Source organism: Paraburkholderia phenoliruptrix (assembly GCF_902859825.1).
GTDB classification, from domain to species: Bacteria; Pseudomonadota; Gammaproteobacteria; order Burkholderiales; family Burkholderiaceae; genus Paraburkholderia; species Paraburkholderia phenoliruptrix.
In genome coordinates, this window is the sequence record NZ_CADIKB010000001.1 from 342,134 (window position 1) to 399,804 (window position 57,671).

A 57,671-nucleotide genomic window follows, 5' to 3' on the forward strand; every position below is an offset into this window, starting at 1 on the left:
CTGGCGCGCCGGCATCGTCACCGAACCGCGCGGCTCGGACGTGGTGGTCGGCGCGCTGCTGTGCGAGCCCGACGATCCGTCGTGCGCCGCGGGCGTGATCTTTTTCAACAACGTCGGCTATCTCGGCATGTGCGGGCACGGCACGATCGGCCTCGTGGTGTCGCTCGCGCACCTGGGGCGCATCGCGCCGGGGCGTCATCGCATCGAAACACCCGTTGGCGTGGTGGAAGCCACGCTCAATGACGACGGCAGTGTCGCGGTGCGCAACGTGCCGGCCTATCGCTATCGCAAGGCCGTGCAGGTGGAGGTGCCCGGTCACGGCGTGCTGACGGGCGACATCGGCTGGGGCGGCAACTGGTTCTTTCTCGTCGCGGAGCATGGCCGTTCGCTCGAGGCGGCGCGTATCCCCGAGTTGACGGCGTTCAGCTCGGCGATTCGCGACGCGCTCATCGCGCAGGGCATCACGGGCGGCGAGGGCGCGCTGATCGACCATATCGAACTCTTTGGGCCGGGTTCGCGCGACGGCATCGACAGCCGCAGTTTCGTGCTGTGTCCGGGCAACGCGTACGACCGCTCGCCGTGCGGCACAGGCACGAGCGCGAAAGTCGCCTGCCTCGCGGCAGACGGCAAGCTCGCCGAAGGCGCGGTGTGGCGGCAGGAAAGCATTATCGGCAGCGTGTTCGAGGCGAGTTACCGGCGTGCGGGCGACGATGTCCGCGACGGCGTCAGCGACGGCGTCCGCGTCATTCCAACCATCACGGGTCATGCGTATATTGCGGCGGAAGGGCGGCTTTGCTTCGACGAGCGCGATCCGTTCGCATGGGGCATCCGCACGGCATGACGGCGGATGCGTTGATTGTCGGCGCGGGCATCGTGGGCGCGGCCTGTGCGGCCGAGCTGGCCGCGCTCGGCATGCAGGTCGAGGTGCTCGACGCACAAGGCGTCGGCGGCGGCGCGACGGCGGCCGGCATGGGCCATATTGTCGTAATGAACGACTCGCCGGCGGAACTGGCGCTGTCGCTGTATTCGCGCGACCTGTGGCTGCAGCTCGCGCCGCAGTTGCGCGCGCGCGACGCCTTCGCGCGCTGCGGCACGCTCTGGCTCGCCGCCGACGAAGAAGAATGGCAAGCCGCCCACGCCATGCAGGCCGCTTACGAAGCACAGGGCGTCTCGGCGGAACTGCTCGACGCGTCCGCGCTGCGCCAATGCGAGCCGGCGGTGGCGGCGTCGCTCGTCGGCGGTTTGCGGATTCCGCACGACAGCATCGTTTATGCGCCGACGGCTGCGGAGTGGCTGCTGACGCAATCGCCGGCGTCCGCGACAATCGGCGTGCGGCTCGGCGCGCCGGTCGTCCGCGTGGATCCGACCGGTGTCACACTCGCCAATGGCGAGCGGCGCGGTGCGCGGCATGTGATCGTCGCGAACGGGCTGGGCGCTCGCGAGCTGTTGCCCACGCTGCCCCTGCAGCCGAAGAAAGGTCATCTGCTGATCACGGACCGCTATCCCGAGCTGATCCATCATCAGCTGCTCGAGCTCGGCTACATCAAGAGCGCGCATCATGCGAGCGGAACGTCCGTCGCTTTCAATGCGCAGCCGCGGCCGACGGGGCAACTGCTGATCGGCTCGTCGCGCCAGTTCGACACCACCGACCCGGCGGTCGAGCTGCCCGTGCTCGCGCAGATGCTGCAGCGCGCGGCCCACTATCTGCCGATGCTGCCGCAGCTCAACGGCATTCGCGCATGGACCGGCTTTCGCGCCGCCTCGCCCGACGGCTTGCCGCTGATCGGTCCGGCCGGCGATCACGCGCCCGGCGTGTGGCTGGCCGTCGGTCATGAGGGCCTGGGTGTGACGACATCGCTCGCGACGGCGAAACTGCTTGCCGCGCAGATCGTCGGACAGGCCGCGGCGATTCCCGTCGAACCTTACTTGCCGGGCCGGTTTGTGCACGAGGTGGCGCATGAGTGAGAGCGGCGCGGTGCGCATTCGGGTGAAGATCGACGGCCTTGCGCTCGAGGTCGACCCGGGCACGACCGTGGCAGCGGCGCTGGTGCTGGCGGGCGCGTCGGGCGGCACGCGGCTCTCCGTGCGCGGCGAGCCGCGCGCCGCGTTCTGCGGCATGGGCGTCTGTCAGGAATGCCGCGTGACGATAGACGGCCGCGCGCACGTGCTCGCGTGTCAGACGCTGTGCCGCGACGGCCAGATGGTGAACACGCAGAAGGCGATTACGCGATGAAACGGCAACTTCCGATTGTGTGGAGAGAGACTCGCCGGCTATGGCCGGCCGCGCCGCGCGCGACACGCGGATGCACAATCACATCTCGTCGCTGCACCGCGAACGCGGATCGCCTCCGCGGCAAGCGCCAGCCTCTGCGCGAGGCACAGGTGGATCCATCGTGAGCCAGCACTTCGACGTCATCGTAGCCGGCGCGGGTCCGGCGGGCCTACATGCCGCGCTCGTGTCGGCCGGCGAGGGCGCGCGCGTCGCGTTGCTCGACGACAACCCGCGCGCCGGCGGCCAGATCTGGCGTCAAGGGCCAGGCAGTGTGGCGCAGGCGCCGCTCGTCAACCTGCTCGCCGATCTTTCCCGCCGCGCCAACTTCACTCATTTTCCGTCGACGCGCGTCATCGCGCCGCTTGCGCCGCGCGGGCTGCTGGTCGAATCGGCGGAACACGGCGGGCTGCGCATGACCTACGGGCGGCTGATTCTGGCGACGGGCGCGCGCGAGCGCTTGCTGCCGTTCGCCGGCTGGACCTTGCCCGGCGTGACGGGCGCAGGCGCGCTGCAGGCGCTGATCAAGGGCGGCATGCCGGTGCGCGGCGAACGCGTCGTGATTGCCGGCAGCGGTCCGTTGCTGATCGCCGCATTGAGCACCGCGCGCGCGGCGGGGGCGCGCGTGCTCGCGGTGGTGGAGCAGGCGCCGGCTGCGCGCGTTGCGCGCTTTGGCGCTTCGCTGCTGCGCGAACCGGCGAAGCTGCGGCAGGCCGTCGGCATGACGCGCGGCTTCGCCGGCGTCTCTTATTGGACCAGCAGCTTGGTCGAGGCCGCGCATGGCGCGGGCCATGTGCAACAGGTCACGATCCGGCGCGGCGAGCGCAGGGTGACGCTCGATTGCGAGCGCGTCGCGTGCGGCTTCGGATTGGTGCCGAACGTCGCACTTGCGCAAGCGCTGGGTTGTGCGATCGACGAAGCGGGCGCCATTGCTGTCGATGACGCCCAGCGGACTTCGGTCGACGGTGTGTTTGCGGCGGGCGAATGCACCGGCGTGGGCGGCGCGGAACTCGCCGGGGTCGAGGGCGAGATCGCGGGGTGGGGGGCGAGCGGCGGCAGCGTGAGTGGCGTGAGTCGCGCGAGCGGCGCCCTGCAAGCCCGGCGCGCGCGCTGGCGCCGCTTCGCGGCATGCGTCGAATCCGCCTTCGCATTGCAACCGGCCGCCTGCACGCCACCCTCCGACGGCACGCTGCTATGCCGCTGCGAAGATGTCACGCTCGGCGAAGTGCGCGCATTCGGCACCTGGCGCGACGCGAAGCTGCACACCCGCTGCGGAATGGGCGCGTGCCAGGGAAAGATTTGCGGCACCGCGGCGAGCGTGTACTTCGGCTGGCCGTCCGCCGCGCCGCGTCCGCCGTTCAGCCCAACGCAAATCGGCACGCTGATGGCGGCCGCTGCAGAGGCGCCGCAAGGCGAATGACCCCCGCGACTTGTCGCCGCCACGTGCTCATTGCCGCCGCCACGCGCTTATTGTCGGCGCATGCGGCTTTATAATCGACGGCGCATGCAATGCGAATCGAATGATCGCAGGCCACGCGTCAAGGCAGCAGCGCTCGCCGCTGTGCCTTACACACGGCTCGGATCCACGGGACCCGCACGATGAACACGCTGGCTCATCAATTCTCACCTGACGAAGCAACCCTGTCCGGCATGCTCGCGCATTTCAGGCAGCTCGAGCCCGTGTTCGACGCGCTGCCCGACGTCGTCTTTTTCGTGAAGGACGCCGACGCGCGCTACGCGCTCGTGAACCGCACGCTTGCTTCGCGCTGCGGTTTCAAGGACAAGGCGGCGCTGCTCGGCAAGACCGCCGAGGACGTGTTTCCGCGCCGCTTCGGCCGCATTTACACGGCGCAGGACGAGGGCGTCATTCATGTCGGCAATCAGATGACCGATCAGCTGGAGTTACATCTTTATCCCGGACGTCAGCCTGGCTGGTGTCTGACGAGCAAGCAGCCGTTGCGCGACGCGGCAGGCAAAGTGGTCGGGCTCGCCGGTATTTCGCGCGATCTGAAGGCGGACGAAAGCAGTCATCCCGCTTACAGCAGGCTCGCCGCGGTGGTGCAGTTCATCCAGGACAACTACGTGCAGCCGTTGAACCTCAAACAATTGGCTGCGATGGCGGATATGTCGGTCGCGCAGCTGGAGCGCTATTTCCACAAGGTGTTTCACCTGACGCCGCGCCAGGTGCTGCTGAAGACGCGGCTCGACGCCGCCACCGCGCTGCTGCTGTCGCACGATAAGGTCACCGACGTCGCCGCGCTATGCGGCTACACCGATCACAGCGCCTTTACGCGGCAATTCAAGGCGACGGTCGGCGTCACGCCGACCGAATACCGGATGCTGTTGCACAGCACGTCGAGGAACTGACGCTCGGCTTATGGCTCGCCGCAAGCATCATTATTACGTGTACGTCGTCGTGCTCGACGACAAGGTCTGGAACGAGGCGCGTTTTCGCCGCGCGAATCCGGATTACCGGTTCGACAAGCCGTGCGTGTATGTGGGGATGACCGGGCTCGATCCCGATCTGCGTTTCGACCGGCACAAGGCCGGCATTCAGGCGAATCGCTATGTGCGCGATTACGGCTTGCGCCTCGTGCCCGAGCTGTATGAAGTGTTCAATCCGATGCCGTATCGCGGCGCACAGGAAATGGAAGTGGAACTGGCAATCGGGCTGCGCGAAGCGGGATACGGTGTATGGCAGGCGTAAGCGGCGTTATTTGACGCCGAGTCCGCGCAGCACGGCATTGCCCTCGGGCGTCAGGCGGATGCGCGCGCCGCCCGCTTCGTTTGAAATCGTTTCGATCAAGCCCGCTTCGTGCAGTTGCGGAATCTCGGGTTTCGCGGATGCGTCGATCGGCGCGTGCAGCAGGAGCAGCAGCGTCGCCAGTTCGTGATGGCTCAGCAGGCGGCGCAGGATGGTGGGGCGCCTCGCCGGCGCCGCGGTGTCGTTGCTATGCTGTTCGGGCTGGTTCATGGTGCGCACCTCGTGCGGTAGTGTCCGAGGCATGATGGGGACGAAGTCTTAAACGATTCTTAAGAAGCATTGTCCTGTAACACCGTGACACGAAGATGGCACCAGCGTCGCACCGGCGCGCCTTGCCAACCCTTGACAGCCGGCTTCCCGCCGCGTTGCAACGCTTACGGCGCGCAGGTTTTCGCGGCGCTTTCGATCCACAGATTGTTGGCGTGGCGCTTGCCCGCGTAGAAGCGGTAAGTGGTCGCTCCATTGTCGCTGCGCACCTTGATGACGTTCGAATCGCCGAAGTCGAGCATCTGGCCTTGCGGGATCGACGTGGATTTGAACGCGGCGTCGTGGTTGGAGGCCAGTTGCGTCAGGCAGGCCACGACGTCGTTGACCGAGCGCTGCGTGGTGGTGTCTGTGACCGGCTCGCCGGCATCCGGGTTCTTCTGAAAGTAGGCGCAAGCGCTGAGAAGGAGGGGAACTGACAGGACTACGGCAAACTTCTTCATATCTCTCCTGGCGTTGGATTCGGCCGGCGGTGTGGGCGGGCGGACCCGAGGCTGCGCGAGCGCTCCCGTCGCAAACACCGCTGCGACCGGACCGGCGACACAGCCGCGCGGCGCGGACCGCAAGTCAGGCCTCATTATATCGGGCGATGGCTCGCCTTCAGCCGATAGCGCACGGCCCGTGCCTGAATGAGGGAGAGCCTGAGCGGCTGAGGGGTGGAAGCTTGCGCGGTTCAGGGCCGAGGCCGGCAAGCGGCCAGCGTTAAGCCGCAATCGTCAAGCCGCGGCCAACCACCCCAGTCCGCCGCCTATCTCCGCCGCTGCGCCTGCGCCGCGAGCCGCACCGCCGCATTGCCCGCGCCGTAGCCGTCATAACCGCCGCGCCGCTCGACGATTTCCATGAAAAAGCGCTGGTCCAGCTGCTCCGTGTAAGCGTGGAAAAACTCCCCGCCGCGCTCGTCGCGGTCATAGAGGATGTTGTGCTCGCGCAGCGCGTCCAAAGTGTCGTCCGGCAACGCGTAGCGGGCGGCAAGGTCGTCGTAGTAATTACGCGGGATGCGCAGCACGGGCAAACCATCGGCGACGAATTCGGGAATCGCGCTGAAGATGTCGCTCGTGCTGAAGGCCACGTGATTGAGCCCCGAGCCGTGATAAGTATGCAGCGCCTCGGCCACCGCCGTATGGTGATCCACCGACGCATTCAGCACCACGCGGACCGAGCCGTCGCGGCTGCGCAGCGCGCGGCTGCGCACGAGTCCATACGGATCGGGCACGAGCACGCCCGGCTCGGCCTCGAAGCCGAAGGCGGTGCGCAGAAACAGCACCCACGTATCCAGCGAATTCGCCGGCACCGCAAGACACACGTGATCGATGCGGCTAAGCGGGCCCACTTCCGCCGGGCCGTTAATGTCCGTAAGGATGAAGTCGGCTTCGAACAACGTCGGCTGATCCGGCGTTTCGTCGACGAAATAATTGAGGCTGCCGTCGGGCGCCTGCACCGCGGGCAGCACCCGTTCGTTCGGGCCGACCTGGCCGGAAAAAGGCGCGTAGCCGAAGCCTGCTGCGCGCTCGAACGCCTGCCTCGCGTCGTCGACACGAAACGCCGACGCGCACAGCGACAAACCATGCTGCTGGAAAAACGCATTGGCAAACGAATCGGGCTCGGCGTTCAGCACGATCGACGCGGCGCCGTGCTGATACAGCGTGACATCTTTCGAACGATGCTGGCCCGCCTGGCGAAAACGCAGCTTGCCGAGCCAGTCGGCGAGATGTGCGCGCGTGGTGTGATCCACGGCGAATTCGAGGAACTGATAGCCGACGTGCGCGGGCGCCGCCGGCGGCTCGTAAAGCTCGCCGACGGGTTGCCGCGAGGTTTCAAGCAGCGCACGCGCCTGCTCCTCGAGAAACAGAAGCGAACGATGTCCGTCCGCCGCGGTGATCGTGGTCGGCGCGGCGCGGAAACCGTCGTTGAAAATTTCCAGCGAAAGCGGGCCCGTGTAGCCCGATTTGACGACCTGGGCGGTGAAGTTCGCGACGTCGAAGTCGCCCTGACCGGGAAAACAGCGGTAGTGGCGGCTCCATTCGAGCACGTCCATTGCAAGCTTCGGGGCGTCGGCGATCTGCACGAATGCGATGCGTTCGCCTGGAATATCCGCGATGCCCTCAACGGTGTCGTTGAGCGACAGCGTGTGGAAGCTGTCGAGCACGAGCCCGAGGTTCGGATGGTTCACCGCGTTCACGAGCTTCCACGCGTGCCGGTAGGTCTTGACGTGCTTGCCCCACGCGAGCGCTTCGTAACCCGCGATCACGCCGGCCGCTTGTGCCGCCTGCGCGAGCGCGCCGAGCTGGTCGGTCATCAGCGCGTCGTCGCAGAGGGTGTCCGGCGACACGTTGCTGCACACCAGAATGCGGTCCGTGCCCAGTTCGTGCATGACGTCGAATTTGCGTTTCGCCCGGTCCAGGTTGCGCGCGAGACGCTCGGCGCTCACGCCGTCGAAATCGCGGAACGGCTGGAACAGCATGATTTTCAGGCCGAGATCTTCGGCGATGCGCCGTACGTCGGCGGGCGAGCCGTCGAAATACAGCAGATCGTTTTCGAAGATCTCGACACCCTCGAAGCCCGCCGCCTGGATCGCGGTCAGCTTCTCGACGAGGGTGCCGCTGATCGACACGGTGGCAATCGAACGTTGCATGTACAGCTCCTGCGAAGACAGTCGGGCGGCTAGCACGGATATGCGTTGCGGCGCTGCGGAGGGCCTTTCCGGCCTTTCCGGCCGCCATGTTGCGATGCGCAAAATGGGCCAGTTCGTTACTTCGACAGCAAGAGGCGGGCCAGAATTTCCCAAGATATGCGCATTTTCGGACAGTCTATACAAACTAACTAGATGGTACAAATTCGTATAAACCCCGAATGACGGCGCCGGCCGATGCGCGCACACTTCGCCATACGTTGAGAAGCGTTATGAGTTTCCGGCCGTCGCTTCTGGTTCTATCCGATCGAGACAATCATGACTTTTGCGTCCGTACTGGTCCTCAATGGACCGAACCTCAATCTGCTCGGCACACGCGAGCCGGCCATCTACGGCTCCGAAACGCTCGACGACGTCGCCCGGCTTTGCCGCGACGCGGGCGAGCGCCTCGACCTGGCAGTCGATTTCTGCCAGTCGAACGCCGAGCACCAACTGATCGACTGGCTGCACGCGGCGCGCACCAAGGTCGACGGAATTGTCATCAACCCGGCTGCGTTCACGCACACCTCGGTCGCGATCGCCGACGCGCTCTCTGCCATTCAGAAGCCCGTGATCGAAGTCCACATTTCGAACGTGCATCGGCGCGAAGCGTTCCGCCATCACTCGTATGTCTCGGCGGTGGCGGAGGGGATCATCGTCGGTTGCGGTACGCAAGGCTATGTGCTCGCGCTCGAGCGAATGGCGACCCTCCTTAAGAATAGGGCGGCCAAATGAACATGCCAGCGAAGACGCCTGCGGACACGCCAATGAGCGCAAAAACGGCCGCGCAGGCCACTGCCGGATCCTATCTGGTCGGGCTGATCGGCGCGGGCATCGGCGGCTCGCTGAGCCCCGCGATGCATGAGGAAGAAGGCAGCCGGCTCGGCTTGCATTACGTGTACCGCCGCATCGACCTCGAAGCATTGAAGCTCGACGTATCGGCACTGCCAGAGTTGCTGCTTGCCGCCGAACGAATGGGATTCAACGGTCTGAACATTACCTACCCGTGCAAGCAGGCGGTCATTCCTCTACTCGACGAATTGTCCGACGATGCCCGCGCGCTCGGAGCCGTCAACACGGTGCTTTTCGAGGACGGCAAGCGCATCGGCTACAACACGGACTGGTCCGGCTTCGCCCGCGCGTTTCAACGCGGCCTGCCCGACGTCTCGCTCGAACGCGTCGTGCAACTGGGCGCGGGCGGCGCCGGCGCCGCGGTGGCGCATGCGGCGCTCGCCATGGGCGCACAAACGCTCACGCTGTTCGACGTCGATGCGGCGCGAGCCGCAGCGCTTGCCGCGGAATTGCAAAAACGTTTCGCAGACCGAACTGTCAGCGCGGGCGCGTCGACAGATGCTGCGCTCGGCGCAACGCTCGCCGCCGCGAACGGCCTCATTCACGCCACGCCCACCGGCATGGCCAAGCTGCCGGGCCTGCCGTTGCCGGCGCAATTGCTGCATCGCGATCTGTGGGTCGCGGACATCGTCTATTTCCCGATTCGCACGGCGCTATTGCAGGCAGCCGAAGCGCTCGGCTGCCGCACGTTGTCGGGCGGCGGCATGGCGGTGTACCAGGCAGTCGACGCCATGCGCATTTTCACGGGGCTGGAGCCCGATGCCGAGCGCGTCTATACGCATTTCCAGTCGCTGCTGGAACGCTAACCGGTAGCGCACGCCGGTAAATGACGGATACCTAATCAGTTAGAGGAGACAAACATCCCATGCCCCAACCGATCCAATCCAGCCCGGCGGACGCCCAGCGTCACCCCGGCGCCAATGCGGCCGCGAGCACGGCGCGCCGCTCGAACGCGCGTTATCAGATACTCGGGCTGCTCGCCGTCGGCACGATGATCAACTATCTGGACCGCACGGTGCTCGGCATTGCCGCGCCGCAGTTGACGAAGGAACTCGGCATCAACGCCGCGATGATGGGCCTGCTGTTTTCGGTGTTCTCGTGGAGCTACGTGGCCTCGCAGATTCCGGGCGGCCTTTTTCTCGACCGTTTCGGCAGCAAGCTGACCTATTTCCTCTCGATGACCTTCTGGTCCCTTTGCACGCTCGCGCAGGGACTCGTGCATGGCATTGCAGGGCTGTTCGTATTCCGTCTGGGTCTGGGCGTCTCCGAAGCACCGTGCTTTCCGACCAACAGCCGCGTGGTGGCGACCTGGTTCCCGCAGAGCGAACGCGCGATGGCGACGGGCACCTACACGGTCGGCGAATACATCGGTCTCGCGTTTTTCAGCCCGTTCCTGTTCATGCTGATGGGCGCATTCGGCTGGCGTTCGCTGTTCTATGTGGTTGGCGGCGTGGGGATCGTGTTCGGTCTTATCTGGTGGTTGCTGTATCGCGAACCGCGCGAGCATCCGTCGGCGAATCAGGCCGAGCTCGACTATATCGAAGCAGGCGGTGGTCTCACGCAACGGCACACCGGCGCCGCTGCAAGCAGCGCGGCAGCGCCCGCGAAAAGCGGCTTCGAATGGCGCACCATCGGCCGCCTGCTCAAGCATCGGCAACTGACGGGCATCTGTCTCGGCCAGTTCGCCGGCAACTCGACGCTCGTGTTCTTTCTCACCTGGTTCCCGACCTACCTCGCGACGGAACGCCATATGGGCTGGCTCAAGATCGGCTTCTTCGCGATCATGCCGTTCATTGCGGCTTCGATCGGCGTGATGTTCGGCGGGCTCTTTTCCGACTGGCTGCTGCGCCGCGGCAAGTCGCCGAACGTTGCGCGCAAGCTGCCGATCATCGCCGGTTTGCTGCTCGCGTCGACAATCATTCTCGCGAACTATGTGCAAAGCAACGTGGCGGTGATTGCCATCCTCTCCGTGGCGTTTTTCGCGCAAGGCATGGCGGCGCTCGGCTGGACCTTGGTATCGGACATCGCGCCTGAAGGCCTGCTCGGCGTGACCGGCGGCATCTTCAACTTCGCCGCGAATCTGGCCGGCATCGTGACGCCGCTCGTGGTGGGCTTCATCGTCGCGGCGACGGGGTCGTTTGTCGGCGCACTCGTGTTTATCGGCGTGATCGCGCTGATCGGCGCGCTGTCGTACATCTTCATTGTCGGCGACATCAAGCGGATCGTGCTGGTGGACTGAGCACGCGCTTTTAAGCAACAGCAAAAAGAAACGGGACGTGGCGCAGGCCACGTCCCGTTTTTCATCTGCTCGCGCTTCTAGTCTTCCTTGCGCACGAAACGCAGGACAGCGTCGACGATCATCGCGCGATGACGCGCGCGCAGTCTCGGATGCGACGGATCGCGTCCGAACGCCGTGCCGAACGTATGACGGTTGCCGATGCGATGAAAGCACAGCGAACTGATCAGCAGATGCAGGTCGATGGCGTCGATGTCGTTGCGAAATTGGCCGGCCGCGACGCCGCGCGCGAGCAGATCTTCGATCGTATGAATGACGGTGACATTGCGGCCTTTGAAGCTCTTCGACTGCTCGACATACTTCGCGCCGTTGATGTTCTCGATCGTCACGAGGCGCACGAAGTCGCGCTGGCGGTCGTGATAGTCGAAGGTGAATTCGACGAGCGCACGCATGCCCTCCACGGGGTCGAGCTCGCTGACATGCAGGTCCTGTTCGAGCGCGCGAATGTCGCCATACACCTTTTCGAGCACCGCCTGATACAGGCCTTCCTTGCTGCCGAAGTAGTAATACAGCATGCGCTTCGTGGTGTTCGTGCGCTCCGCGATTGCGTCGACGCGCGCGCCCGTCAGTCCCATTGCGGAGAACTCCTGCGTCGCGACGTCGAGGATATTGCGCTTCGTCTGCTCGGGATCGTACTTGCGGCGAGCGTCGGTACGTCGGACGTCGCTGCGTCCGTTGTCCTTACGCGGCGCGTCGGACGGGATGCCGTTGGTATCGGGCTCGGCGGCCTTGCTTCCCTTTTTCATTGTGTATTCGAGCTATGCGAGCTATTCGAGCGGCGGTGACGGCGCATTCTAGCATGCGAAAAAAGCGCTCCGCCGCGGGGTTTCGGGGCGTTAAACCTTGCGCCGGTCCGTATCCAGGCGGCCTCGAAGCACCTCGCCTGACGAGCGCACCTTAGCCGACGCCGCGAACCCGCCTGCGACGTGCGGCCAACGCATCGCGCGTCTGCATTGCGGTGTAAGTCAACTGGGCGGCGGCGAGACCGAGCGTGCCGTAGGCGGGCGTGAGGCCGAACGTGGCGAACGCCTCGGGCACCGGGCGCTCGCCCGCAATCGCCGCAGCCAGCAATTCGCCTGAGACGGTGGTCGGCGCCATGCCATGCCCGCCGAAGCCGACGGCGTGCCAGACGCCGTCCGCGCTGCGGCCGATTTGCGGCATCTTGTGACGCGCGTAGCTCATCAGGCCGCCCCACGCGTAATCGACGCGTACGTCGTGCAATTGCGGATACACCTTGAGCAGATCGCGCCGCAGTAAACGCGCGATGACTTCCGGCGCGCGATCGCGCACGGAGATGCGTCCGCCCCACAGAATGCGCGTATCCGGCAAAGGCCGGTAGTAGTCGAATGCGAAGCGGGTGTCGTAGACCGCTGCGCACGTGCCGATGGCTTCGTGCAGACGCGTGCCGAGCGGTTCGGTTGCCATCACGTAAGTGGCGATGGGCAGCACCGCGCGCTCCACTTTCGCATACACGTTGCGCGCATAGCCGCCGCCCGCCATCACAACGTGCCGCGCGTCGACGGCGCCGTGCGGCGTGTGCACGACGAAGCCCGCGCCGTCGCGCTGCAACCGCACGACAGGCGATTGCTCATGAATCCGCACGCCTGCATGGGCCACAGCGCTGGCCACGCCGAGCACATACTTCAGAGGGTGAAAGTGAAACGCGTTGCGCTCGAAGAGGCCGCCGTGATAACGGCGCGTCTTTAATTGTGAGGCAAGCTGGTCTGCTGGCAGCGGTTCCCAGTGGACGCCGAACGAATCGCGCATCAGGCGCCGCTGTGTTTCGAGCCGCGCCGGTTCGTCGAACCAGTTCGCGAGAATCACGCCGGCGTCGGTCGCGTCGCAATCGATGCGATAACGCGCGATGCGTGCCCGCATCAGATTGACGGCGTCGACCGTGAGCCCGTATAGCTCGCGCGCGCGAGCCGCGCCTAGCGTCCTCAGCAGATCCGCGCAATCGAGGCTGTAGCCGCCGAACACAAAGCCGCCGTTGCGCCCCGATGCGCCGAAACCGACTTGCTTCGCTTCGAGCACCGCGACGTTCGCGAGGCCGCGCTCGGCGAGTCCCAAAGCCGTGGAGAGCCCCGCAAGGCCGCCACCGACGATGCAAACATCGACGCTATGCCGCCCGGCAAGCGGCGCGTAAGCAGACGGGCGAGTGACTGTGGCTTCGTAGAAACTTTCCATGACGGCTAGCGTAGCGGCAATTGCGTCCGCACGCAAAGCCGCTTGCTGCCGCTGCGTGTTATCGGCCCCAGCGCAGCACGAGCGGGTCGAGCCGCCGCGCGATTTTCAGCAAGCCTTCGCGCGTGGCGGGGTGCATCGCCGGCAAGGGATGACGCACCGCGTCCGAGCGGATCACGCCGCCTTCCTTCATCAACGCCTTGCACGAAGCAAGACCCCCCTGGCGGTTTTCATAGTTGATGAGCGGCAGCCACTGCTGATAGTGCGCGGCGGCGGCTTCGGTGTCGCCTGCGGCATAGGCGTCGACGATCAGACGGATGCCGTCCGCGTAACCGCCGCCCGTCATCGAACCCGTTGCGCCCGCATCGAGATCGGCCATCAGCGTGATGGCTTCCTCGCCGTCCCACGGCCCGACAATCGCCTCGCCGCCCAGCTGGATCAGTTCGCGCAGCTTGTTTGCCGCTTGCGGCACTTCGATCTTGAAGTACGACACATGTTCGATCTCGCGTGCCATGCGTGCCAGAAACGGCGCGGACAGCGGCGTGCCGCTGACCGGCGCGTCCTGAATCATGATCGGAATGTCGATCGCATCGGACACCGTGCGATAAAACTCCTCGATGCCGCGCTCGCCGATTCGGATCGTGGCGCCGTGATAGGGCGGCATGATCATGACCATTGCGGCTCCAGCCTCCTGCGCACGGCGGCTACGTTGTGCGCATTGATGCGAGCTGAAATGCGTCGTGGTGACGATCACAGGCACGCGGCCGGCGACGTGCTCGAGCACGACGTGCATCAGTGTGTTGCGCTCGTCGTCGGACAGGGCGAACTGCTCGGAGAAGTTCGCCAGAATGCACAGACCGTTCGAGCCCGCATCGATCATGAAGTCGATGCAGCGCTTCTGGCCTTCCAGGTCCAGCTGGCCGGATTCGTCGAAAATGGTGGGGGCAACGGGAAACACGCCGCGCATCGCGGCGGCAGGGCTGTTTTGGCTCATGATTCAGGCTCTTTTCGGATGTAATAGGGCAGAGTGAATGTCTCCAGCGCCGACTATACGGCGCCGCCGCGCGCAGGTATATTGAATTGTTTCCATCCAGTGATCGCTTTTGCGACTCACCGCGGCATTCATGAAAAACACTCTGAACGTTCTGCTGGGCAAACTGCGCATGAAGCAGCTTCAGTTGCTGATCGCGCTCGACGATCAAAAGTCGCTGCACAAAGCGGCGGGCCTGATGGCGATGACGCAATCGGCCGCCAGCAAGGCGTTGCACGAACTCGAATCGATGTTCGAGGCGCCGCTTTTCGAGCGCTCGAAAAGCGGCATGATTCCGAATCAGCTGGGCCATTGCGCGATCCGCTACGCGCGCCTTGTCGCGACGGATCTCACGGCACTATGCCAGGACGTGGCCGAAATACGTTCGGGGCGCGGCGGCCGCCTTGCGATCGGCGCCATCATGGGCGCCATTGCGCAATGCGTGATTCCCGCGGTCAATCGGCTGCACGCCGGCTATCCGAACCTGTCGATCGAAGTGGTGGAAGACACGAGCGCGCGCATGCTTGCGCAACTCGACGACGGCCGGCTCGATCTCGTGATCGGCCGAGCCGCAGTGGCTGCCGATCCGTCGAAGTATCAGTATCACCCGCTTGCGGATGAGCCGTTGTCGGTAGTGGTGGGCTATGGCCACCCGCCGTTGCCGAAAAAAGAGGTGAAACTTGCCGATCTCGCCGATCACCGCTGGGTGATGTATCCGTCACATATGCCGCTGCACGCGCTGCTCGAACGCGAAATGGATCTCGCGGGACTCTCCATGCCGGACAACCCCATTTCCACGGCGTCCACTTTCGTGACGGTCGCGCTTTTGCAAAGCAGGGCGGACCTCGTGTCGTTGTTGCCGACCGCCATTGCGGACATGTTCATTCGGCAAAAAATGCTGCGCCGCGTACCGGTGAGACTCAAGTCGCCTTCGCAAACTTTCGGCGTGGTGACGCGTAAGGGCGGCGTGTTGTCGCCGCCGGCCGGGCGTTTCGTGGAATTGCTGCGGCAGCACACGCCAAGCGATCATAGGGTGCGCCCGGCGCGGCAGCAGGCGACCCGAAAGGCGCAATCCGCCCAAGCCGTCACGAAGCGAAAAACTGCCTGACCCCGCGGTTTCTGGAGCGCATGGCAGACGTCGAATATCGCACGGTAATTCGCAGTTTGCTATGTCCTCGCGACGAGTGTTGTAGCGGCGACACTGGGGTTTAACCGAACCAAATGCGTCTTCACGTCCGCGCTACACTGCTTAAAGGGTGCCGGATTTACGAGGCTGGCGCCCGTCCGGGGAGAGCAGTCATGAATCGGCCTTCGGTTCGGTTTCCGCTTCGCGCCACCAGCACCACGTCGGCGCGCAAGTGGTTCAAATGGACGCTAGTGGCGGCCTTGTTGCTGGGCCTCGCGTGGCTGGTACGGCTGTGTCAGCTCGAAATAGAAACGTCCCGGCTGCAGGCGCACTATCTGTCCGAACTCACCCGCGACGTCGGCTTTGCGGTGGATGACGGTCCGAGTCATTCCATCCGTTTTCCGGAAGCCGAAAAAGGCCCTTACGACACGCGCCTCGGTTATGCGCTGCTGCCGTCCATCCAGCAACGTCTCTTGCAGCGCGGCTTCGAAATCACCGCACAGGCGCGCGATTCGGAACGCATGCTCTCGTTGGCCGACGGAGGTCTTTTTCTGCCGTATGCCGAGAAAGACCAGGCCGGCTTGCAACTTTTCGACGGCACCGGCGCCCCGCTTTTCAGCGCCAGCTTTCCGGGCCGCGCTTATGGCAGCTTCGAGGCGATTCCGCCTGTCATCGTCAACTCGCTGCTCTTTATAGAAGACCGTTATCTGCTCGATCCGAATCAGCCGAACCGCAATCCGGCTATCGACTGGGGGCGCTTCAGCCGCGCGCTCGCGGACCAGGGCGCGCGCCTATTCAATCATCATCAGGCGACGCCCGGCGGCAGCACGCTCGCCACGCAGATCGAAAAATTCCGCCACTCGGCAGGCGGCCGCACGGCCACGCCGCCGGAAAAGCTGCGGCAAATCGCGTCGGCTTCGGTGCGCGCCTATTTGAACGGGCCGCAAACCATGCCTGCGCGTCAGCAGATCGTCGTGCATTATCTGAATTCGGTGCCGCTTGCCGCGCAACCTGGCATCGGCGAGATCAACGGCATGGGCGACGGTCTAGCCGCATGGTATGGGCGCGATTTCGCGGACGTGAACCGCATACTGGCCGCGCCCGCCAGTGCGGAGAATCTGCCGGAGCAGGGCGAGGCGTTCCGCCAGGTGCTCTCGCTGATGATCGCGCAGCGCGCGCCATCGTATTTCCTGCACCGCGGCTATCCCGAACTGGAGCGGCTGACCGACAGCTATCTGCGCCTGCTCGCGAACGGCGGCGTGATCTCGGCCGGGCTGCGCGATGCGGCGCTTGCCGCGAACGTGCAATTGCATCGCATACCTAAACGCGCAGAAAGCGCCAGCTCATTCGTATCGCGCAAGGCCGTCACGTCGATGCGCTCCAACCTGCTCGCGGCCCTCGGCATTCCGAGCTTCTACGAACTCGACCGGCTGGATCTGCAAGCCACCGGTACGCTCAATAACGCGGTGCAACAGGCAGTAAGCGAACGGCTTGCCGCAGCCGCCACGCGCGACGGCGCGAAAGCCGCAGGTCTCGTCGGCTTCGAAATGCTGCGCGCCTCGGACGATCCATCGAAAATCGCCTACAGCTTTACGCTGTTCGAGCGGCGCGACGGCGCGAACCTGGTGCGCGTGCAGACAGACAGCGTGAACCAGCCGTTCGACATTAACTCCGGCGCACGACTGAACCTCGGTTCCACTGCAAAACTGCGCACCGTAGTGACGTATCTGCAGATCGTGTCTCAACTGCACGACCGTTATGCTGCCCGCAGCGCGGCGGAACTCAAAGCGATCAAGCCCGATCCGAACGACCAGTTGACGCGTTGGGCGCTCGGCTATCTGTCGCATACGCAGGAGCGTTCGTTGCAAGCCATGCTCGATGCAGCGGTGGAACGCAAATACTCGGCGAATCCGGGCGAGACCTTCTACACGGGCGGCGGCGCGCAGACCTTCAACAACTTCGAATCCGACGACAACAGCCGCATTCTGACTGTGCGCCGCGCGTTCCAGCATTCGGTGAATCTCGTATTCGTGCGGCTGATGCGCGACATCGTCCACTATGAGATGGTGCAGACCACCGGTCCTTCGTCGCAATGGCTGAGCGACCCGGCGATCCGCAAGATGTACCTGACGCGGTTTGCCGATCAGGAAAGCCGCGTCTACATGAATCGCTTCTACGCGAAGTATCACGGCAAGACGCGTGACCAGGCCCTCGCGTTGTTGCTGCTGGGCGTGCGCAAATCGCCGCCGAAAGTGGCCACCGTGTTGCGCAGCGTCGCGCCGGACGAGTCGAATGCATGGTTCAACGCGAAGATGCGGGCGGCGCTGAAAAATACGCCGGCCGCCTCGGTGCTCGACGACGAGGACCTCGCGAAGCTCTACGCCAAATACGGAATCGACCGCTTCAATCTGAACGACCGCGGGTATATCGCGAGCGTGCATCCGCTGGAATTGTGGGCGCTCAATTATCTGCGCGAGCATCCGGACGCCACGCTCAGCGAAATCGAGAACGCGAGCAGCGACGTGCGCCTGCAAAGCTACTCGTGGCTCTTCAAGACGCGCTACCACGCAACGCAGGATCGCCGCATCAAACGCATGGTCGAATTGCGCGCGTACGAGGCAATCGGCAAATCGTGGCAGGCGCTCGGCTATCCGTTCACGACGCTCACGCCTTCGTATGCCGCGGCAATCGGTGCGTCGGGCGACAGGCCCGCGGCGCTCGCGCAACTGATCGGCCTGATTGCCAACGACGGCAACAAGGTGCCGACCGAAAGCCTCACGCAACTCGACTTCGCGAAAGACACGCCGTACGAAACGCATTTCCGGCGCGCGGCAGCCGCGCCGCAACAGCAGCTCTCGCCGGAAATCGCGGGAACAGTGAAGGGCATGCTGCGCGACGTGGTGACGGGCGGCACGGCGCGGCGTCTCGCGCAAGGCATGACGTTTCCCGACGGCCGCACCATGGACGTGTACGGCAAGACGGGCACGGGCGATCAGCGTTTCAACGTATTCGCCAAAGGCGCGCGGCTTATCGAGTCACGCAAGGTGAACCGCAGCGCGACCTTCGTGTTTGCTATCGGCGACCGCTTTTACGGCACGCTGACGGCGTGGGTGCACGAACCGTATGCGGCGCACTATGAATTCACGAGTGCGCTTTCCGTCCAATTGCTGAAGTCGATGGCGCCGGTGTTGCAGCCGCTACTGGAATCTCAGCCTGCCAGGACTGCCTCGGTGGCTGCGACCAGGGTTGCTGCGCAATAAGGCGCCGCTGTCCGTTGTGAATCAATAGGCCGGCTCGGTCGCCGGCTTCAGAAAGAGTTCATGCACCGGTGCGAAGTGCGCATAGAGCGGCAGGATCGCGCCGCCCATGGCACGCGCGTCCGCGCCGATTGCCCCTTCCAATAGTTGCGGACGCACCATTCCTTCCCACTCGAACCGGTCGAGCACGCGCTCCGTGCGGCGAATGATTTCGCGCACCATTTGCCGGTCGAGCTCGCCGTCGATCACTACCGCTTCGAGATCGAGCAACGCGGCCGCATTGATGAGCGCGCTGGCAATCGCCGGACATGCGCTGTCGAGCCATTCCTCGGTATGCCGCCACATGTCCGGCAACAGCGCGCGATGATCGTGCGCGGCGGCGGGCGGTTTGCCTGCTTCGCTCAGCAGACGTTCCAGCACGAAGCCCGACGCCGCATGCAGCAGTTGCCGCGCGGGCTTGCGTGCGCTGCTTTCGCGCAGCGGAATCGAGCCGACTGCGCCGGCGTTATCGTGCGGACCGCCATGCAAGCGGCCGTCGATGACAAGTCCGCCGCCGATAAAGGTGCCGACGAACAGATACAGGAAATTGTGGATGCCGCGGCCCTGGCCCATGACGAGTTCGGCGGCACAGGCTGCGGTGGTGTCCTTTGCAAATTCCACCGGCAGGCCCGTCATGGTCGCGATACGCGAGCGCAGGTCGATTTCATACCATGCGTCGAGCGCGTCGGGCGGCGCGCCGAGGAAGTCGCGCCATCCGCCGAGCCAGAGCGGCGCGGCCACGCCAACGCCGACTACCTTGCTCGCGTTCTCACCGAGCGTCTGATTGACGCGCGCGAGCTTGCTTTCCAGCGCGGGAAAGAGCGTGCGCGGATCGGGGTAAGGGTATTCGAACACGTCGCGGCAGACGACGCGGCCCGCGAAATCCATCGCCAGCACGTCGAGACTGCGGCGCCCCACCTTGATGCCGATCGTGTAGGCGCCGTCTGCGCGCAACGCAATGGGCACCGACGGCTGGCCGATCCGTCCGCGCACACGAGCCTGCTTTTCCAGCAGGCCGTCGTCGATCAGACGATCGACGATCATCGACACGGTCTGCATCGACAGACGCGTGAGGCGGCCCACGTCGGCTTTAGGCAGCGGCCCATGCAAACGGATCGCCTGCAGCACGATGCGTTCGTTGAATTGCCGCATGCCGACCTGGTTGGAGCCGACGGTGCGTTTGAGCGACGGGCGCATGCCCGTGGTATCCATGGTCGCGGGTCCCTCAGTGAAGTGACTGCATCATGCAATCGCCTTGACGTCGGCTTCTTTTGCACCCGTCATGATCGCAACGGCCTCCGACATGTGCACGTCTTTCGTATTGACAAGCGCGGCGCGCCGGCCGAGGCGCTGAATGTGAATGCGGTCCGCGACCTCGAACACATGGGGCATATTGTGACTGATGAGAATGACGGGCAGTCCCCGGTCGCGCACACGGCGAATCAGTTCGAGCACCATGTTGCCTTCCTTCACGCCGAGCGCGGCGGTCGGCTCGTCGAGAATCACGACATGCCGCGCGAACGCCGCGCTACGCGCGACGGCGACGCCTTGACGCTGACCGCCGGAAAGAGTTTCGACGGCCTGGCGCATCGAGCGAATGCCGATCTGCAGATCCTTCATATGCGCAGTCGCTTCTTCGAGCATGCGGCGTTTGTCGATCATCTTGAAGATCGAGCCGCGCCAGCCGGGCTTCAGCAATTCGCGCGCGAGAAAGAGGTTTTCGGCGATGCTCATGGCCGGCGCGACCGCGAGTTCCTGATATACCGTTTCGATGCCTTGCGCGCGCGCATCGAGCGGGCTGCGGAATTTGACGGGCTTACCGTCGAGCAGGATGTCGCCTTCGTCAGGAACGGTCGCGCCCGAAAGCGCCTTGATCAACGACGATTTGCCTGCGCCGTTGTCTCCAATCACAGCGAGAATTTCGCCGGGCAGCACCTCGAAGTCACAGCCGTCGAGTGCAGTGACGTTGCCATAACGTTTGACGAGCCCACGCGCCTGGAGAACCGGCTGCGGGGCAGAAGCGGAAGTTGTTGTCGACATGACGGGCTCCTGTCAGCCTGAGCGGGCGCCTGGTGTCGTCCAGACACGCTCGCTCGGGCCGCATGCAAGATGGTTGCGGTCCAGTGCTTAACCGCGGCGATGAGAAAGTTTGTCCGCGGCCACCGCGAGAATCACCAGCATGCCGGTAATCAACACCTGGTAGACCGAAGAAACGCCGATGAGAGTCAGGCCGTTGCGAAACACGCCGACAATCAGCGCGCCGAGCAGCGTGCCGGAGATCGAACCGCGTCCGCCGAAAAGACTGGTGCCGCCGAGCACCACCGCGGTGATGCTGTCGAGATTCTCCGTCTGGCCTGCTTGCGGGTCGCCCACGCCGGTACGCGATACCGACAGCAGCGCTGCAATGCCGTAGATCGCGCCCGCCAGCGTGTAGACGGTCAACAGTATTTTCTGCGACGACAAACCCATCAGCCGCGCGGCCTCGGCGTTATTGCCGAGCGCATACAGGTGCCGTCCGGGGACCGTGTCGCGCAACACGAACCATGTGGCCAGATACATCAGCAAGGTGAGGACCGTGCCGTAGGTGACATCGGCGGGACCGAGCTTGAACGTGTTGCCGAAGAACATGATGGCGTCCGGCAGATTCGACACGCTTTCCGCATTCGAATAGATCTGCGTCAGCGCGAACGCAATGTTCAGCGTGCCGAGCGTGACGATAAATGCCGGCAGCTTGATGCGCGTGATCAGCACGCCGTTCAGTACGCCGAACAATGTGCTTGCGCCGATGCCGCACAGAATCGCGACGACGGGCGGCAGGCCCAGCGTGACGGCGAACTTCGTCATGATGATGGAGCCGAACGCCATCACCATGCCGCACGAAAGATCGATGCCGCCTGTCAGCACGATCAGTGTCTGACCGATTGCGATGACCGCGACGACCATCGTCTGCTGCAGGATCAGCGAGAGGTTCTGGAACGAGAGAAACCGGTTGCTCTGCGAAATAAAAAATGCGCAGGCCAGTACGAGCGCAACGAGCGGCCCGGCTTCGGCGAGCGAGGGCAGGCGGTCTGAAAAATGGCGCTGATGGCCTGCGGGTGCGGATGGAGTCGACATGATGGATGTCCTCGAGACAGGAGCGTAGCCGTTGCCACGCGGCGAAACATACGGCGGCCCGGCACGCGGGCCGCCATACAATGCGCGTTACTTGTTGCCCCAGCAGTTGTCGAGGCCGAATTTGGTGTCCTTGCTGTCGATGCCGGACATCGGTTTGTCCGTGATCAGCGTCACGCCCGTGTCCTGGTAGCCCGACACCTTCTTGCCGGTCTTCGCGTAATCGACGCCGGCCGTCACGCCGAGCGACGCCATTTTCAACGGATACTGCTGTGAGGTTGCCGCAATCGCACCGGCCTTCACATTGCGCACGCCTTCACAGCCGCCGTCGATCGAGACGATCATCACGCTCTTGTCCTTGCCCGCTGCTTTCAGCGCGCGGTACGCGCCCGCAGCCGCCGGTTCGTTGATCGTGTAGACGACGTTGATGTCCGACGCTTTCTGCAGACAGTTCTCCATCGCCGTCTGCCCCTTTGCCTGATCCCCGCGCGTGTCCTGGCTGCAGACGATGGACGGGTCGCCTTCTTTCACGCCGAAGCCTTCGAGAAAGCCGTTATGGCGCAGCACGCCGACCGATACGCCAGGCGCAAGGTCGAGCGTTGCGATCTTTGCAGGCTTGCCGTTCAGCGCGGCCTTCGCGTATTTGCCGATCAGCACGCCGGCTTTGAAGTTGTCGGTGGCGAAGAGGGCGTCGGTGGCGTCTTGCGGATCCGTCGGCGTGTCGAGCGCGACGACCATCACGCCGGCAGCGCGCGCTTTCTTGATGCTCGGCACGATTGCCTTCGTGTCGCTCGGCGTGATCAGAATCGCTTTGGCGCCCGCCGTCATCATGTTTTCGATCGCAGTGACCTGGCTCGCGTTATCGCCGTCGAACCGGCCCGCAGCGGTCATCAGTTTCGCGCCGTCTTTCGACGCGGCGGCTTCGGCGCCTTGCTTCATCTTCACGAAGAACGGGTTAGTGTCGGTCTTCGTGATGAGGCCGACGACCGGCTGGTCGGCTGCCTGGCTCGCGCTCGCGCACCAGAGCGCCGAGGCCGCGACGCACAGCGAGACAATCTTCCTGGTGGCAGGAACCCTGCGGGAATTCAGATTCATGGGACGCTCCTCCGATTATTGGCAATGACGTTTTTGAACTGCTGGGCGGTGGCACACGCGAACGCTGCGCGGGCGCAACCTGGATCGCGGCCGATTCGGACAGATAACGCAAGACCGAAAGACGCCGCCTAAATCACTTTGGTTGATTTAGTACAGCAGGCGCGGCGCAGCTCGTCAAGGAAACTCGTCGGCGAGCGTGTGAGTGCAGCGAACCATGCGCAAGTGCGCAAAGCCTTATGGAGCAGGGCTGTCAGCCGCTAGTGCGATGCAGCGCGCGGCGCCGCGGATTGGGGAAAGTCCTGGCTGAGGTGAAAGTCGCGTGAAAGGCAAGCGGCATACGTTGGCCCGCCGGATCACACTTTCTGGCCGTCTTTGAAAGCGGGCAGTGCGCCCGAGTCTCAGCGTGAACGCGGCAGGTCAGTCGACGCTCGCACCACCAGTTTTGGGGCCGACGAAATGCGCATCGGCACTTTGGTCTTGCCGCGCCGCGCGTGTCCATACGACGACTCGACCAGTTCGCGCAGCAGCGACACCGCGAGCCCGGCCGCTTCGACGGTCGGCACGGCGACGGTGGTCAATGCGGGCCGCGAATCGCGCGCGAGCTGAATATCGGTGATGCCGATCACGGAGAGATCTGTCGGGACCGAGAGGCCCAGGTCCGCGGCCGCATGCATCGCGCCGAGAGCGGGCAGGTCGTTGGTCGCGAAGATGGCGGTGAGTTGCGGATCGGCTTCGAGCAACGCGCGCGCCGCGGTATAGCCGCCGTGGATCGTATCCGCTGCATGTTTGACGCGGTTTTTTCGCACGCCGGCCGCGCGCAGCGCGTCGACGAAACCCTCGTAACGTGTGGCATGGATGCCCGACACCTTGCTGCCGACAATCGCCCCAATCCGCCGATGTCCCAGTTCGAGCAGATGCTTGCCTGCCAACTCGCCGGCAAGACGAAAATCCACGGCGACACAGGGCAGTCCCGGCGGCTCGTTGGGCCGCTCCCACATGCACAAAACTACCGGCGTGCCGCGTGATTCGGTGACGTGAAGGTCGGCGAAGTGCAGGTTGGCGTTCGTCACGAGCACGCCTTCCGACAGCGTGCCGGCAATCTGATCCAGGTACGCGCGGCCGGTCGCGGGATCATCGTTAGTATTGCAGATGATCACGAAGTTGCCGCTCGCGCGCGCCGCGCGTTCGACGGCGAGCGCGAACTCCGGATAGAACGGATTGGCGATGCTCGATACCATCAGGGCGAGCGTGGGCGCGCGGCCTTCGGCCAGCGCGCGGGCCGCAAGATGCGGCCGGTAGCCGAGGGCATCCACGGCTTCCAGCACGCGCTGGCGCGTCGTCTCTCCCACGCGGCCGCGATTGCGCAGCACGTTGGATACGGTGGCGGGCGTGACGCCGGCATGGCGCGCGACTTCGCTAAGTGTGGGCATGTCTCTTCATTATTTGGGATGGTTACCCGGCATTTGCATCAAAGCACAAGGCGCGGCACCATCTGTCGCACAGACAAAACGACATGGAGACAGGCAGGGACCGACGATCGCATGCGATCGATTTTTTCGGTCACGCTGATTAAGCGCTTAATCTCCATCGTCGAGCCGATTAAATCACGGAGTCGATGCAATGGCGAGCATTTCGTTAAGAGGCGTGCAGAAAGCGTATGGCGACGGCGCGCCGGTGATTCGCGACGTCGATCTGGACATCGGCGAAAACGAATTCTGCGTTTTTCTCGGACCCTCCGGCTGCGGCAAGTCCACATTGCTGCGCATGATTGCCGGACTCGAGGATGTGACCGACGGCGACCTATCCATCGGCGGCAAGATCATGAACGACGTGCCGGCGGCACAGCGCGGCGTGGCGATGGTGTTTCAGAGCTACGCGCTCTTTCCGCACATGACCGTGTTCGAGAACATGGCATTCGGACTGAAGCTCGCCAAAACGTCGAAGGAAGAAATCGAGCGCAAGGTGCAGGAAGCCGCGCGCATTTTGCAACTGGAAGCGCTGCTCGAACGCAAACCGAAAGCCTTGTCCGGCGGTCAGCGTCAACGCGTTGCAATCGGCCGCGCAATCGTGCGCGAACCCGGCGTGTTTCTGTTCGACGAACCGCTCTCCAATCTCGACGCCACACTGCGCGGGCAGACTCGCATTGAAATCGCGCGTCTGCATAAGCAGTTTGCGAAGGCGAGCGTGGTGTATGTCACGCACGATCAGATCGAGGCCATGACGCTCGCGGACAAGATCGTGTTGCTGCACGCGGGCAAAGATACCGAGCGTTACGGCAGCATCGCGCAGATCGGCGCGCCGCTCGAGTTGTACCACCGTCCGAAGAGCCGCTTTGTGGCCGGCTTTATCGGTTCGCCGCGTATGAACTTTTTGCCGGGACGCGTTGCTTCGGTCGACCCGCAAGGCGTGATCGTCACCCTTGATGCCACGCAGGAAAACGTGCGTGTGCCGGTGGACGGCGCCGCGCTCGAGGTGGCTCAAGCCGTCACGCTGGGCGTGCGGCCCGAGCACCTCGAATTCGTTCAGACCTCGGCTTCTCACGATGACGCAGTGCTCACACGTACCGTCTCGCTTGTCGAACAGCTCGGCGAACACAGCTATGTGCATCTCGATCAGCCCGGCGGCGCCGCGCTGATCGCGAAAGCGCCGGGCAATACGCACCTCGCGCCGGGGGACCGCGCGCACCTGCGCGTGCCCCGCCACGCCACGCATTTGTTTACCGAAGACGGCTTTGCCGCCGCTTCGCTCGAATCCGTCGAACACTACGCCTAAAGGACATTCGGATGCGCCTTGGAGTCTGCTATTACCCGGAACACTGGCCAGAGTCGATGTGGGAAGACGACGCGCGCCGGATGAAAGCACTCGGCATCGAGCAGGTGCGCATTGCCGAGTTCGCGTGGAGCCGCATCGAACCGACGCCCGGCGAATACGATTGGGCGTGGCTCGATCGCGCGATCGACGTGCTCGGCGCAGCCGGTTTGAAGGTCGTGATGTGCACGCCGACCGCGACGCCGCCCAAGTGGCTGATCGACCGTCATCCGGACATCTTGCCGATCGGCGCCGATGGCCGCCCGCGCGCGTTCGGTTCGCGACGCCATTATGATTTTTCGTCGCCGTCGTACTTCGCGGCTTCGCAGAAGATCTGCACGGCGATTGCAGAGCGTTACGGCAAGCACCCGGCCGTGGCTTACTGGCAGACCGATAATGAGTTCGGTTGCCATCACACGGTGGTCAGCTATTCACCGGCAGCGGTGGGGCGTTTTCGCGAGTGGCTGAAGGCGCGCTATAAAACGGTCGACGCATTGAACCGTGCGTGGGGTACCGTTTTCTGGAGCATGGAGTACCGCGGCTTCGACGAAATCGACGCGCCGGTTGCTACGGTTACCGAAGCGCATCCTTCGCACCGGCTCGACTACCGGCGTTTTGCGTCGGACGAAGTGGCGCGCTATAACCGCATGCAGGTCGAGATCATCCGCGCTCATTCGCCGGGACGCCCGGTCGCGCACAACTTCATGCAGCTTTTCACCGAGTTCGATCACTACAAGGTGGCGGCCGATCTCGACGTCGCTGCCTGGGACAGCTATCCGCTCGGCGCACTGGAAGAGCAATGGTTCGCGCCCGAAGTGAAGGCGCGCTGGCTACGCAGCGGTCACCCCGACTTTGCGTCGTTCAATCACGACGTGTATCGCGGCATGTCGAAGCTGCCGTTCTGGGTCATGGAGCAGCAGCCGGGCCCGGTGAACTGGGCCATGTGGAATCCCGCGCCGCTGCCGGGCATGGTGCGTTTGTGGAGCTGGGAGGCGTTCGCGCACGGCGCGGGCTGTGTGTCGTATTTCCGCTGGCGTCAGGCGCCGTTCGCGCAGGAGCAGATGCATGCGGGTCTGAATACGCCCGATAATCGCCTCGACGTGGGGGGGAGCGAAGCGTCGCAAGTGGCCGAAGAAATCGGTACCGTGCTCGCGGCAAACGCCGATGCGGACGCGGTCATCCGTTCGAAGGTTGCGCTCGTCTACGACTACGAAGCGAAGTGGCTGTTCGAGATTCATCCGCAGGGCGCGGATTTTCATTACCCGCGCTTTGCCTTCGAGTACTACTCGGCGCTGCGCGCGCTAGGCCTCGATGTCGATGTCGTGCCGGTCGACGCGCCGCTCGACGGCTACAGCCTGATCGTCGTGCCGCCGCTGCCGGTTGTGCCGACGGAGCTTGCAGCGCGTCTTGCACGCTCGGGCGCGCAGGTCGTCGTCGGTCCACGCAGCGGTTCGAAGACGCCGGACTTGCAGATTCCGGCGAACCTTCCGCCGGGCGCGCTCGCCGATGTGTTACCGCTGCGCGTATGGCGCGTCGAATCGATGCGGCCTAACGTGACCGAAGCCGTGCATCTTGCCGGTGTGCAGGACTCGGGCTCGGGGCATGGCGTCGCACGGCACTGGCGCGATTTCGTCGAAAGTCACGACGCGAATCCGCTCGACGTGCTCGCGCGTTTCGCCGACGGGCACCCGGCGTATGTGCGAAGCGGTGCGTTTCACTACTTCGCGAGCCTCTTCGACGATGCATTGACGGTGCGGCTCTTTGCGCAAATCGCGCAGCAGGCGGGCATCGAGACGATAGCGCTTGGCGATAGCGTGCGTATCAGCCGGCGCGGTGCGCTGAGCTACGTGTTCAACTACGGCGAGTCCACCCACACCATTGCCGGCGTAGCAGACGACGCGTTCGTGATTGGCTCGCGTGAGGTGGAACCGCAGGGCGTGGCAGTGTATCGATCGAAATGACCAGCGCGGGTAGCACGGCGGTTGGCAAGCCGGAATTCCATGCAGTAACGACAACGACGCAAAATCAAGGAATAAAGGAGACAGGTAGCATGAAAATGAAACCACGCAAGGTTCTGCTGACACTCGCGCTCGCTGCGGCTGCGCTTGGAACGTCCGCCGTGAGCACTGCGCAGGCCGGCACGTTGACCGCCAACATTGCGTTCAAGGGTGCAAGCCAGCGCGCGGTCTGGCAGTCGGTCGTGGACGACTTCAAGAAGGCGCATCCCGGCATCGACGTGAAGGTGTCGTTTATCGACGAAGAAGCGTACAAAGTGCAATTGCCCGGCTGGCTCTCGACGGTCGCTCCGGATATCGTCAACTGGCATGACGGCGAGCGCATGGCCTATTACGCGCAGCGCGGCCTCTTCGAAGACCTGAGCGGGGACTGGGCGAAGAACGGCTGGAACGACATGTATGCGTCGACGAAGGAAGCGTCCTCGTATAAGGGCAAGCAATATGCCGCGCCCACCGTGTACTACTCGTGGGGTATGTTCTATCGCAAGGATCTGTTCCAGAAAGTCGGCATTTCAGGCGAACCGACAACGTGGGACCAATTTCTCGACGACTGCAAGAAGCTGAAGGCCGCCGGCATTGCGCCGATTGCCGTGGCCGGCCGCGATGCATGGACGCTCGCCGGCTGGTTCGACTACCTCGACTTGCGTCTGAACGGCAATGCATTCCACCAGAAGCTGATGGCGGGCGAGATTGCGTATACCGATCCGCGCGTGAAGAAGGTTTATACGACGTGGAAGCAACTGATCGACGCAGGTTATTTCATCGACAATTCGCTCTCCTACGATCTTGATGCAGTGCAGCCGTTCCTGTTCCAGGGCAAGGCCGCCATGATGCTGATGGGCACGTTCATTACCGGAGGCTTTCCGGCAAACGTGAAGCCTGAAATGGGCTACTTCCAGTTCCCCATTATCGACGCGAATGTGCCGACTGCCGAAGACGGGCCGGTCGAATCGCTGCATATCCCGTCGAAAGCAAAAAACAAGGCGGACGCTCATACGTTCCTCGCGTTCGTCGAGACGCCGGAGATCGGTGCGAAGCTGGCCACGGGGCTTGGCTCGCTGTCGGCGAACAGCAAGTCGCCGGAGCCGGAAGATCCCATTTCGAAGATCGGCTTCCAGATTCTCGCGAATACGAAGGGCGGCATTGCGCAGTTCTACGATCGCGACATGACGAAGGAAATGGCCGATGAAGGCATGAAGGGGATGCAGCAGTTCATCTCCGATCCGTCGAAACTGGACAGCGTGCTCGCGCAGCTTGAGCAGACGCGCAAGCGGATCTATAAGAAGTAAGGAAGGGGACGGTCGCGAGGCCGTCTACTGTTGTTTCCGCTGGAGGATTATCTTGTCGCATTCCGTTACCCGTCACACAGTGGGCGGATCCGTTGAACCAGGCGGTACGGGCTTGCCCGCCTCGGGCGGCGCGGCGGGTGCACATGCGCCCAATGCGCGTGCGCGTGGGCGCCGTCCTTCGCCCACGGCGCGGCGCCAACGGCGTGCCGCGTTTCTGTTTCTCGCACCCGCCTGCGTGATGGTGGCCGTTTATGTGATCTGGCCGATCCTCTCGACAATACGCCTGAGCTTCTTCAACTGGGACGGCATGACGGAGCCGACGTTCGTCGGCCTCGCCAATTACGTCGAGCTCTTCAATGCGCAGACCTTCTACACGGCGCTGAAGAACAACCTGATCTGGCTGCTGCTGTTCCTGCTCGCGCCGCCGATGGGACTCGCCGTCGCGCTGTATCTGAACCAGGCGGTGGCCGGCATTCGCATCGTCAAATCGCTTTTCTTTGCACCGTTCGTATTGTCGGGCGTAGTCGTCGGACTGATCTTCTCGTGGTTCTACGACCCGACCTTCGGCCTGCTCGCGATGATTCTCGGCCACGGCGTGCCGGTACTCGGCGATCCGCGCTATGCGACCCTCGGCATCGTATTCGCCGCACTGTGGCCGCAAACCGCCTATTGCATGATTCTTTATCTGACCGGTCTCACGTCGCTCAATGCCGAGCAGATCGAGGCGGCGCGCATGGAAGGCGCGCGCGGCTGGTCAATGCTGTGGCACGTCATTCTCCCGCAATTGCGGCCGACCACCTTCATGGCAATCGTTGTCACGATTATCGGCGCGTTGCGCAGTTTCGACCTTATCTCCGTGATGACGGGCGGCGGGCCATTCGAGAGCTCGACGGTACTCGCCTATTACATGTACGACCAGGCCATCAAGTACTACCGCATCGGTTATTCGGCGGCAATTGCTGTCGTGCTGTTCGGCATCATGCTGGTGTACATCGTCTATCATCTGCGGCGGATGCTGCGCGCCGAGCAATAAGGAGCGACCATGTTTCCCGTTCCAATCGACAAATGGAAACCGGCCTCGCGCCGCGTCTACAAACTGACCTTGCCGATTGCATTGCTGATCTGGCTTTTGCCGATGATCGCCGTGCTCGTCACCTCCGTGCGCTCCACTGAAGAGCTCAGCGAGGGCAACTACTGGGGCTGGCCGAAGCACTTCGCGCTATTCGACAACTATCGCGAGGCGCTTACCACTTCGCCGATGCTGCATTACTTCTGGAATAGCGTGCTGATTACGGTGCCGGCGGTAGTCGGTTCGATTGCACTCGCGGCAATGGCCGGCTTCGCACTGGCGATCTATCGCTTTCGCGGCAACTCCTCGCTGTTCGCCACCTTCGTCGCGGGCAATTTCGTGCCGGTCCAGGTATTGATGATTCCGGTGCGAGATCTGTCGCTGCAACTCGGGCTGTTCAATACGGTCAGTGCGCTCATTCTCTTTCATATTTCCTTTCAAACGGGCTTTTGCGCACTTTTCCTGCGCAACTTCATCAAGCAGTTGCCGTTCGAACTGGTAGAGGCAGCGCGAATAGAAGGTGCGAATGAATGGACGGTGTTCTTCAAGATTATATTGCCGCTCATTCGCCCCGCTCTCGCTGCGCTGGCAATTCTGGTGTTCACATTCGTCTGGAATGACTACTTCTGGGCGTTGTGTCTGACGCAAGGCGACGACGCCGCGCCGATTACCGTCGGTGTCGCTGCATTGAAGGGACAATGGACGACCGCGTGGAATCTCGTGTCCGCCGGGTCCATCCTCGCGGCGTTGCCCTCGGTGGCGATGTTCTTTGCGATGCAGAAGCACTTCGTCGCAGGCTTGACGTTCGGCGCGACGAAGGGTTGAAGCGGTCGGCGGCTCGCACCGTGCGAGCCGCCGCTAACAGAATGGAAAGTCCGCAAGGCGCGCGCTGCCTTGCCGGCACGAATGGCAAACGTTTGCGCCGCTGTTGTCACGTTTCCCCTAATTAAAGATTGGGAAGGGCTTGTCGTTATCCAGTGAAATAAGTCAGACCGTCGAACTGACTCGTGCCTGAAGAATGGCACGCGCTGGACCAAAGCTCATCGGGGGTACTCATCGTGAATCAACAACGCTCGCCATGGACGCGCACGGCGGCTCCGGGCGAAGTCATCTACTCGGAAGGCTTCGTGGCCGACACCGTCATCTACGTGATTGCAGACGGCAAGGTCGAAATCTCCACTCAGTGCGATGAAAAAAAGGTCATTCTCGCCACGCTGGGCAAGGGTGAATTTTTCGGCGAAGCGGCGCTGCTGCCGCCCGAGCCGCGAGCGCATACCGCCAAGGCACTAAGCTTCTGTCAATTGACGGCCATCGCAGGCGGAATTGTCGAAGAGGAGCTGGAGCGCGTGTCGCCGCTGCTGCGCCACATCGTGCGCACGATGATACGGCGCGTCAAAAAGAAAGACGACATTCTTGCGACGAATACCCACGCCGATTTTCTGCCCGGCGTGCTGTCGTACGCGCATGTTCTCTCGTTGATGGCCGGCGCTGAGATGAATGACCGGTTCGATGCGCGCGCACGCCGTCCGCAAAACGAAGAAGTCTCGATTCCGCTTGCCGAAGTCCTCAAGAAGTGCAATGCCATTGCAGGTCATTCGCGACCGCACGTCATGGCCATGCTCAAGCGCATGGAAAAGCTCAACCTCGTGTCGATCGAATCCGGGCGCTCCGAGCGGCTCAACAATTCCGCCGGACGCTATTCGGCGAGCGACGGCGCGGCGGGCCGGCAGCTCGTGACGTTCGATCCGGTGAAGATCACCGAGCGGGCACAGCAGGTGGCGAATCACGACCTCGATGTTTCGATCAGCAGCGAACTCGAACTGATCGAGCTCGACGATCTGGAGGCGCTTATCGGCGTCGACAGGAAAGTGATTCTGAACAAGCTCTCGCACGCCGAGATCGCCGAGGACATCTTCGCGTTCCGCAAGACGAAGGTGCTCAATTACGTCGAGGAGAAGGGCCTCAGCTACTTCTCGCGCCGTAATGTGCGCGGCGCGGGCGAGCTGAATTCGCTTGACGACCTCGCCTTTGTCGACCAGCGAACCCTGTTCGAAGCAGTGAGCGCGTTCGATACCTACGACCTCGCGAAGCTTCTCTCGGCGTCGGCGGGACAGCCGATTGACGAACGCCTCCAGTCCGTCATGACCGAAGCGCGAAAGAAAGAAGTGTCGTGGGTGATGCGCCGCGAGATCAAGATCGATCCGGTCGAGATCGTCGAGATCGAGCAGCGCTTCATCGACACGGTTCGAGCACTGAAGTCGCCTGCGGCGCACGCGGCGCCGGCCGAGTCCTGATGCCTGTCGCGCCCGGTGTATATGACTGAGCGCGACGTTTAACTGTAATTCGCAGGCTCGTGCAGCCGCTCGCGAGGACGTATGGATCTTTTGACGGTATTTGGCGTAGTGTTCGGCGTGGCGGCGATCGTCGCGGGCTTCTCACTCGAAGGCGGCAACTTCACGTCGCTATTTCAACTGGAGGCATTTGTCATTGTCCTTGGCGGTACGTTAGGGGCAGTGATGATCCAGAACACCTGGGCGCGTTTTTTCGACGGCGTGAAACTGCTGCGCTTCGCGTTTGTGAAGGCGCGGCAAGTGGATCGCGAGAGCCTGTCGGTGCTGCTCGAATGGGGCGATCAGGCGAAACTGAACGGTCTGCTCGTGTTCGAGTCGATCGAGGCCAACGGCATCAGCCCGTTTGCAAAGCGGGGCCTCGAGCTGCTTGCAAACGGCGTATCTACGGCAGTACTGGAAGATGCGTTGCAGCGGGAAGTCGACGCGTATGAGCGCAATTACCTGGCGGCGGCGCGCATCTGGCAACAGGCGGGCGGTTACGCGCCGACTTTCGGCATTCTGGGTGCGGTGCTGGGTCTCATTCAGGTGACGGGACACATGCTCGAGCCGTCGCAATTGGGGCAGGGCATTGCGGTCGCTTTCGTCGCAACGCTATATGGCCTCGCGTTGGCGAACCTCGTGTTTCTTCCGCTATTCGGCAAGATTCGCGCGCAGGTGGACAGCGAATTGCGTTTCAGGCGTTTGTACCTGGACGGTTTGCTCGCCATCTCTCGCAAGGAATCGCCGCACACCATCGAAACGCGTTTGGCGGGCGACGTGCGCGAACGTTCCGCCGAATTGCTCGGCTAGCCGCATCGACGAAAGTCGGGCATGACTGATAGCGGACTCCGTGTATGAGCACAACTACTGGTAGCAAGCGTCTTTCAACGGACAAGACCGGTCACCACGGCCACGATGGCGCTCACGACGGCGGCGAGCAGTCGGACCGCTGGCTGATTTCGTACGCCGATCTGATTACGACGCTAATGGTGCTGTTTCTGGCGCTGTATGTCTTGCAGCTCGCGAAGAACAGCGAGCTACAGATAAAGACGCTGCAGCATCATCCGGTGAAAGAGGCTGTCGAGGTACAGCCGCCTGCAACCACGGCCAATGCAAACGAAGCCGCAAAAAAACATCTTCTGTCATTGCTCGCGCCCTTGCAGGACAATCGCCAGATTACGATTTCCCACACGCCGCAAGGGGTGGAAATAGCGATCAACGCGAAAGTGCTGTTCAATTCCGGCGATGCGCGTCTTTTGCCGGAATCATTCGCGGTGCTGGGCCAAATCGCCACCGTACTGCGCGACCGCGCGAAAAATAACATTCTCGTGGAAGGCCATACCGACAGTCTGCCGATAGCGACCGCCAAGTACGAATCCAATTGGGAGCTCTCTTCCGCGCGCGCGGGGGCCGTGGTGCGCTTTTTCGCCGACAGGGGCATCGAAGCGCATCGCATGGCGGCAATCGGCCGGGCCGACAATTTCCCGCTGATCATCGGCAACGATGCGGCGGCGAATGCCGCCAATCGCCGCGTGACGATACTTGTCGAATACTGAGTGCGAAGCGCCTGGTTTCAGGCGTCGAGCGCAAGGTACTGGTGTAGCGACTGAATCGCGGCCGCGCCTTCTCCCACGGCGGCCGCCACTCGCTTCACCGAGCCGCTACGCACGTCGCCGACTGCGAAGACGCCCGGCCGGCTCGTTTCGAGAAAGTGCGCCGGGCGCTCGGAGGTCCACTTGTGTGCGACATCCGGGCCGGTCAGCACGAAGCCGTTCCTGTCCAGTTCGACACAGTCACCAAGCCAGCCGGTGTTAGGCTGCGCGCCGAGAAACAGAAACACATGCCGGATCGGCTTTTCTTCAATTCGCCCTTGCTGATTCCATTGAATCGACTCGAGATGCGCTTCGCCATTTAGCGCGACGATCTGCGTTCGCACATGAACGGAAATATTCGGCGCCGCCTCGATGCGTCGGATCAAATAGTTCGACATGCTCGCGGCGAGCCCCTCGCCACGAATCACGATGTGCACATGGCGCGCAAATCCGGACAGAAATACCGCCGCCTGTCCCGCCGAATTGCCGCCGCCCACAATGACGAGTTCTTCGTTGCCGCAAAACGCGGCTTCCATATACGTGGCGCTGTAATAGACGCCGCGGCCCTGGAAATGTTCGAGACGCGCGAGATCCGGCTTGCGATAACGCGCCCCCGTCGCGATCACGACCGCGCGACCATAAACATGCTCGTCGTGGCTCAGGCGGATGTGAAACGGCTGGCCTTTATCGCATTCGATACCGAGCGCCTCGATCGGCACGCCGACTTCCGCGCCGAATTTCCGGCATTGCGAAAGGCCGCGTCCCGCGAGCGCCTGACCCGAAATGCCCGTGGGAAATCCAAAGTAGTTTTCGATTTTAGAACTCGTGCCGGCCTGGCCGCCGGGCGCCTTCGTGTCGAGCACCGCGACCCGCAATCCCTCGGATGCCGCGTACACCGCCGCTGCGAGCCCCGCCGGGCCCGCGCCGACCACCACCACGTCGAACCGTTCGCCGTTCAACCGGTCGGGACTCAGACCGATTGCGTCCGCAACGGCACGATTAGTCGGGCGCTTGAGCACGACGCCTTGCAATGTGACGAGTACCGGCAGATCTTCTTCGGTGGCGCCGTAGCGTGCGAGAAGTAGTTTCGCCTCCTCATGGTCGGCGATATCGAAGTACGCCGACGGTTGTGCATTACGGCTCAAGAAATGCCGCAATACCAGAGTCGGAAACGAAGCAGAGCTGCCGATCACGACCACGCCGCCGTTCTGGTCCTGAATATAGGCGACCCGGCGCAGAATGTACGCGCGCATGATCGTCTCGCTCAGCTCCGCTTCGGCGATCACGAGCGCGCGCAGCGATTCCTCGTCGATCACAATGACTTCGCAATCGCTCGTTGCGCGCGCGGACGCCACCGCGCCGCGCCCTGCAAGCGTGCCGACTTCTCCGGTGAAACTGCCTGCGCCGTGAGCGCCGAGAAAATGCAGGTTCTCGCCGCTGCCGCGCGTCGCCTCGATGGTGCCTGAAACGATGGCGTACATCGGAACGTGTCGATCGCCTTCGGTGAACAGGACGTCGCCGGCGCTGAGCTTACGGCGCTCGCCATATCGCTCGAGCACCGCAAACTGCGCATCGTTCAGCTTTGGAAAGATCTGGTGGTGACGGCTGCCGCCTGCCAGCAGATCTTCACGCTTGCCAGAAGTTTTATCGCTCATGAGAGGCCCGATTGGATAGACGCATGATGCACCTTGTCGCTACGCCGCCGGATTGGCACGCGAATGCGAACAATCGGCGGCATCGGAATGGCTGGGGACAGCCGTTTTCGCTGAGATTGTGCGCCAGACTTCGTTCCCCGGTAAAGAGTGCGTAAGGCGGGCGACAACCGGCGGGCCACGGCGGTAGCGCGGCACTACTCAAGTTAACGGTTCTTCTGCCGTAAACGATTTGAGAGAAATAGACGACAAAGAGGGTCTCGGAAGCATGCGCGATTTGACAGTTAAAAAGAGCTTACTTGCAGTGCTCGTCGTGTTTGCCGCGATGATCATGTTTGGCGGCGTGGTCGGCGTATTGGCGCTCGGCCGCTCGAATGAGAACGCACAGCGGCTTCAGGAGATCGCCAGTCAGGAGATTCTCGCCAACGACGGCTACAAGGACAGCACCCGCACGCGTGCAGCTCTTACGCGCGCTTATGCGGCGCTCAAGGAGCGCAACGATCTTGCCACGCGCGACTCGGCGCTCGGCAGCGCACAGCGCACACTCGACCGGGCAGACGCGGAAACGCGCGATTTTGCGTCGGCATCCCGATTCGTGGGACAGGACGATGCACTGAAACAGCAGCTCGTCGATTCGTCCAATGCTCTCGCGGCCACCTTGAAAAAGGCTTTCGACGCGCTCCAGCGCGGCGACACGGACGCCTACGTCGCCATCAATGACCGCGACATTACGCTTGCAGGCCAGGCCTATTCGGCGAACGTCGAGAAATTCCAGAACCTCGCGAGCGCGCTCGCGAAGGATTCGGCGGCGAGGAACGCACGCGAATACGGGTGGATTGTCGCGATGGTCCTGACGGGTGTCGCGCTGGCTCTCGCATTGATCGTCGCCACACACTTCGCTCTGCGAACCATCGTGATCGGTCCGTTGCAACAGGCGTCGAAACTACTGGACCGGATTGCCGGCAATGACCTGACCGCCTCCATTCCCGAAGGCAGCAAGAGCGAAATCGGCCAGTTGTTCAGCTCCATGTCGCGGATGCAGTCCGGACTCGCGCACACGGTGTCCAACGTGCGCGTCAACTGCGAGGCGATTCACGGCGGCGCGCGCGAGATCGCCGCGGGCAACCTCGATCTGTCGAGCCGTACCGAGCAACAATCGGCTTCGCTCGAGGAAACCGCGGCCAGCATGGAAGAGCTGACCTCGACAGTCAGGCAGAACGCGGATAACGCCCGCCAGGCGAGCACGCTCGCCGCAAGCGCGGCCGACGTCGCGCAGCGCGGCGGCGACGTCGTGCAGCGCGCGGTGCAGACCATGACGGCCATCACCGCGAGCTCGCACAAGATCGCGGAAATCACCGGCATGATCGACAGTATCGCCTTCCAGACCAATATTCTGGCGCTCAACGCCGCAGTCGAATCCGCGCGCGCCGGCGAGCAGGGCCGCGGCTTTGCCGTTGTCGCCGGTGAGGTACGCACGCTGGCTCAACGCAGCGCAAGCGCCGCGCAGGAAATCAAGGCACTCATCTCCGCTTCGGTCGACGACGTGCGCAACGGTAACGAACTCGTCACGCAAGCCGGCCAGACGATGAACGAAATCGTTGGGGCCGTGCAGGGCGTTGCGACTATCATGGCGGAGATCACTTCGGCGACGGTCGAGCAGACCGCCGGCATCGAGCAGGTCGGCAAAGCCGTGAGCCAGATGGATCAGGTGACGCAGCAAAACGCTGCGCTCGTCGAGCAGGCCGCCGCTGCAGCGAGTGCATTGGAGCACCAGGCGCAGTCGATGACCGACGCGGTATCGGCGTTCCGTTTGCGATAACGGTGATGCCACCGGCCGCTATCTGTTCTCGGCTTCATGTGACGGCAATCTGCTCGCAGTGACAGAGAGATCCTGCAGTTCGACGAGCCCCACGCCGACCGAGCCTCACGACGCGCTGCGCCCGCGCGCGGCGGCAAGCGCGCACCGCCTGCCGTCTCATTCGATCCCTTCGTGTTTCAACGCGAGCTGCACCGCGGGCCGCGCGCGCATGCGCTCGTCGAATGCCGCGAGCTGTTGCGGTACCTCTATTTTGACTTTCGTCGCCCACAGAAGCATGGTGAACAGATAGGCGTCCGCCACGCTTGCCTCTGCGCCGAACAGATAGTCGCCCTTGAGCATCGTCGCGATAAGTTGAAAGCGCTGGCCGATTTTCTCTCGCGCGGCATTAGCTTCTGCATCCGAAGTCGGTTTGAAGACGCGCCCGAATTGCTTGTGAAGCTCCGTCGAGATGAAGGCCAGCATCTCGATCAGCCGGGTTGCGCCGAGCTCGCCTGACGGCGCGAGCGAAGGCTTGCGTTGCGCGACCCATGACAGGATGGCAACGTTTTCCGTGAGCCGCTGACCATCGTCGAATTCAAGCGTCGGCACATAGCTCTTGGGGTTGATCTCATCGAAATTCCGGCCGGTCTCGGTCGTTTTTGTCTTCAGGTCCACGCGCACGCGCTCGAATTGCAAATCCGCTTCGTGCATCGCAATGTGATCGGCGAGACTGCACGCGCCAGGCGAGTAATAAAGCTTCATGATGCGGCCCTCCTTGATCGAGCTGTTGGCGATTCATCGAGTGCAGCATGCCGCATGCCTTGCCTGCAACGCTCACAGCTCGCCGCGCGCCGCGAGGGCCGAAATGCGGTCTGCGGTCCGGCAGGCAATGGCTTGAATCGTCAATGAAGGATTGACGGCGGTCCCTTGTACCACCGTATGTCGTCGTCCATTGTGCCGTATACGGCCTGGTTCGATTGCACCATCGGATTCTTGCCGACGAGACCCGAGCGGTTCGCGAGACCGTCGGGGAAGCGGCTGTTCGCGGACATCAGCAGCAGGCGGGGTGTTTCGATTGCATAGCCGGCTACGACGACGTTCTTCGCGCGCTGGAATTACCAGCGCCCCTCGCGTAAGTACTCCACGCCGGTGACGAGCCCGGCGTCGTTCATGTCGATGCGTCCGACCATCGCGAGATCCCGCACTTCCGCGCGGGCGCGCAGCGCACGCGGAATCCATGTGACGAGCGCGCTTTGCTTAGCGTTGTCGCGCAACCCGATACGCAAAAGCCGCGATACGCGCAGGGATGCGCTTTGCCGCGCGGCGCGGACAAGGTGGCGAGCGGCGTTGCGCTCCAGCCGATGCCGAGCGCCTCGCAGCCGCGCGCGAGCACCATGGCGCCCGCATTCAACTCATGCGCACGATACGGATAACGCGGCCGCTTCGGTCCCCACGGGTAGTTGACCGGTCCCGCGTTTTTGAGCGCGTCTTCGACCTGTGTACTCCCACATTTCTCGCCAGTCGAGCGGCCAGTCCGCGCCGTAGCCTAGCAACGTACGGGATTTGAACCACTCGGGTCTGAAGCGCAAGGAGACCATCGCGAAGTGCACTATGCTGCCGCCCACGGCTTTGCCGCTGTTGTTGTGGCCGAGCTTGAGCGGGTTGTCGCCGTCGCAGATGCGCTCGTCGTTCCAGAAAAGCTTTTGCTGATGCGCTTCGTCGGAAGCGAACTCTTCCAGCGGGCGCCCCCACGCACCGGCATCGAAAGCGACGACCTTGAAGCCTTTTTCCGCGAGACGGCACGCGAGCGTTCCGCCTCCCGCGCCTGTGCCGACAATTGCGAAGTCGACCTCGTCGTCGTTCGAATATTCGCGCATCGGCACCCAGCCCTGCGGTTCGAACACGTCGGGGGCGCGGCCATGTTTGCCGCGCGGTTGATGGAGAGCGTCATCGAACACGGCGGTTCTTCCTGGCGGCTTTTTCTTCGTTGCCGGATTGCGCCTCGACAGGTTCCCACGGATCGCGGCGATTGAAATACATGCGAACGTATCCGCGCGGATTGGCCGGCCCGCCAAAACCCATCTCGCTCCACGCATGCGGATGCGAGTAGTACAGTCCGCAAATGTCGTGCAGCACCCGCTCGGCGAAGAATACTTTAGGCTGCATGCCGCGCCACGCTGCATGCGCGAGATCGCCGCGCTGCATCTCGCCGAGCAACGCGGTTTGCGCGGCTTTTTCGAGGCTCGCGAACGGTAACTCGTGTCGCTCGCGGCTCTCGACATCGAGTGCGGCGGGGCCCATGCGCCACGCGTCGCGCATGGGCGGCAACGCGGCGTTCCGGTAACCGTCGCCCTGATTGATTCGTGTACAGCCGGTGATCGAGCATCACGGCGATCGGCACGGCGGGCTCGGCATTCGCCTGAGGCACGATGCACGCACAGAGCGACGTGACGGCGCGCCATTCCGCTGCGGTGAAAAAGCGGGGCTCGCCGGGCAGCGCAAGCCGCTCGTCGATCACAACGCGGGTTACTTCGTCCCACGACGGTGTCTCGCGTTTATTTAACACACCGTAGCCGGGATAACGTGTCGCTCTTCTGCTGGCCTGCCGGTTTTCATTTTTCAGTCTTCCTCAGTCGCAGCGCGGCGAGCCCCGCGAGCGCGAGCGCCGAAAAACTCGGCGGCGCGGGCAGCGGAGGGCCGGCGAAGAGATTCTGGCTCCAGTTGTGCCAGCCGCCCTGGCGCCGTGCGATACCGCGCGCGTGAAAGGCCGCACCGGCGAAGCCGAGCGCGGTCGTGATGCGCAGCCACAGGCGCGTGAACCACCGTTCGCGCGGCACGGCGAGCGCCGCATGCGCGAGTAGCGCCGCTGCCACGGGCGGCACGCTCACGGGCGCATACATCGCGCGATGCTGGAAGGAGCCGCGAAAGTGCAGCAAGGCCGCTTCGCCCACCGTGCCGAAAAGCCCGACGGCGACGAGCAGACCCAACGCGCGGCCCGCCGGCATGCCGAGCAATTGCGGCTCGTGCACGGGTTCGTCGCGCAGGCGTTCGGCGACCGCGCCTAGTGCGCCGGACAGCAGCAGCGCAATCGGTGCGCCGAGCGGCGCGGCATGGAACAGGTTATTCCAGCTCCACCCGCCGGGGCGCTTCATGACGTTGTAGAAGTGAAAGCCGGTGCCCGCGATGCCGGCTGCGGCTGCGCTCCGATAGATCGCATGACGCACATGATGGGTCTGCTGCCGGCGGTCGGCGCCGCCGTGCAAACCGGCGATCAACGAAAGGCTCGCGCTAACGAGCGGCGTGTACATCGCCGGGTTATCGAACGAGCCGCGGTAGTGTTCCATTGCGCTATCCGTCAGGACGGAAAACGCGAGCAGCGCTGAACTGTGATTGAAGCGCCGCGCGGCTTCGACGTGCGTTTCAGCAACGGGCGCAGGCTGCGGCAGGACCTCGGTGGAACCGGGCGGCGGGATTCGCGTTGCTCCATATATGCGCCGATTCGTAGTCGCGCTGTTCGCGGCGAGCGCCGTCAACGCGGCCGCCCCCGCCGCCGTGCATAACATTCCGAGTATGCGGTGCGTCCCCATCGATGCATGCTCCTACGTTTTGCCGCTTATTTGACGCGGTACTGTGCCGCGTCCTGATGCCTGAACGCGAGACCGCAACCCGGTCTCGACAGGTCTGGTGCAATTGCGCCGTCACGCGCTTGCGGTGCTCCGTCAAACAACATTGCCTCGATGCGCACGTGATCGTGAAACCACTCCTGATGGCGCAGGCGCGGCACAGCGCACGCCACATGCAGATGCAATGCAGGCGCGCAATGCGCCGACAGCGGCACATTAGATGCATCGCATAGCGCGCCGGCCTGCATGAAACCGGTGATGCCGCCGCATCGGCTGACGTCGGCTTGCAGCACGTCCACCGAGCGTGCCGAGAGTAATCGCCGGAAATCGTCGGACGTGTACCCGTATTCGCCCGCGGCGATGTCCATGCCGGGCGGCGCGTGTTCGCGCACGAAGCGCAAGCCGGTGCAGAGGTCGCCCTGCTCATCGCCGTGCGCCTTATTTGTCGTGATGGCCCGGAAGCACCGCGCCAAGCACCTGTTTGGCGGTCTGAACGATCACGTTGCCTTCGTCGGGATCACCCTTCAGCAGTGTCGAGGCGAACGCCTTCGCCTGGGCGAGCGTGATATGCGGCGGCAGCGGCGCAATGTTCGGGTCGGCCTTCACCTCGATCACCACGGGGCGATCTGCGGCAAGCGCTGCGTCCCAGGCCGGGCCCATCTGTTCGGCGTCGTCGACGTAAATGCCCTTCAGGCCGATCAGTTCTGCGAACTTGTGATATGGCACCGAAGGAATGTCCTGCGACGCCTCGAACTTCGGGTCGCCTTCCATGACGCGCTGCTCCCACGTGACCTGATTCAGGTCCTGGTTATTCAGTACCATGCAGATCCAGCGCGGATCGGCCCAGCCTTTCCAGTATTTCGACACGGTGATGAGCTCAGCCATGTTGTTCATCTGCATCGCACCGTCGCCGACCAGTGCAATGACGGGGCGCTCCGGATAAGCGAACTTGGCCGCGATTGCGTAGGGCACCGCGGCACCCATCGACGCGAGACCGCCCGACAGCGAGCACATCATGCCGCGCTTGACCTTGAGATCGCGCGCATACCAGTTTGCACAGGAGCCCGAATCACTCGTCACGATTGCATTCGACGGAATGCGTGGTGACAATTCCCATACCGTACGTTGCGGATTGACCGCGTCCTTGCCCGGCTCGTGCGCGCGCTTGTCGAGCGTCTTCCACCAGTCGGCGGTCCAGCCTTCAATCGTCTTGCGCCACGCGCGGTCCTGCTTGTGTTCGATGAGGGGCAACAGCGCGCGCAGGGTTTCCGCGCTATCGCCGACGAGGTTCACCTCCATCGGATAGCGCAGACTCAGCATGTCGGCCTTCAGGTCGATCTGCACGCCGCGCGCCGCGCCTTCCTTCGGCAGGAACTCCGAATAGGGGAAGCCGGAGCCGATCATGAGCAGCGTGTCGCACTCGGTCATCAGGTCGTAACTGGGCTTCGTGCCGAGCAGGCCGATCGAGCCGGTAACCCAAGGCAGGTCGTCGGGCAGAACGGCTTTGCCGAGCAGCGCCTTGGCCACGCCTGCGCCCAGTTTTTCGGCGACGGCGATGACTTCGTCGGTGGCATGCAGTGCGCCTGCGCCGACGAGAATGGCGACTTTTTTGCCGGCATTGAGCACGTCGGCGGCCTGCTGCAGATCCTGGGTCTGCGGGACCAGCCGCGGGGCACGATAACCCACGCCCGAATGCAGCGTGCCGTGCTTGCGTGCCGGCGGCTCATAAGGCAGGTCCTGCAAATCGTTCGGCAGCACGAGCGCGGTCACCTTCCGCTCCGAAAGTGCGGTGCGTATCGCGCGATCCACTAGATGGCGCACCTGCGCGGGCACCGAGGCCTGTCCGACAAACGCACCCGCCACATCCTTGAAGAGCGAGACGAGATCGACTTCCTGCTGGTAATGGCCGCCCAGCGCCGCGCGCGCCTGCTGGCCGGTGATCGCGAGTACCGGCATGTGGTCCATGCGAGCGTCGTACAGACCGGTCACGAGGTGCGACGCACCCGGCCCCGATGTCGCGATACACACGCCGAGTTCGCCGGTGAATTTTGCATGGGCGGACGCCATGAAGGCTGCCATTTCTTCATGACGTACCTGAATAAATTCAATGGGTCCCGGCTGATCTGTCATTTTGTGATGCTTTTTTGCTTCGGCCTGGGCACGATTCAGCGCGCCGAACACGCCGTTGATGCCGTCGCCCGGGTAGCCGAATATGCGGCGCACGCCCCACGCTTGCAGCCGCTCGACAATAAAGTCACCAACAGTAGCGGACATGGACAACTCCTCTGGAGAGATCGTCATACAGGAGACGTTGCAAGCCACGTTCCGCGTTCTTTCATTCAGAAAGAATAATCGCTGCGATATGAGTCCCGCGGGCGCGCTTATTGCTGAGCGCTTGTTTGCAAGAAGAGTCGCACACGCGGTGCAAAGGATTCGCTATGAATAAAGTGGTCGTCGTGACAGGGGCCGGCGCGGGAGCCGGCCGCGCGAGCGCCGAAGAGTTCGCCCGGCACGGCTGGGACGTCGCATTGCTTTCGCGCGAACCGGCGCGGCTCGAGCGCGCGGCCGCCGAGCTGCAGCGCAAATATGGCGTGCGAGCGCTGGCCATTCCGACGGATGTCGCCGATGCAGAGCGCGTCGAGGAAGCCGCATCGCGCACGGAGGCGGAGCTCGGGCCTATCGACGTATGGGTCAACGTGGCCATGGCCACCGTGTTCGCGCCGGTCTCGAAGCTCACCGCGCAGGAATTCGAGCGCGGCACGAAGGTGACGTATCTCGGCCAGGTCCACGGCACAATGGCCGCGCTGTCGCGCATGCGCGCGCGCAATCGCGGCACCATCGTCAATGTAGGATCCGCGCTCGGTTATCGTTCGGTGCCGCTGCAATCCATCTACTGCGGCGCGAAATTTGCGGTTCGCGGCTTCACCGACGCCCTGCGCTCCGAGGTCATTCACGATCGCCTGAACGTGCATTTGACGATGGTCGATCTTCCCGCGCTGAATACGCCGCAGTTCGACTGGGCGCTCAACAAGATGGGCAAGAGAGCGCAACCCGTCGCGCCGATTTTCCAGCCGGAGGTGGCCGCACGCGCCATCTATTTTGCTGCGACGCATAAGCGTCGCGAGATTTGGGTAGGCTTTCCGACGGTCAAGGCGATTCTTGCCAACTTCATCGCGCCCGGTTTGCTCGACCGATATCTCGCGAAGGCGGGCTACGAAGGCCAGCTCACCGACGAGCCGCTTCCTCGAGACGCGCCGGCCAATCTGTTCGAACCCGTCGCGGGCGATTACAGCGCGCACGGACGCTTTGACAGCGAGGCCAAGTCGGCGAGTCTTGAGATGTGCGCGGTCCGGCACCGGGGCCTTCTATGCGCGTTGGCTGGTATCGGCATCGCTGGCGGTATTGGGCTGCTGATAAGAAAAAGCCGCGGCGCATAAGTTTCGGCGCCAGAGTGAACGGTTCTGGTGACGTGCTAGGTGAGAGTCGCGAGGATCGGTGACAATAGGGCTCTTCACACAGCCTTCAGGAAAACCATGTCGCAACCGCTCACCATCGATTTCGTCTCCGACATTGCATGCCCCTGGTGCGCAATCGGCCTTTCGTCGCTGCAACTCGCGTTGGCGCGCGTGGGCGATGCCGTGGATGCGCAGATCGTCGTGCATCCATTCGAACTGAATCCGCAAATGGGCCCGGAAGGCGAGGCGATTGTCGAGTATCTGGGCAAGAAGTACGGACGCACGCCCGAGCAGATCGAAGAGACCCAGGAAATGATCCGCGAGCGCGGCGCAAGCGTCGGCTTTAACTTCGGACCTCGCACGCATGTCTATAACACGTTCGATGCACACCGTCTGCTGCATTGGGCCGGCCTCGAAGGCAAGCAGTTGCCACTCAAGCTCGCGTTGCTGCGTGCCTATCATTCGGACGGCCGCGACCCCAGCAATCATGACGTGCTCGTCGAAACGGCGCAGTCTGTCGGGCTCGACGCGGACGCCGCGCGCAAGGTGCTGCAAAGCGGCAACTATGCCGACGAGGTCCGCGCGGAGGAAGAGGAATTCCAGTCGCACGGCATTCAGTCGGTGCCGGCGATCATCTTCAACCGTCGCTATCTGGTGAGCGGCGGGCAACCTGTCGAGACATTCGAACAGGTCATTCAGCAGATTCTCGCCGAAGGCGAACCGGCATCATCGTAGAAGACAAGCCTGTGCACGCACAGGCGCATGAAGACGTAGACGAAACATAGACGACGCACTGCCGGAGGAATTCCCTTCATGGTTGCAAGACGAATCCATGCCGCGTTGCTGGGCTTCGCGTTGATGGCGTTTGCCTGCGTGTGCGACGCGCAATACACGACCGACTGGCTCGCCAACACCTATGGCACGCTCGCCGGGCACGTGGGTAACGGCGCGCGTTCAATGTGGGTTGCGCCGGAGGGCGTGATTTACACATCTTCGCTTTGGGACGAAAACGAGGGGGGCGTCGCGCTCTATCAGAACGGCCAGAGCCTCGGTTCGATCGGCACGCACGCTGATTTCCAGGGCAGCGCGATTACCGGCAATGCGACGTCGATTTTCGTGGCCTTGCAGTACAACAGATCGTTCGGCAGCGGTTCAGTCGGACGCTACAACCGTGCGACGAAAGCGCTCGAATTGCGCATTCCCGTCAGCGTGTGGACCGGCATGCCTCACGCCGATGTCATCACCGGTCTCGCGACGGCGGGCACGTTGCTTTATGTCAGCGACTTCTACGGCAATCGCGTGCGCGTCTATACGACCGACGGCGTGTGGCAGCAGGATATCGCGGTATCCGGTCCCGGCGCGCTCGCGCTCGACAGCGCGGGCAATCTGTGGGTCGCGCGCCAAAGCGCCGGCGTGATCGCGCAGTACAACGCGGGCGGCGCGGCGTTGAACACGATCCAGATGCCCGCTGCGTCGCGGCCTTCTGCGCTCTATTTCGATGCATCCACGGGACGCCTCATGGTCGGCGATGAAGGTCCCGACATGAACATCAAGATCTACAACGTGGCGGGCGCGCCGACGTTGGCGGGTACATTCGGCATTCAGGGCGGATATCTGGACACGACCGCCGGAATCAAAGGTCAGGTCGGCGACAAGCGCTTTACGCGCGTGGCGGGCATCGGCAAGGACGCAGCGGGCAACCTGTATGTGCTCAACAATCCGTGGGGCGGCGGCTGGGATCTTGGCCGCAATGGTCCGACCGATCTGCACGCTTATGACAGCGCAGGCAATCTGAAATGGAAACTGCAGGCGCTCAACTTCGAAGCGGTCGCTGCGCCGGATCCTTTGACAGACGGCGCGTATTTTTACAGCGGCGCGCACATTTACACGGGCAGTGCGGGCGGCACCTTCGTGGCGAATACTGTCGACCCATTCACGTATCCGTCCGATCCGCGCCTGAATGTGAACGACACTCAGCGTGGCCAGCACTTCGGCCAGCTCGTGGCGATCGGCGGCAACCGCATTCTCGTCGCCTCGGGCCAGAATCCCGATACCTTCAACTTCTATCATTTCAATGCGGCGAGCGGCTACATTGCGATACCGGATGGCTCGCTGCCGGGCCCCGCGTTCAACACGACGGTGAAAGTGACGGGAGGTTTCTGTATCGATAGCCGCGGCGATGTGTGGGCCGGTCTCGACAGAACCAATCAGATCTACCACTACCCGCTCACGGGCTTCGACGGAAGCGGCAAGCCCTTATGGGGTCCCGCGGTCACGACCAGAATTCCGCTCAGTATCCGACCGCTTACTCGCATCGTCTATCTGCCCGAGAGCGACACGATGATTCTTGCGCAAGGCGTGGCGGGCAGTTGGGACTGGACGGCGATACAGTCGCGCATCGAGGTTTATCACGGCTGGAGCGCGGGCAATACCACGCAGCCGCAACCGGTCATCAATCTGACCGGTGCGAATCCGAAGTCGATTACCGCAGCGGGCAATTATCTGTTCGTCGGCTACGTGCATACGGTGCCGAACATCGACGCATTTAACCTCACTACAGGCAATCTCGACGCGACGCTCGTCAACAATAGCCCCGGTACGGTGGATGTGGGCAACGACGTCGATTCGATGTACGGGCTGCGAGCGTTCCTGCGCGCAAGCGGCGAGTACGTGATCACCAAAGACAACTACAACGGCTCGAGCATCGTCGTGCATCGCTGGACGCCCTGAGCGGCGTGTGACTGCGTGGAGGAGGGCCATCGGATAAGATACGGCCCTCGCGGCAATTGTCCCGCTTAAAAGTCCCGCCTAAAAGGAGTAGTTTCAGTGATTCAGCCGAGCAATGTATTCAAGGAGAACCTTGCGCAAATGCCCGCGATCGACGGCATTGCGCGCATCGATCTGATCGACGCGAACGGCGCAGTGGTCGCAAGCATCGAAAACAAGCCGGGAAAACAGGGCTCGCTTGCGGTGTACAACTATCTGCAGCAAACGTTCGGTACGCTCGACGCGAAAGCGGCCGGGCACGGACTCGCCGTGTTCGGCGAACATACCGCCGATGCGCGCAAGCGGCCCGGTGCACATCCGAATGTCGACCACCTGCTCGCGATTGCCGCGGGGGCGCCGGCATTGCGCATCGACGTGATTGCAGCGGCTTGATCTTCGCATGAGCGCCGCTTGAGCGGAGCCCGACGCGCGTGCGCGCGGGCTCTCACGCTTCACTGCGCCGCGCGCTCGTGTTCGCGTTCCCCGCGCGCGGCACAGCCGAATAGCGCACGGTCGGCGAACCAGACGGCGAGCAGCGTTAGGCCCATCAACGGAAACACGATGCCGAGCATGACGAGGCCGGCTTTCCAGCCGCGCATCGGCGGTGCGGCTCTTTCTCGCGACGGTGCGCCCAGCGAGCGTTGCGGCCTGCGTTTCCACCACATCACGTAGCCGGTCACGGCCATCAACGCGAGACCCAGCGAAATCGCCGCGCAGAGAATCTGGTTCGCTACGCCGAAATAGCGGCCCATATGCAATGAGGTGCCGTACGACACCGCTTTCGAAACCGCGCCGTAGTCGGCATAGCGAATGTCCTTCAGGACGGCGCCGCTGTATTGGTCGATATAGACAGTGCGTTCGAGTTGCGGATCGGCTGGAAAATACGACACGGTATAGACGCCCGTCGCCGATGTCGGCAATGCGATGTTGTAGCCGCTCGTGACACCGAGCGATGCAGCCTGCGCGACGATGTGTCCGAGCGGCAACGGCGCGGCCCCCTTCGCGTTGGTGTTTGCGTTTGTATCTGCCGAAGCGGGTACCGCCACCTTGCCGACGGCCCACGGCGTTTGCGGCAGCGGTAAGTCGTCCATCACCATGCCGGGCATCGAATCCGTCTGGGCGGCGTGTGTTTCGTGGCCGGCGTGCGCGGCGTTCGTCGCATCGGTCTGAGCGCTTTCCTGGCTACCCGAGCCAGCCGGCAGCACTGAGCGCAATGCGAGGCCGCCCCACGTGCCGGGCGGCGCACCAAGATGGGCGGCGGTCGCGAGCGCCTTGAATTGCTGGCCCCAGGAGCCGGACCATGGAAGACCCGTCAGCACGAACGCGAGCGCGCCGAGTGCAAGCCAGATGCCCATAACCGCGTGAACGTTCTTCCACAGCGAGCGGCCTTTTAACGTTAAACGCGGCACCAGTGCATCTCGCACGCGCGTTGCTCCGCGCGGCCACCACAGCGCGACGCCGGTGCCGATCATCACGAGCGTCCAGCAGGCTGCCAGCTCCATTAGCAATTCGCCAGGTTTGCCGAGCAACAGCTTTCGGTGAAGCATGCGGTCCACTTGCATGAAACGATAATCGACGCTCAATGTGCCGAGCACTGCTCCGTTATAAGGATTCAGGTACACGCTTTGTTTCTCGCCGTCCGCGAGACGGAAGATGAATTCCGTGCTGCGGTCCGGCGCATTGGATATGGCAGCCGTGACCGGCATTGCGTTGGCGGGCATTGCCGCGCGCGCCCGTGCGAGTAGCGCGTCTTCCGTCATGTGCGGCGCCGTTTGCGGTTCGACGACGAGAAGCTGCGGATAAAGCAGCGGTTCGATCTGCGGTTGAAAACAGTACAGCGTGCCGGTTATCGCCAATACGATGAGAAACGGCATAACGAACAGGCCGGCATAAAAATGCCATCGCCAGAGCGTGCGATAGCCGCTACTGGAATTGGCCGTGCTCAAGGCGGCATTGTGTCGAGAGAGGGTGGACATGAATCCTCCTGAAACGGATCGATCGGGTGCTTGCGGCGAAGCTCTGTTTGCGCACTACATGCGCAACTTGGCTTCCACGTAGAAGGTGCGTCCGGGATAGGGGTGATAGACGAAGTAGCGCGCATCGAAAATGTTGTCGACGCCAATACCCACTTCGCTCAGCTTTGTCGGCCTGAACGTGAACTTCGCATCTGCCACCGTGTACGAGCTCGTGCCGCCGAATACGTCCGGATTCGTGTCCGCATTCGTGAGTGTGTTGTACTGGCGGCCGGAATAGCGCGCGGCCAGTGTGAGCGCCGCCCGCTCGTCAAAGCGGTAAGTCGCCGCGACATTCACGCGCCACAACGGAATGCGATAGAAGTACTTGCCGACGCTCGCCGGATTCTGTGCATTCGCAACGATCTTCGACTGCGTATAAGCGACGCTCGCCAGCAGGTCGAGGCCGCGCACGAATACGTCCTCGCCTGCGTAACTCGTTTCCACGCCTCGCGAACGCACCTTGCCGATGTTCTGGAAGTTCGTCACGTTGGGAATGACGGTGGTGTCCGTCTGGCTGAAAATCGTGTTCTTCACGTCGTCCTGGAACAGCGAGAAGCGAAAAATGCCGTTCCAGTGCGCCCATTCGGCGGTCAGCTCTTTCGAAAGATCGTCCTCAGGTTTCAGGTTCGGATTGTTGTTGATGATTGAAGAGCCGTTGATTTGCCCCTGGAACAGCTCGCTGACGGTAGGAAAGCGATATGCGCGGCCAACTGACGCACGTAACGTCAGATCGTCGCTGACGTCGAACGAGAGCGAAGCCTTTGGCGAGAAGTGCTGCTGGCTGGCGTCAGCGAGTGCCGCAGTCGTCCTCGGCAACGCTTGCGAACCGTCGTACGCGCGCCAGTCTTCATACCGCACGCCGTATACGAGTTTCCAGCGCGGCAGAAAACGCCATGCGTCCTGCGCGTAGAGCGCCTGAGTCTGCGTTTTGCCAGCGAACGCATTGGCGAACGAGCGGGCGGCGCCGTCACGCCAGTTGTTTGTCGAATAGCTTTCGTTGTCGAGAAAGTAGTTGTCGTAGTGATAGCCGAAGGCGAGCGTGTGATTGAAAAGACCCGCTTGCGTCGAGGCCGGCGTGTAGGTGCTGCGCAAGTCGAGCGTCTTCCACCCTGTGCCGTCGCCGAAAGTCACGGTGCCTGCGCCATTGCCGGGCGCGCCGGAATTCGCGAGACGCGCGACGCTATTGCCGATGTCGTAATACGAAGCGGTGGCCTCGCCATTCCAGCCGGCGGCGTTGCGCGTTTTCAGCGTCACGCCGTAGAGCCAGTTCTCGCTATGGCCGAGGCTCGGCGCGAATGCGGCCGCGGGAATGGTGTACTCGTAGCCGTCAATTGAAACCTTTCCGCTATACACGGGGTTGCCGTTTGCGTCGCGCAGAAAGCTCGACGTTTCGCTGTTATACGTCTGATGCCAATAGCCCAGTGTGAAGCCGCCTTGCAGTGTCGGCGTGAAGTCGTACTGCATCTTCAGCTTGAACTGATCCTGTACGGTGTGTTCAATACCTTCGCCGTTAATGCCCAGTATCGCGGTCGGCGTGTTTGTCTGGTTGTTGTAGAAGTACGCGCCCGTCACCGGCGTATCGCCGGCTTTTGCGGGCGTGGCCGATCTGGCCAGCGTCGCGAATTGCAGCGGCTGGCTCGTGTTTTCCAGATGATTCACGCCGAGCAGAAACGAGAACTTGCCTATCCGGTTGCCGATGGACGCGCTCGCTTCACTGCCGTTGAAATTCTGATTCACGCCGTAGAGGCTGAAGTGCTGCGTGAATGCTTTGACGTCGGCTTCCGCTTCTAACTTCTTCGGCATGCGCGTCGTGATCAGCACTGTTGCCCCGAGCGAATTGCCCGGATAGAGCGCGGAATACGGTCCGTAAATGACGTCGACCTGTTGCACCTCGTCGGGAAAGACCATCGACCAGCGCGGCGGAAAAGAAAAACTGTTGCCAAGCAGATTGCTGAGCAGCAATCCGTCGGCATAGACGAGGCCACGCGCGCTCTGCGTATTGCTGGTGCCGCGCACCGCGATGATCGAGTTCAAATCGCCGATAAAACGCTTGCGCACCGCAAGGTTCGGCATGTACTTGAGCACGTCCTCTGTGTTGACGACGTTCCAGTTCGAGAACCGATCGCGCGTGAGCGTTTCGACCGAGGCAGGCAGATTCGGATCGACGGCGCGCGGTGTGACGCCCTGATTTAACGCGCTACTGGCGCTGACGCTGACGGCGGGCAGCGTCGTGTCGGCACTCGTCGTGTTCGTCGTGCCGGCGTGAACCGGCGCGGCCGCGAACGCCGTCGCGGCAACGGGCACGAAGGCGGGCAGCCTTCGCAAGGCGAAGAGAGGCATGGGAGTTTCCTTGATGCATGGCATGGACGATCGCGCACACGGTCGGCGCTGGCGACACATGCGGCCCGAACGGGCCGAACGTCGCAAACGCGCGCGGGCGATCAGGAACAGCGGCGATCAGGAAACGGCAGGCGGTGCTCTGGGGCGTCCGGAAGGAAATGCGCCGAGCGGTGTAAAGCGGGTGGAGAGCGTGGGCGGTGCGGTGCCGGTCATGACGACGGCAACCGGCGGTTCTGTCGCGGCCACCGTGGGCATCGCGACATGATGCTGCAATAGATGACAGTAGCCGCAAGCGCTGAACGCATCGTCGTGGCCAAGATGCACGGCCGCCGCCTCAGCGTGGCCGGCATGGTCCGACACGCCGGGCTGCGCGGCCGGCAGCGCCGAACACAGCGCGGCGATCGGCTCCGGCACGCGGTGCGACGCGAGCACCTGGCTCACGACCGGCGCGAACACGACGAGCCACATGGCGATGAGGCCAAGCCAGGCTGTCAGACGGTTGCGAGAACGTGGAGTCATGGGGATGAGCAGGAAACGCGGGCGATTCTAGCACTGCCCGCAGCATTTTTCTGCGTGATGCCAGGCATATCCGCGGATTGAAGGCTGAAATCCGCTCATTTCCCGCCGTTACAGCCGGGCCGGATCGCTTAATCTGCGTGGTACATGTCGGCCTTTTGGCAACACGGGCGATCCCCCACGTGGACGCCGCACTCGCAACATGATTGGACTCATGACTCTCGCCCAGCCGCTCGCCTCCTCCATCGCACAACTGAACCAGCGCGCAATCGCGTTGTACGCCGCCGACGATTTTGCCGCGGCATTGTCGACGGTCATGCCCGCCGTCGAGTGCGACGACAGCACGCTAGACGATGCGGCGATACAGGCGATGGCCGACGCGCTCAACATTGCGGGCGCTTCGTCGTGCCGTCTCGGTCAGGTGGACGACGCCGAGCGTCATTGGCGCCGATGTCTGCGCATCATGCCCGGCTACTCCGAGGTTTATGAAAGTTTCGGCGCATTGCTGAAGATGCGCGGCCGGCTGTCCGCGGCGAAGGCGATCTATCGGCAGCTCATCGCGTTGCAGCCCGATCATGCGGACGCTCACCATCAGCTAGGGGCTGCGCTGTACGCGCAGGGCCGGCACGAGGAGGCCGAGGCGTCGTACCGGCGCGCAGTGACGCTTCGTCCGGAGCATGCCGAGGCGCACTATAACCACGGTGTCGTGCTGCACGCGCTGCGGCGTCTGCACGAAGCCGAGGCGGCGTACCGCGAGACACTGCGGCTTTTGCCGGCGCACGCGGAGGCACATAACAATCTCGGCAATGTGTTGATGGACCTGGGCCGTGTTGCCGATGCGGATGCGGCCTATCGCGACGCGCTCACCATCAGGCCGCAATATCCGGAAGCATTGAATAATCTCGCGGGCGCGCTCAAGGCAGCACAGCGCCTGACTGAAGCCGAACTCGCCTGCCGGCTTGCATTGACCATGCGCCCGGATTACGCCGAAGCTCATGTCAATCTGGGCGCGGCGCTGACCGATCTGGCGCGGCTGCCCGAGGCCGAGGCGGCCTACCGCAAGGCCATTGCGTTGCGCGCCGATTACGCCGAAGCGCATTACAACCTCGGCGTCGTGCTCTTCAAGCGGGAACGCCTGGAGGAGGCCGCGGGCGCCTATCGCGAAGCGGTGCGCCTGCGTCCCGACATCGCGCCCGCCTATAACAACCTCGGTTGCGTGCTGCGCCTCGTCGACCGTCTGCCTGAAGCCGTCGAAGCATTCCAGCAGGCTCTCTCGCTTCAACCCGATCTGGCCGAAGCGCATTACAACGTGGGTGCCGCGTTTGCGCAACTCGGGCATTGGTCCGAAGCGGAAAGCGCTTACCGCCGCGCGCTTGCCTTGCGCTCCGATTACGGCGATGCGCGCTTCGGGCTCGCGGTGTTGCTGCTCGGCATAGGGCGCTTCGAGGAGGGCTGGCCGCTCTACGAGTGCCGCTATCAGCAGGCGGGCTTCGTGCATCGGCAGACTGTACAGCGGCTTGCCTGTCCGCAGTGGCAGGGCGATGCGCTGTCCGGGCGCTCATTGCTCGTCTGGCAGGAAGATGGCCTTGGCGACATGTTGCAATTCAGCCGTTATTTCGCATTGCTGAAGGCTCAAGGCGCCGCGCATATCGCGTTTGCCTGCATGCCCGCGCTGCAAAGATTGATGTCGCGCGTCGACGGCGTGGACGCGGTGCTGGATCACGACACGGCCGCCGCGCGCGCGTCGAGCTACGACTGCTGGACGAGCCTGCTGAGCGCGCCGCTGCATATGCGTACCACGCTGGACACCATTCCGCGGCCGGTCCGCCTCGCCGCCGAACCGGCGCTCCTCGAAAAATGGCGGCCTTTGCTTGATGCCTTGCCGCCGCGCCGCAAGGTCGGTCTCGTGTGGAAAGGCAATGCGAGGCATCACAACGACGTGAACCGTTCCATTCCATCGCTCGCCACGCTTCTCCCGCTATGGAGCGTGCCCGGCCTTTGCTTCGTGAGTCTGCAGAAAGGGCAGGGCGAGGACGAAGCGAGCAACCCGCCCGCTGCTCAGCCCCTGCTTCACGTTGGTTCGATGGTGACCGATCTGGCCGACACGGCCGCCATTGTCGCCCAGCTCGATCTGGTGATTTGCGTGGATACGTCTATCGCCCATCTTGCCGCGTCGCTCGCCAAGCCCTGCTGGGTGATGCTGCCGGAAAAGGACGTGGACTGGCGCTGGATGCACGCGCGCAACGATTCGCCGTGGTACCCGCACACGCTGCGGCTCTTTCGCCGCGAGCGAGGCGAGGACTGGGCGACGACGGTCGAACGAGTCCGGCAGGCGTGCGTGGCGCGCTTCGGCGTGCGCGATTAGTTGCCCGTGCAGCTAACGCGCGCGCTTCGGCTTTGATTTCTTGCTGGACGTGTTGAGCGCGATCGCTGCGTGAATGAGCGCCTTGAATGCATCCGCGTCGAGTTCTTCGCCTTCGCGGATGTCGATTGCCCGCCTCGCATTGCCGTCGAGACTCGAGTTGAACAGCTTCGCGGGGTCCGGCAGCGAGGCGCCTTTCAGGAAGGTGAGTTTGACGACCGACTTGTACGACTCGCCGGTGCAGAGGATTCCGTCATGCGACCAAACGGGTGTGCCCATCCATTTCCATTCTTCGGTTACCTCCGGATCGGCCTCGTGAATGAGCTGGCGCATTCTGCTCAGGGTCGCGCCGCGCCAGTCCGCGAGATCTGCGATTCTTTGGTCTATCAGTTCCGAGGCCGGCTGTGCTTCGGCAGACGCTGATCGGTTCATATTGTTCTCCTAAGCGTTTTCCGTTCAGAGGCCGAATTGCTTCGCGTACTCGCTGTTCAGCCGCGGCCATTCGAAATTCATCGCATCGCCGGCAACGATACGCCCAAGCGGATCGTCGGCGAGGAAATGATCGAGCACGTCGAGGCAGATGTGCCAGCCGGCCGCGCCCATCGAGATGAACTTGCGGTCGATGTTGTGCCACAGCGTGAGACGCGTGCCGTCGCCGAGCGGCTCCAGTTGCCAGCGAAGATCGTTCTCGCCCCAGCGATACTCCAGTACGTTCGGCGCGTCGGCACGCGTGATCTGTGTCTCGGAGACCTGCGGAGTGGGCGTGCCGACCGTGGAAAGCTTGACGGACCCTACCGATGCAAGGCTGCGGTCCGCGTCGAACGGCGCCCATTCGCGCAGGCTCGCCGGGTCCGTCAGCGCGTGCCAGACCCGCTCGGGGGAATGACGCAGCTCGCGCACGAGCACGAGCGTCCACCTGTCTCCGTCTTTCTGAACTTCTGCGCCGGCGGCAGGGCCGGGCCTGTATGCGTTGCGATTGCTCATCGTTTCTTGTCCTTGCGGCGTGGTTCGGGATGGGTCTGATCGAGATGACGCTCGAGCGCGTCAAGATGAACCGACCAGAAACGGCGGAATGGGGCGAGCCACGCGTCGATCTCCATGAGCGGCTCCGGTTTGATCCGATACAGGCGCCGCTGCGCGTCGACGCGCGACTCCACGAAGCCCGCCTCTCGCAGAACGCGCAGGTGCTTTGAAACGGAAGGCTGCGAGAGGTTGAGCTGCTCCTCGATATCGCCCACGGACCGCTCCGAAGATGCAAGCAGACTGAGAATGGCGCGACGGCTCGGCTCGGCGATGATGGCGAAGGTTGAGTCCATGGTGCTTATATACCTCGTGAGGCATATAAGTGTCAACTCGCGGGGACGGCGAGGTTCGCGACGCGAAGCACGCACGTGGCTGCGCCGCTGTCTGCCGGCCATGCTGCTGACAATGAAATGTGCGTTGTACTTAGTGACGGCGACGGCATCGCCGAGCACGAGAAACCGGCCGGTACGGCAACGATTCGTAATTCGGTCGGCCGCTCATTGGAAGACGTCGCGCGACAACGCGACAGGCGGCGTGATCCGTGCCGAACCCGGCGCCGGACAGATAAGGGTTAATCCTGGCGGCGAATGGCGTGCCAGGAACGGTTGCACCGACGTTGCCGCAAGTCCGGCGCAACCATGCGATGGGGCGATGCAACCCACGGCAACCCGTGCTCGAGCCCTTATTCTGCGATGGAAAAACGCGCCGGACGGCTTTGGGTCGACTCGCTGGGCCGCTCGACACGCGCCGTGGCGCCGCGAATGAAGAGCACTGCGCAGAACGCGACCATCGCCCAAATGCCAAGAATTACCGTCAAAGCGCTCATTTCGTGTCTCGAAGATTGGAAACTGCTGTTGTTGTGTTGCCCGTGCCGCCATGGCCGGCCGGTTAGTGCATCGTGGGTTGGTCGGTGCCGCAGGAAATCAGCTCGTCAATCAGGTGCGTCGCGACGCCAAGCTGCTGTACCAGCGACTCCCGCGCTGCATGCGCCGCACTTTCATCACCGCGCGCCGCTGCATTGTACGTCTGCATCGCGAGATGCAACACATTCTGCGAAGCGAGATGCAGCCCGTGCATGGTCTGGCTGTCGGTTGCCGGCGCCGGGTTGCGCCATTCGGCCGTTGCCGGGTCGTAGAGGTTTTTGTCGAACTGGCGATTCGGGCGATGACGGGAAGACATGTGGGGCTCCAGGCGCGATTGGCACGATGTCAGTGTGCTCCCGGCAGCCGCAGTTCAATTCGTCGAATAGCGGGTGTTTTTGAAGGCAATCAAGGGCATGGGCGGCACGCCGGGATTTGACTGCAGAAATAGCATGTCTTGAGCCCGGCGCAGACGCGAGTGGCTGTCGGCCGATCCCGCATGTCAACCTTACCGATAAGCACATCATGTGATAGCGCACACCTCTCCAGGTGTTTGCCCGATACAAGCGAAACCGATGAGACCCGCGTGAGTTGCAGAGCTATTTCGCGCACAAGCACGTATCTGCGAAGATAGTTAATTCGGATACCAGAATAAAACGCGGCTGCCACCGAAAGCCGAAAGCCCGTGAGCTGGCGCGCGGCGCAATGCTCGCATCCCACGCTTCTACAGCAATGCGATGTTCAGTCGCCACGCCCCGGTCGACCGGTTTGCTTTCGGCGTCGACATCATTCACCGCTTCTAACCGATTAGCCGGTCCGACGCTGTGCCAGAAGCCAGGCGGCAGGTGAGCCCGGTTTTCTTCGCGGAACGGTTATTGCTCCCGTGTTGCACGAAATCGAATGGCGGTACCCGGGCCGCCCGCGAATTCTTCCGCGAAAACAGCAAGCAATTAACAAGGGAGACAATCATGACGACCAAGCCCACGATCTTGGCGACGCCGGCCGATCCGGCCGATCCAGGCCGCCGCAAGATTCTTGCTGCGCTTGCAGGTTCCATCGCACTGTCGGCTTGTGGAGGCGGCGGTGGCGGCGGCAGCAGCGGCGGCTCGGGTTCAGGCGCGCCGCAGCCCGTCGGCACGATTCCGCCCGACCGCGCGAATCTTGCGCGCCCCGCGCTGCCTGATCCGGCCACGTCGGGAATCG

At 63.1% G+C, this 57,671-nt stretch carries 47 protein-coding genes and 4 pseudogenes (2 of these 51 running past the window's edge); 26 read left to right on the forward strand and 25 right to left on the reverse strand.

Translation table 11 applies throughout. The features are described 5' to 3' along the window. The 6 genes from HV711_RS01590 to HV711_RS01615 form a co-directional block, all read left to right on the forward strand. Positions 1-841 carry the 3' portion of a 4-hydroxyproline epimerase gene (locus HV711_RS01590; RefSeq protein ID WP_035480266.1) on the forward strand. The gene continues 140 nt to the left of window position 1, outside the view, so the window shows 841 of its 981 coding nt (coding positions 141-981); its start codon lies beyond the left edge, outside the window; its stop codon occupies positions 839-841. Next, a complete protein-coding gene (locus tag HV711_RS01595) occupies positions 838-1,965 on the forward strand; it encodes an NAD(P)/FAD-dependent oxidoreductase (RefSeq protein WP_035480345.1) in 1,128 nt (375 codons plus the stop codon). The genes HV711_RS01590 and HV711_RS01595 overlap by 4 nt, the downstream gene beginning before the upstream one ends. After that, the gene (locus HV711_RS01600) at positions 1,958-2,233 is read left to right on the forward strand and encodes a 2Fe-2S iron-sulfur cluster-binding protein (protein ID WP_035480267.1); all 276 of its coding nucleotides are present in this window, start codon (positions 1,958-1,960) and stop codon (positions 2,231-2,233) included. Before HV711_RS01595 ends, HV711_RS01600 begins: the two co-directional genes overlap by 8 nt. Positions 2,234-2,393: 160 nt before the next feature. Continuing rightward, on the forward strand, positions 2,394-3,689 hold the full coding sequence (locus HV711_RS01605; RefSeq protein WP_035480347.1) for an NAD(P)/FAD-dependent oxidoreductase: 1,296 nt from the start codon (positions 2,394-2,396) through the stop codon (positions 3,687-3,689). Positions 3,690-3,868: 179 nt separating this feature from the next. Then, positions 3,869-4,636 (forward strand): AraC family transcriptional regulator, encoded by a 768-nt coding sequence (locus HV711_RS01610; protein ID WP_035480268.1) that lies wholly within the window; start codon positions 3,869-3,871, stop codon positions 4,634-4,636. Between the two features lie 10 nt (positions 4,637-4,646). Next, a complete protein-coding gene (locus tag HV711_RS01615) occupies positions 4,647-4,976 on the forward strand; it encodes a hypothetical protein (protein WP_013590624.1) in 330 nt (109 codons plus the stop codon). A 6-nt stretch (positions 4,977-4,982) separates the two neighbouring features. Here the strand turns inward: HV711_RS01615 and HV711_RS01620 are convergent, their stop codons facing one another. The 3 genes from HV711_RS01620 to HV711_RS01630 form a co-directional block, all read right to left on the reverse strand. Next, positions 4,983-5,243, reverse strand: a complete 261-nt coding sequence (locus HV711_RS01620) for a hypothetical protein (RefSeq protein ID WP_013590623.1) — start codon at positions 5,241-5,243, stop codon at positions 4,983-4,985. Positions 5,244-5,407: 164 nt separating this feature from the next. Further along, positions 5,408-5,740: a hypothetical protein gene (locus HV711_RS01625; RefSeq protein ID WP_013590622.1), complete on the reverse strand. Its 333-nt coding sequence runs from the start codon at positions 5,738-5,740 to the stop codon at positions 5,408-5,410. 305 nt (positions 5,741-6,045) lie between these two features. Continuing rightward, a complete protein-coding gene (locus tag HV711_RS01630; RefSeq protein ID WP_014972152.1) occupies positions 6,046-7,929 on the reverse strand; it encodes a bifunctional sugar phosphate isomerase/epimerase/4-hydroxyphenylpyruvate dioxygenase family protein in 1,884 nt (627 codons plus the stop codon). Positions 7,930-8,244: 315 nt separating this feature from the next. On the opposite strand from HV711_RS01630, the gene aroQ reads away from it, so the two are divergent. The 3 genes from aroQ to HV711_RS01645 are packed head-to-tail and all read left to right on the forward strand — an operon-like array spanning position 8,245 to position 11,056. Beyond that, a complete protein-coding gene (aroQ, locus tag HV711_RS01635; protein WP_013590620.1) occupies positions 8,245-8,700 on the forward strand; it encodes a type II 3-dehydroquinate dehydratase in 456 nt (151 codons plus the stop codon). Continuing rightward, positions 8,697-9,623 (forward strand): shikimate dehydrogenase, encoded by a 927-nt coding sequence (locus HV711_RS01640; RefSeq protein ID WP_035480270.1) that lies wholly within the window; start codon positions 8,697-8,699, stop codon positions 9,621-9,623. The genes aroQ and HV711_RS01640 overlap by 4 nt, the downstream gene beginning before the upstream one ends. Positions 9,624-9,682: 59 nt before the next feature. Then, entirely contained in the window at positions 9,683-11,056 is a 1,374-nt protein-coding gene (locus HV711_RS01645; RefSeq protein ID WP_035480272.1) for an MFS transporter, read from the forward strand. A gap of 77 nt (positions 11,057-11,133) precedes the next feature. On the opposite strand, the gene HV711_RS01650 is transcribed toward HV711_RS01645, so the two are convergent. The 3 genes from HV711_RS01650 to HV711_RS01660 form a co-directional block, all read right to left on the reverse strand. Next, positions 11,134-11,859, reverse strand: coding sequence for a TetR/AcrR family transcriptional regulator (locus HV711_RS01650; RefSeq protein ID WP_013590617.1), 726 nt, complete (start codon positions 11,857-11,859; stop codon positions 11,134-11,136). Positions 11,860-12,010: 151 nt separating this feature from the next. Then, positions 12,011-13,300 carry an NAD(P)/FAD-dependent oxidoreductase gene (locus HV711_RS01655; RefSeq protein WP_035480274.1) on the reverse strand — a complete coding sequence of 430 codons (1,290 nt, stop codon included), beginning with the start codon at positions 13,298-13,300 and terminating at the stop codon, positions 12,011-12,013. Positions 13,301-13,358: 58 nt separating this feature from the next. Beyond that, a complete protein-coding gene (locus tag HV711_RS01660) occupies positions 13,359-14,291 on the reverse strand; it encodes a dihydrodipicolinate synthase family protein (protein ID WP_013590615.1) in 933 nt (310 codons plus the stop codon). A 130-nt stretch (positions 14,292-14,421) separates the two neighbouring features. Between HV711_RS01660 and HV711_RS01665 the strand changes: the two genes are divergently transcribed. Continuing rightward, positions 14,422-15,435: a LysR family transcriptional regulator gene (locus tag HV711_RS01665; protein ID WP_035480275.1), complete on the forward strand. Its 1,014-nt coding sequence runs from the start codon at positions 14,422-14,424 to the stop codon at positions 15,433-15,435. A gap of 191 nt (positions 15,436-15,626) precedes the next feature. Continuing rightward, a complete protein-coding gene (locus HV711_RS01670; protein WP_035480276.1) occupies positions 15,627-18,713 on the forward strand; it encodes a transglycosylase domain-containing protein in 3,087 nt (1,028 codons plus the stop codon). Positions 18,714-18,734: 21 nt separating this feature from the next. On the opposite strand, the gene HV711_RS01675 is transcribed toward HV711_RS01670, so the two are convergent. The 5 genes from HV711_RS01675 to HV711_RS01695 form a co-directional block, all read right to left on the reverse strand. Next, complete coding sequence (locus HV711_RS01675; protein ID WP_035480277.1) at positions 18,735-19,961, reverse strand: ROK family transcriptional regulator; 1,227 nt, start codon at positions 19,959-19,961, stop codon at positions 18,735-18,737. A gap of 30 nt (positions 19,962-19,991) precedes the next feature. After that, positions 19,992-20,789 (reverse strand): ATP-binding cassette domain-containing protein, encoded by a 798-nt coding sequence (locus HV711_RS01680; protein ID WP_013590611.1) that lies wholly within the window; start codon positions 20,787-20,789, stop codon positions 19,992-19,994. An 87-nt stretch (positions 20,790-20,876) separates the two neighbouring features. Next, positions 20,877-21,863: an ABC transporter permease gene (locus HV711_RS01685; RefSeq protein ID WP_013590610.1), complete on the reverse strand. Its 987-nt coding sequence runs from the start codon at positions 21,861-21,863 to the stop codon at positions 20,877-20,879. A gap of 87 nt (positions 21,864-21,950) precedes the next feature. After that, positions 21,951-22,955 (reverse strand): sugar ABC transporter substrate-binding protein, encoded by a 1,005-nt coding sequence (locus HV711_RS01690; protein WP_014972144.1) that lies wholly within the window; start codon positions 22,953-22,955, stop codon positions 21,951-21,953. A gap of 398 nt (positions 22,956-23,353) precedes the next feature. Then, a complete protein-coding gene (locus HV711_RS01695) occupies positions 23,354-24,385 on the reverse strand; it encodes a LacI family DNA-binding transcriptional regulator (protein ID WP_035480278.1) in 1,032 nt (343 codons plus the stop codon). Positions 24,386-24,575: 190 nt separating this feature from the next. On the opposite strand from HV711_RS01695, the gene HV711_RS01700 reads away from it, so the two are divergent. The 8 genes from HV711_RS01700 (at position 24,576) to HV711_RS01735 (ending at position 34,022) form a co-directional block, all read left to right on the forward strand. Next, the gene (locus HV711_RS01700; RefSeq protein WP_035480279.1) at positions 24,576-25,727 is read left to right on the forward strand and encodes an ABC transporter ATP-binding protein; all 1,152 of its coding nucleotides are present in this window, start codon (positions 24,576-24,578) and stop codon (positions 25,725-25,727) included. A gap of 11 nt (positions 25,728-25,738) precedes the next feature. Further along, positions 25,739-27,724, forward strand: coding sequence for a beta-galactosidase (locus tag HV711_RS01705; RefSeq protein WP_035480281.1), 1,986 nt, complete (start codon positions 25,739-25,741; stop codon positions 27,722-27,724). A gap of 89 nt (positions 27,725-27,813) precedes the next feature. After that, positions 27,814-29,067 carry an ABC transporter substrate-binding protein gene (locus HV711_RS01710; RefSeq protein ID WP_028360756.1) on the forward strand — a complete coding sequence of 418 codons (1,254 nt, stop codon included), beginning with the start codon at positions 27,814-27,816 and terminating at the stop codon, positions 29,065-29,067. Positions 29,068-29,119: 52 nt separating this feature from the next. Beyond that, positions 29,120-30,100, forward strand: coding sequence for a carbohydrate ABC transporter permease (locus HV711_RS01715; RefSeq protein ID WP_175144963.1), 981 nt, complete (start codon positions 29,120-29,122; stop codon positions 30,098-30,100). A gap of 9 nt (positions 30,101-30,109) precedes the next feature. Then, on the forward strand, positions 30,110-30,961 hold the full coding sequence (locus HV711_RS01720) for a carbohydrate ABC transporter permease (protein ID WP_035480283.1): 852 nt from the start codon (positions 30,110-30,112) through the stop codon (positions 30,959-30,961). Between the two features lie 233 nt (positions 30,962-31,194). Continuing rightward, positions 31,195-32,430 carry a Crp/Fnr family transcriptional regulator gene (locus tag HV711_RS01725; RefSeq protein ID WP_035480351.1) on the forward strand — a complete coding sequence of 412 codons (1,236 nt, stop codon included), beginning with the start codon at positions 31,195-31,197 and terminating at the stop codon, positions 32,428-32,430. Positions 32,431-32,511: 81 nt separating this feature from the next. Beyond that, positions 32,512-33,276 (forward strand): flagellar motor protein, encoded by a 765-nt coding sequence (locus tag HV711_RS01730; RefSeq protein ID WP_013590601.1) that lies wholly within the window; start codon positions 32,512-32,514, stop codon positions 33,274-33,276. 44 nt (positions 33,277-33,320) lie between these two features. Then, positions 33,321-34,022, forward strand: a complete 702-nt coding sequence (locus HV711_RS01735) for an OmpA family protein (RefSeq protein ID WP_035480285.1) — start codon at positions 33,321-33,323, stop codon at positions 34,020-34,022. 17 nt (positions 34,023-34,039) lie between these two features. On the opposite strand, the gene HV711_RS01740 is transcribed toward HV711_RS01735, so the two are convergent. After that, the gene (locus HV711_RS01740) at positions 34,040-35,713 is read right to left on the reverse strand and encodes an FAD-dependent oxidoreductase (protein ID WP_013590599.1); all 1,674 of its coding nucleotides are present in this window, start codon (positions 35,711-35,713) and stop codon (positions 34,040-34,042) included. 265 nt (positions 35,714-35,978) lie between these two features. On the opposite strand from HV711_RS01740, the gene HV711_RS01745 reads away from it, so the two are divergent. Then, positions 35,979-37,529 carry a methyl-accepting chemotaxis protein gene (locus HV711_RS01745; RefSeq protein ID WP_035480287.1) on the forward strand — a complete coding sequence of 517 codons (1,551 nt, stop codon included), beginning with the start codon at positions 35,979-35,981 and terminating at the stop codon, positions 37,527-37,529. A gap of 156 nt (positions 37,530-37,685) precedes the next feature. On the opposite strand, the gene HV711_RS01750 is transcribed toward HV711_RS01745, so the two are convergent. The 6 genes and pseudogenes from HV711_RS01750 to HV711_RS01775 form a co-directional block, all read right to left on the reverse strand. After that, the gene (locus HV711_RS01750) at positions 37,686-38,270 is read right to left on the reverse strand and encodes a glutathione binding-like protein (protein ID WP_035480288.1); all 585 of its coding nucleotides are present in this window, start codon (positions 38,268-38,270) and stop codon (positions 37,686-37,688) included. Between the two features lie 149 nt (positions 38,271-38,419). Then, positions 38,420-39,466, reverse strand: a pseudogene (locus HV711_RS01755) (GMC family oxidoreductase N-terminal domain-containing protein); the annotation flags it as partial. Then, a pseudogene (locus tag HV711_RS01760) lies at positions 39,456-40,131 on the reverse strand (gluconate 2-dehydrogenase subunit 3 family protein). The pseudogenes HV711_RS01760 and HV711_RS01755, both read right to left, overlap by 11 nt. Next, entirely contained in the window at positions 40,121-41,095 is a 975-nt protein-coding gene (locus HV711_RS01765; RefSeq protein WP_035480289.1) for a hypothetical protein, read from the reverse strand. Before HV711_RS01765 ends, HV711_RS01760 begins: the two are co-directional and overlap by 11 nt. A 26-nt stretch (positions 41,096-41,121) precedes the next feature. After that, positions 41,122-41,535 (reverse strand): annotated as a pseudogene (locus tag HV711_RS01770) (enolase C-terminal domain-like protein); the annotation flags it as partial. Positions 41,536-41,569: 34 nt separating this feature from the next. Further along, complete coding sequence (locus tag HV711_RS01775; protein ID WP_035480290.1) at positions 41,570-43,405, reverse strand: thiamine pyrophosphate-requiring protein; 1,836 nt, start codon at positions 43,403-43,405, stop codon at positions 41,570-41,572. Positions 43,406-43,569: 164 nt separating this feature from the next. On the opposite strand from HV711_RS01775, the gene HV711_RS01780 reads away from it, so the two are divergent. From HV711_RS01780 to HV711_RS01795, 4 genes are all read left to right on the forward strand, one after another. Then, entirely contained in the window at positions 43,570-44,568 is a 999-nt protein-coding gene (locus HV711_RS01780; RefSeq protein WP_035480292.1) for an SDR family oxidoreductase, read from the forward strand. A gap of 96 nt (positions 44,569-44,664) precedes the next feature. After that, a complete protein-coding gene (locus HV711_RS01785; protein ID WP_035480294.1) occupies positions 44,665-45,321 on the forward strand; it encodes a DsbA family oxidoreductase in 657 nt (218 codons plus the stop codon). Positions 45,322-45,399: 78 nt separating this feature from the next. Next, positions 45,400-47,316: an SMP-30/gluconolactonase/LRE family protein gene (locus HV711_RS01790; RefSeq protein WP_035480295.1), complete on the forward strand. Its 1,917-nt coding sequence runs from the start codon at positions 45,400-45,402 to the stop codon at positions 47,314-47,316. Between the two features lie 96 nt (positions 47,317-47,412). Further along, positions 47,413-47,745, forward strand: coding sequence for a DUF2322 family protein (locus HV711_RS01795; protein ID WP_013590589.1), 333 nt, complete (start codon positions 47,413-47,415; stop codon positions 47,743-47,745). 59 nt (positions 47,746-47,804) lie between these two features. Here HV711_RS01795 and HV711_RS01800 read toward each other — a convergent pair whose 3' ends face one another. The 3 genes from HV711_RS01800 to HV711_RS01810 form a co-directional block, all read right to left on the reverse strand. Further along, a complete protein-coding gene (locus HV711_RS01800) occupies positions 47,805-49,328 on the reverse strand; it encodes a PepSY-associated TM helix domain-containing protein (protein WP_035480297.1) in 1,524 nt (507 codons plus the stop codon). A 54-nt stretch (positions 49,329-49,382) separates the two neighbouring features. After that, a complete protein-coding gene (locus HV711_RS01805) occupies positions 49,383-51,707 on the reverse strand; it encodes a TonB-dependent receptor (protein WP_035480298.1) in 2,325 nt (774 codons plus the stop codon). Positions 51,708-51,824: 117 nt separating this feature from the next. Beyond that, positions 51,825-52,226: a DUF2946 domain-containing protein gene (locus HV711_RS01810; RefSeq protein ID WP_035480299.1), complete on the reverse strand. Its 402-nt coding sequence runs from the start codon at positions 52,224-52,226 to the stop codon at positions 51,825-51,827. Between the two features lie 211 nt (positions 52,227-52,437). Between HV711_RS01810 and HV711_RS01815 the strand changes: the two genes are divergently transcribed. Further along, positions 52,438-54,588 carry a tetratricopeptide repeat protein gene (locus HV711_RS01815; RefSeq protein WP_035480300.1) on the forward strand — a complete coding sequence of 717 codons (2,151 nt, stop codon included), beginning with the start codon at positions 52,438-52,440 and terminating at the stop codon, positions 54,586-54,588. A 12-nt stretch (positions 54,589-54,600) separates the two neighbouring features. Here the strand turns inward: HV711_RS01815 and HV711_RS01820 are convergent, their stop codons facing one another. From HV711_RS01820 to HV711_RS01835, 4 genes are all read right to left on the reverse strand, one after another. Then, positions 54,601-55,017 carry a DUF1801 domain-containing protein gene (locus HV711_RS01820; RefSeq protein WP_013590584.1) on the reverse strand — a complete coding sequence of 139 codons (417 nt, stop codon included), beginning with the start codon at positions 55,015-55,017 and terminating at the stop codon, positions 54,601-54,603. 24 nt (positions 55,018-55,041) lie between these two features. Beyond that, positions 55,042-55,569 (reverse strand): SRPBCC family protein, encoded by a 528-nt coding sequence (locus HV711_RS01825; protein ID WP_035480301.1) that lies wholly within the window; start codon positions 55,567-55,569, stop codon positions 55,042-55,044. Continuing rightward, positions 55,566-55,901, reverse strand: coding sequence for an ArsR/SmtB family transcription factor (locus HV711_RS01830; protein WP_035480302.1), 336 nt, complete (start codon positions 55,899-55,901; stop codon positions 55,566-55,568). The genes HV711_RS01825 and HV711_RS01830 overlap by 4 nt, the downstream gene beginning before the upstream one ends. A gap of 595 nt (positions 55,902-56,496) precedes the next feature. After that, on the reverse strand, positions 56,497-56,787 hold the full coding sequence (locus tag HV711_RS01835; RefSeq protein WP_035480304.1) for a hypothetical protein: 291 nt from the start codon (positions 56,785-56,787) through the stop codon (positions 56,497-56,499). 649 nt (positions 56,788-57,436) lie between these two features. Between HV711_RS01835 and HV711_RS01840 the strand changes: the two are divergent. Continuing rightward, positions 57,437-57,671, forward strand: a pseudogene (locus HV711_RS01840) (alkaline phosphatase family protein); it runs 1,258 nt beyond the window's last position.

Bases quoted from the DNA above. Each gene is read 5' to 3' on its own strand.
- HV711_RS01595 (WP_035480345.1), top strand. From the start codon at position 838: ATGACGGCGGATGCGTTGATTGTCGGCGCGGGCATCGTGGGCGCGGCC.
- HV711_RS01600 (WP_035480267.1), top strand. From the start codon at position 1,958: ATGAGTGAGAGCGGCGCGGTGCGCATTCGGGTGAAGATCGACGGCCTT.
- HV711_RS01610 (WP_035480268.1), top strand. From the start codon at position 3,869: ATGAACACGCTGGCTCATCAATTCTCACCTGACGAAGCAACCCTGTCC.
- HV711_RS01615 (WP_013590624.1), top strand. From the start codon at position 4,647: ATGGCTCGCCGCAAGCATCATTATTACGTGTACGTCGTCGTGCTCGAC.
- HV711_RS01620 (WP_013590623.1), bottom strand. From the start codon at position 5,243: ATGAACCAGCCCGAACAGCATAGCAACGACACCGCGGCGCCGGCGAGG.
- HV711_RS01625 (WP_013590622.1), bottom strand. From the start codon at position 5,740: ATGAAGAAGTTTGCCGTAGTCCTGTCAGTTCCCCTCCTTCTCAGCGCT.
- HV711_RS01630 (WP_014972152.1), bottom strand. From the start codon at position 7,929: ATGCAACGTTCGATTGCCACCGTGTCGATCAGCGGCACCCTCGTCGAG.
- aroQ (WP_013590620.1), top strand. From the start codon at position 8,245: ATGACTTTTGCGTCCGTACTGGTCCTCAATGGACCGAACCTCAATCTG.
- HV711_RS01640 (WP_035480270.1), top strand. From the start codon at position 8,697: ATGAACATGCCAGCGAAGACGCCTGCGGACACGCCAATGAGCGCAAAA.
- HV711_RS01645 (WP_035480272.1), top strand. From the start codon at position 9,683: ATGCCCCAACCGATCCAATCCAGCCCGGCGGACGCCCAGCGTCACCCC.
- HV711_RS01650 (WP_013590617.1), bottom strand. From the start codon at position 11,859: ATGAAAAAGGGAAGCAAGGCCGCCGAGCCCGATACCAACGGCATCCCG.
- HV711_RS01655 (WP_035480274.1), bottom strand. From the start codon at position 13,300: ATGGAAAGTTTCTACGAAGCCACAGTCACTCGCCCGTCTGCTTACGCG.
- HV711_RS01660 (WP_013590615.1), bottom strand. From the start codon at position 14,291: ATGAGCCAAAACAGCCCTGCCGCCGCGATGCGCGGCGTGTTTCCCGTT.
- HV711_RS01665 (WP_035480275.1), top strand. From the start codon at position 14,422: ATGAAAAACACTCTGAACGTTCTGCTGGGCAAACTGCGCATGAAGCAG.
- HV711_RS01670 (WP_035480276.1), top strand. From the start codon at position 15,627: ATGAATCGGCCTTCGGTTCGGTTTCCGCTTCGCGCCACCAGCACCACG.
- HV711_RS01675 (WP_035480277.1), bottom strand. From the start codon at position 19,961: ATGGATACCACGGGCATGCGCCCGTCGCTCAAACGCACCGTCGGCTCC.
- HV711_RS01680 (WP_013590611.1), bottom strand. From the start codon at position 20,789: ATGTCGACAACAACTTCCGCTTCTGCCCCGCAGCCGGTTCTCCAGGCG.
- HV711_RS01685 (WP_013590610.1), bottom strand. From the start codon at position 21,863: ATGTCGACTCCATCCGCACCCGCAGGCCATCAGCGCCATTTTTCAGAC.
- HV711_RS01690 (WP_014972144.1), bottom strand. From the start codon at position 22,955: ATGAATCTGAATTCCCGCAGGGTTCCTGCCACCAGGAAGATTGTCTCG.
- HV711_RS01695 (WP_035480278.1), bottom strand. From the start codon at position 24,385: ATGCCCACACTTAGCGAAGTCGCGCGCCATGCCGGCGTCACGCCCGCC.
- HV711_RS01700 (WP_035480279.1), top strand. From the start codon at position 24,576: ATGGCGAGCATTTCGTTAAGAGGCGTGCAGAAAGCGTATGGCGACGGC.
- HV711_RS01705 (WP_035480281.1), top strand. From the start codon at position 25,739: ATGCGCCTTGGAGTCTGCTATTACCCGGAACACTGGCCAGAGTCGATG.
- HV711_RS01710 (WP_028360756.1), top strand. From the start codon at position 27,814: ATGAAAATGAAACCACGCAAGGTTCTGCTGACACTCGCGCTCGCTGCG.
- HV711_RS01720 (WP_035480283.1), top strand. From the start codon at position 30,110: ATGTTTCCCGTTCCAATCGACAAATGGAAACCGGCCTCGCGCCGCGTC.
- HV711_RS01730 (WP_013590601.1), top strand. From the start codon at position 32,512: ATGGATCTTTTGACGGTATTTGGCGTAGTGTTCGGCGTGGCGGCGATC.
- HV711_RS01735 (WP_035480285.1), top strand. From the start codon at position 33,321: ATGAGCACAACTACTGGTAGCAAGCGTCTTTCAACGGACAAGACCGGT.
- HV711_RS01740 (WP_013590599.1), bottom strand. From the start codon at position 35,713: ATGAGCGATAAAACTTCTGGCAAGCGTGAAGATCTGCTGGCAGGCGGC.
- HV711_RS01745 (WP_035480287.1), top strand. From the start codon at position 35,979: ATGCGCGATTTGACAGTTAAAAAGAGCTTACTTGCAGTGCTCGTCGTG.
- HV711_RS01750 (WP_035480288.1), bottom strand. From the start codon at position 38,270: ATGAAGCTTTATTACTCGCCTGGCGCGTGCAGTCTCGCCGATCACATT.
- HV711_RS01765 (WP_035480289.1), bottom strand. From the start codon at position 41,095: ATGGGGACGCACCGCATACTCGGAATGTTATGCACGGCGGCGGGGGCG.
- HV711_RS01775 (WP_035480290.1), bottom strand. From the start codon at position 43,405: ATGTCCGCTACTGTTGGTGACTTTATTGTCGAGCGGCTGCAAGCGTGG.
- HV711_RS01780 (WP_035480292.1), top strand. From the start codon at position 43,570: ATGAATAAAGTGGTCGTCGTGACAGGGGCCGGCGCGGGAGCCGGCCGC.
- HV711_RS01785 (WP_035480294.1), top strand. From the start codon at position 44,665: ATGTCGCAACCGCTCACCATCGATTTCGTCTCCGACATTGCATGCCCC.
- HV711_RS01790 (WP_035480295.1), top strand. From the start codon at position 45,400: ATGGTTGCAAGACGAATCCATGCCGCGTTGCTGGGCTTCGCGTTGATG.
- HV711_RS01800 (WP_035480297.1), bottom strand. From the start codon at position 49,328: ATGTCCACCCTCTCTCGACACAATGCCGCCTTGAGCACGGCCAATTCC.
- HV711_RS01805 (WP_035480298.1), bottom strand. From the start codon at position 51,707: ATGCCTCTCTTCGCCTTGCGAAGGCTGCCCGCCTTCGTGCCCGTTGCC.
- HV711_RS01810 (WP_035480299.1), bottom strand. From the start codon at position 52,226: ATGACTCCACGTTCTCGCAACCGTCTGACAGCCTGGCTTGGCCTCATC.
- HV711_RS01815 (WP_035480300.1), top strand. From the start codon at position 52,438: ATGACTCTCGCCCAGCCGCTCGCCTCCTCCATCGCACAACTGAACCAG.
- HV711_RS01820 (WP_013590584.1), bottom strand. From the start codon at position 55,017: ATGAACCGATCAGCGTCTGCCGAAGCACAGCCGGCCTCGGAACTGATA.
- HV711_RS01825 (WP_035480301.1), bottom strand. From the start codon at position 55,569: ATGAGCAATCGCAACGCATACAGGCCCGGCCCTGCCGCCGGCGCAGAA.
- HV711_RS01830 (WP_035480302.1), bottom strand. From the start codon at position 55,901: ATGGACTCAACCTTCGCCATCATCGCCGAGCCGAGCCGTCGCGCCATT.
- HV711_RS01835 (WP_035480304.1), bottom strand. From the start codon at position 56,787: ATGTCTTCCCGTCATCGCCCGAATCGCCAGTTCGACAAAAACCTCTAC.